This window comes from Caulobacter sp. BE254, assembly GCF_031457295.1.
Taxonomy (GTDB): Bacteria; Pseudomonadota; Alphaproteobacteria; order Caulobacterales; family Caulobacteraceae; genus Caulobacter.
On record NZ_JAVDWJ010000012.1, the window covers coordinates 1 to 54,406 of the forward strand.

Here is a 54,406-nt window from a genome sequence, read left to right on the forward strand (position 1 = left end):
GCGCCGCTCGCCGCACGAAAGAGCCCGGTGGCCACCGGGCTCTTTCACCGCACCAAGCCATCACAGCTCAGCGCTTCAATCCAGATACAAGGGGGGAGTGATTGGCCGCCAGCTAGATCCAGGATCGACCTTCCTAAAACTCCCCCCACCGGTCGCTGCGCGACCGCCTCCCCCACAGGGGGAGGTTCTTGCGAGCACCGCCCTTCCCCGCGACGCCAAAGCCGCCTATGACGCCCACTCATGACGGCCAAGCCCCCGCCCCATGAGCCCGCCGACCCGATCGAGACGATCCGCCGGCGCATCTTCTCGTTCCCCCGCCGCCATTTCCTGTCGGCCGGCGACCTGAACGCCCCGCAGGCCACCGACCTGCTGGACCTGGCCGACGCCTTCGTCGCCCTCAATCGCCAGACGACCAAGTCCCTCGACATCCTCAAGGGGCGGACGCTGATGAACCTGTTCTTCGAGAACAGCACCCGCACCCAGTCCAGTTTCGAGATCGCCGGCAAGCGCCTGGGCGCCGACGTCGTCAATATGAGCCCGCGCACCTCGTCGATCACCAAGGGCGAGACCCTGATCGACACGGCCGTGACCCTGAACGCCATGCGGCCCGACCTGCTGGTGGTGCGCCACGCCTCGTCCGGCGCCGCGTCGCTGCTCAGCCAGAAGGTCAGCGGCAGCGTGATCAACGCCGGCGACGGCCAGCACGAGCATCCGACCCAGGCGGTGCTGGACGCCCTGTCGATCCGCCGCGCCTTCGGCCGGGTCTCGGGCCTGACCGTGGCGATCTGCGGCGACGTGCTGCACAGCCGCGTGGCCCGCTCGAACGTCGCCCTGCTCCACACTTTGGGCGCAAGTGTTCGGCTGGTTGGACCACCGACCCTGATGCCGGCCCAGGCCGAGCGCTGGGGCGTCACCGTCCATCACGACATGAAGGCCGGCATCGCCGGGGCCGACGTGGTGATGATGCTGCGCCTGCAACTGGAGCGCATGCAGGGCGCCTTCGTGCCATCGACCCGCGAGTATTTCCGCTTCTACGGCCTGGACCGCGACAAGCTGGCCAAGGCCGCGCCGCGGGCCAAGGTCATGCATCCCGGACCGATGAACCGGGGCGTCGAGATCGATTCCGACGTCGCCGACGATCCCGAGATCAGCCTGATCCAGGACCAGGTCGAGATGGGCGTGGCGGCGCGGATGGCGGTGCTGGCCTCCCTCGCCCACCGGCTCGAGGAGCATGGCAAATGAACGGCCCCACGCCTCCCCTCGCCCTGATCAACGCCCGGCTGGTTGACCCCGAGAGCGGCTATGACGGCCCCGGCGGCGTGATCGTCTCCGAAGGCGTGATCTCCGACGTCGCCAAGGGCCGCGAGTTCGGCAAGCTCAGCAAGGACGTCCGGGTCATCGATTGCGGCGGGGCGATGCTGGCCCCCGGCCTGATCGACCTGCGGGTCAAGACCGGCGAGCCCGGGGCCGAGACCAAGGAAACCCTGGCCAGCGCCGCCAGGGCGGCGGCGGCGGGGGGCGTGACCAGCTTCGTCGTCCAGCCCGACACCGATCCGGCCGTCGACGACCCCAGCGTGGTCGACTTCATCCTGCGCCGCTCGCGTGACATCGACGCCGCCCGGATTCTGTGCGCCGGGGCGGCGACCAAGGGGCTGAAGGGCGAGCAGATGGCCGAGATCGGCCTGATGCGCGAGGCCGGCTGCGTCTATGTCACCGACGCCGATCGGCCGATCGTCGACAGCAAGGTGATGCAGCGCATCCTGACCTATGCCCGCGGCTTCGACACCCTGCTGGCCCACCGGCCCATGGACCCCTGGCTGGCCAAGGGGGGCGCGGCCACCGGCGGCGAGTTCGCCGGCCGCATGGGCCTGCCCTCGATCTCGCCGATGGCCGAGCGGATCATGCTGGAGCGCGACGTCGCGCTCCTGGAAGCGACGGGCGGGAGGCTGTTGGTCGACCAGGTCACCAGCGCCCAGGCCCTGGAGACCCTGGCTCGCGCCAAGGCCAAGGGCCTGCGGATCCACGCCAGCGTCTCGATCAACCACCTGTCGTTCAACGAGCTGGACATCGGCGACTATCGCAGCTTCGCCAAGGTCACCCCGCCCCTGCGGGGCGAGGACGACCGCCAGGCGCTGATCGAGGCCCTGGCCTCGGGCTTGATCGACATCGTCGTTTCCGCCCACGCCCCAGCCCCCGCCGAGGACAAGCGCCTGCCGTTCGACGAGGCCGCCCCCGGCGCCGTGGGGCTGGAAACCCTGCTGCCGGCCCTGCTGTCGCTGTATCACGACGAGCGCCTGCCGCTGGTCGACCTGATCCGCGCCGTCACCCTGGCTCCAGCCGCCCTGATCGGCCTGCAGTCGGGCCGCATCGCCCCCGGCGCCCCGGCCGACCTGGTGCTGTGCGACCTGGACGCCCCACTGATCATCGACGCCGGCAAGCTGCTGTCCAAGTCCAAGAACTCGCCGTTCGACGGTCGGAGATTGCAGGGCCAGGTGCTGATGACGATCGTCGACGGGTGGGTGGTGCATCGGGCGGAAGGGTAAGACCCTCCGACCATCCTTCCTAAACCCTCCCCCTGTGGGGGAGGCGGCCGAAGGCCGGTGGGGGGAGTTGTGGGGTCGTCGATCCGGGCTGTGGTCATCGGCCGATCACTCCCCCCTCCGTCGGCTTCGCCGACACCTCCCCCACAGGGGGAGGATCTGATTGGCGCGGCTTCGCGGCCTCACGCGGAAACCCGCTGAGCTTGATGGGAAGGGTGCGAAGCGCCCGGGCCTCGCCCGGATGATTTGCAGTTTTGAGTACCGTTTCGACGAAGACGAGCGCTTCGCGTGGACCGTTTTCCAGAAGCCTTCGGGTCGCGGATTTTTAACCCGCTCCGATGGAGGCCCCCGACGGGCAGGACGTTGGCGCATCCTGGACCGCATGGGCGATTTCAGCCCGTGCCTGTTGCGCTTGACGTCATCCGCCAACGGCGAGCCGCGCCTTGGTCTCTAGGCGCAGGCTCTCGCCTCGCCCCCAATGAAAGCACGATCATAATTTAATTCTCCAAGAGACCTTGCCCTGCGACCGCTCAGCCTCCATTATAATACGATCATAATTTAAAACTCCAGGAACCCCCGATGACAGCCACTTCGCAGGTCGCGCTCGTAACGGGCGCCTCTTCAGGCATCGGCAAGGCCACGGCGATCGCCTTGGCCGCCGCGGGCTTTCAGGTGATCGGAACCGGCCGCGACACCGCGCGGCTCACCGCGCCCGCCGGGGTGACCTATCTCGACCTCGACGTGACCCGAGACGACTCCGTCGCCTCGGCGGTCCAGCAGGTGATCGACCGGTTCGGGCGCATCGACGTCCTGGTCAACAACGCCGGCGTCGGCACGACCGGCGCGGCCGAGGAGTTCTCGATCGCCCAGACGCAGGGCATCTTCGACATCAACGTCTTCGGCGTCATCCGGACGAGCAAGGCGGTCCTGCCGCACATGCGCGCCCAAGGCCGCGGCCGGATCATCAATGTCTCGTCCCTCAGCGGTTTCGTCCCCAGCCCGTTCATGGCCCTCTACGTCTCGACCAAGCACGCGGTCGAGGGCTACTCCCAGTCGCTGGACCACGAGGTTCGCGATTACGGCGTCCGGGTCCTGCTGGTCGAGCCCGGCCCGATCAACACGCCGTTCGCGGGCCACAGCGTGGTGGCCGACACCCCCATGCCGCTCTACGCGGCGGGCCGGCGCAACTACGACGAGTTGTTGGAGCAGAACCTCAGCAGCGGCGATGACCCCGCCGTCGTCGCCAAGGTGATCGTCGCGGCGGCCACCGACCGGAACCCGAAACTGCGGCGTCCCGCCGGCGCGACGGCCCGGACCATCAGCGCGGTGCACCGCCTCGCCCCGGCCCGCACCTTCGACCGCGTGATCCGCAAGTTCAACCGGATGCCGAGCTGATGGCGCGCTACACGAACGAACATAAGCAGGAGACCCGGCGGCGGATCGTCGCGACGGCCGGTCGGCGGCTCAAGCGCGACGGCATCGACGGCTCCGGTGTCGCGACCCTGATGAAGGACGCGGGTCTGACCAACGGCGCCTTCTACGCCCACTTCGACTCCAAGGACGACCTGGTCGCGGAGGCCGTCGGCGATCAACTGAACACCTTGCACGCCAGCATCGTCGCGCTGGCGGAGCCCGGCCTGGCCGGACTGGAACAGATCATCCGCTGGTACCTGTCGCCCCAACATCGGGACGACCCGGCCGACGGCTGCCCCAACGCCGCCCTGCTCGACGAGATCGGACGCGGCGCCGACGCGATCCGGCAGGCCTATACCGACGGCGTGCTGGTGGTCATCGACGGCCTCGCCGCCCGCATGGCGCCGGAGGATCCGCCCTCGGCCCGCGTGAAGGCGCTCAGCCTGCTGGGCCTGATGGCCGGGACGCTGCAGCTCGCCCGCGCCCTGACCGACCGACAGCTCTCCGATCAGCTCCTCGAGCAGGGCCTCCGCAACGCCCTGGCCCTGGTGGACGCCGAGCTCCGGCCATGACTCTCGTTTCCGCGACAAGTCCCGCGCACCCGGCATGTCGCGTTCCATCGGACAGGAAGCCAGGATGACCGCGCAGCCCTTCAACCCGCAACTGCGAGCCGCGCGGTTCCTTCCCCGCACAGTCATCACCGCCCGGACGCTTCCCGCGCTCCGTTTTCTCACCAAGCTCGCGGCGGGCGCCCGGCGGCCGGACGCGGAGGTGGTGTCCGTGGACGCCAATGTGTCGGTCCACGTCTTCCGCCCGACCTCGGCCCGGCCTCGATCTCCGGCGCTGCTGTGGATCCACGGCGGCGGCATGGTGCTCGGCGACGCGGCGCAGGACAGCGGCTTCTGCCGCGGCGTCGCCGAGCAGCTGAACATCGTCGTCGTCTCGGTGGCGTACCGGCTCGCGCCCGAGCACCCGTTCCCGGCGCCGCTGGACGACTGCTTCGCCGCGCTGCGATGGCTGGCCCGCCAACCCGACATCGACCCCGCCCGCATCGCCATCGGCGGCGCCAGCGCCGGCGGCGGTCTGGCCGCCGCCTTGACGTTGCTGGCGAAGGAGCGCGGCGAGATCCGTCCTGTCCTGCAACTGCTGTCCTACCCGATGCTGGACGACCGGACCACCGCCCGCACCGACATCGATCCACGGTCGCTCCGCCTCTGGAGCCCGGCCAGCAACCGGTTCGGCTGGCGCGCCTATCTCGGCCCCGCCACCGCCGACGACGAGGTGTCCCCGCTGGCCGCGCCGGCCCGCCACGTCGACCTCTCGGGCTTGCCGCCCGCATGGATCGGCGTCGGGACCAACGACCTGTTCCACGACGAGGACGTCGCCTACGCCCAGCGGCTGCGGCAAGCCGGCGTCGCCACCACCCTGCACGTCGCACCCGGCGCCTATCACAACTTCGACGCCATCGAACCGAAAGCGGCCATCTCCCGGGCCTTCGCCAAGGCCCAGACGGCGGCGCTGGACGAAGCGCTCAACGGCGACTGAACGGGCGCGCACGGCGCCGCTCCCCCGCCATCATCGGACTGTCACGCACCGCTCCTAACCTCGCCTGACCCCAAGCGAAGGTGTGCAGCATGACCGCGATCGATGCGCCCGTTCCCACCACGGCCCCTCCCACCACGGCCCCTCCCACCACGGCCTCGGGTCGGCCCGACCTGGACAAGGGGCTGGGGTCCGCCGGCCTCCTGGGCATGGGGGCGGCGATCCTCGTCGCCCTGCTCTATGTCGCCTACAGCGTCTATGCCGACGCCACCTCGGCCGGGGTCAGCGCCGTGACCTTCTTGCCGTTCGCCCTGCTGTTCATCGCCCTGCTGATCGCCCTGGGCTTCGAGTTCGTGAACGGCTTCCACGACACGGCCAACGCCGTGGCCACGGTGATCTACACCAACTCGCTGCCGGCCAACGTGGCCGTGGTGTGGTCGGGGTTCTTCAACTTCCTGGGCGTGCTGCTGTCGACCGGCGCGGTGGCGTTCGGGATCGTCTCGCTGCTGCCGGTCGAACTGATCCTGCAGGTCGGCTCCAGCTCGGGCTACGCCATGGTGTTCTCGCTGCTGCTGGCGGCGATCGCCTGGAACCTGGCGACCTGGTTCTTCGGCATCCCCTCGTCCAGCTCCCACACCCTGATCGGCTCGATCATCGGCGTCGGGGTGGCCAACGCCCTGATGCACGGGCGCAGCGGCACGGCCGGGGTCGACTGGACCAAGGCCACGGACATCGGCAAGGCCCTGCTGCTGTCGCCGCTGATCGGCTTCGGCGTCGCGGCGCTGCTGTTCCTGGCCGCCAAGCTGCTGATCCGCAACAAGGCGCTGTACAGCGAGCCGACGCCCGGCGTGCCGCCGCCGCTGTGGATCCGCGCCCTGCTGGTGTTCACCTGCACCGGCGTGTCGTTCGCCCACGGCTCCAACGACGGGCAGAAGGGCATGGGGCTGATCATGCTGATCCTGATCGGCACCGTGCCCACGGCCTATGCGCTGAACCGCGCGGTGCCGCCCGCCTACACCGCCCAGTTCGAGACCGCCTCGGCCGCCGCCGCCGGCGCGCTGGCCCCGCACGGCGCCGGGCCAATTCCCGGCGTGTCGCCGGCCGCCGCGCGGACCTTGGTCACCCGCTACATCGCCGAAAAGACCCTGGCGCCCGACACCGTCCCGGCGCTCGCCGTGCTGATCACCGACATCAACCGCCAGGTCCAGGACTACGGCTCGCTGGCCAAGATCCCGGCCAGCGCCGTCGGCAACGTCCGCAACGACATGTACCTGGCGTCGGAGGGCCTCAAGCGCATCGCCAAGGAGCCCTCCCTGCACCTGGCCGGGCCGGAGAAGAAGGCGCTCGACGCCTATCGCGCCGCCCTGGACAAGGGCACGCGCTTCATCCCCACCTGGGTGAAGGTGGCCGTCGCCTTCGCCCTGGGCCTGGGCACCATGGTCGGCTGGAAGCGGATCGTGATCACCGTCGGCGAGAAGATCGGCAAGACCCACATGACCTACGCCCAGGGGGCCTCGGCCGAGCTGGTGGCCATGGGCACGATCTTCGCCGCCGACCACCTGGGCCTGCCGGTCTCGACCACCCACGTGTTGTCCTCGGGGGTGGCGGGGACCATGGCCGCCAACGGATCGGGCCTGCAGATGTCGACCCTGCGCAACATGCTGGCCGCCTGGGTGCTGACCCTGCCGGTGTCGATCCTGCTGGCGGGCGGGCTGTACTGGCTGCTCTCGCAGGTCTTCTAGGGCCGGCGGCGGGCGTCAAGGCGCCGGAAAGGTGACAGCCGGGCGAGGCGGCCCGGCGGATGGGCTTGGGAAAACGGTGTGGTCGCCGTCGGCGGCTTCGCTATAAATGCCGAAACAGGCGTTTTCGCCCTTGCCATGCGCCCGTTTCGCCGGGCAGCTTCACCACATCCATAGGTCGCATTTCGTGCAAGATCTCGCCCAAGCCGTCTACCTGTCCCTCGGCCTCGCCCTGCTCGGCGGCTATCTGCTGGGCTCGATCCCGTTCGGCCTGATCGCCACACGGCTGGGCGGGGCGGGCGACATCCGGCAGATCGGCTCGGGCAATATCGGCGCGACCAACGTGCTGCGCTCGGGCCGCAAGGACCTGGCGGCCATCACCCTGCTGGGCGACGCCGGCAAGGGCGTGGTCGCGGTGCTGCTGGCCCGCTGGCTGAGCCATGGCAATCCGGCGATCGTCGCCCTGGCCGGCGGCGCGGCCTTCACCGGCCACCTGTTCCCCGTCTGGCTGAAGTTCAAGGGCGGCAAGGGCGTGGCCACCTTCTACGGCGTGCTGCTGGCCGCCTGCTGGCCGGTGGGCCTGCTGGCGGCCGTGACCTGGCTGGCCGTGGCCGCCCTGTTCCGCATCAGCTCGCTGGCCGCCCTGGTCGCCGCCGCCTTCGCCGCGCCGTTCGCCCTGGCCACCGACCAGGACGCCGCCTTCCTGGGCCTGTGCCTGTTCATGGCCGTGCTGATCTTCATCCGTCACAAGGACAATATCGGCCGCCTGCTGAAGGGCCAGGAGCCCCGCATCGGCAAGAAGAAGACGGCCGACGCGCCGCCTCCTGTAGCGTGACGCCCCGCCGCCTCTCGGATCAGGAGCGCCTGGCCTGGCTTCGGCTGGCGCGCACCGAGACGGTCGGCCCGGTCGCCTTCGACCATCTGCTCCAGCGGTTCGGCTCGGCCGAGCGGGCCCTGGTCGCCCTGCCCGACCTGGCCCGCCGCGCCGGCCGCGCCTCGCCCCTGCGGCCGCCGCCCGACAGCGAGGCCCTGCAGGAGCTGGACAGCGGCCAGCGCCTGGGCGCGCGGCTGATCTGCGCCTGCGAGCCGGACTTCCCGCCGCGCCTGGCCGCCCTGGACCCGCCGCCGCCGGTGCTGTGGGCCCTGGGGCACGCCGAACTGCTGTCCCAGCCCAGCCTGGCCATCGTCGGGGCGCGGATCGCCTCGGCCGGCGGCCAGCGCTTCGCCCGCCAGCTGGCCGCGGAGCTGGGCCGGCACGGCTATGTGGTGGTGTCGGGCCTGGCGCGCGGCGTCGACGGCGCGGCCCACGAGGGCGCCCTGGCGACCGGCACGGTGGCGGTGCTGGGCGGCGGCGTCAGCGACGTCTATCCGCCCGAGCACGCCGCCCTGCACGCCCGCATCGCCCATGAGGGCGGCTGCATCGTCAGCGAAAGCGCGCCCGACCGGCGGGCCCAGGCCAAGGACTTCCCCCGCCGCAACCGCATCATCTCGGGCCTGTCGCTGGGCGTGATCGTGGTCGAGGCCGAGCTGAAGTCCGGCTCGCTGATCACCGCCCGCCTGGCCGCCGAGCAGGGCCGCGACGTGTTCGCCGTACCCGGCTCGCCGCTCGACCCGCGCGCCAAGGGTCCCAACGACCTGATCCGCCAGGGCGCGATCCTGTGCGAGGGCGTCGAGGACGTGCTACGCTCGCTGTCGGGCCAGGCCCATCTGCGCGAGCGCGAGCGCCCCTACACGGCCGAGGACGACGGCGTGGCGGTCGACCACGACGCCCTGCGCGAGGAGATCGCCCGCCTGCTCTCCCCCACGCCCGTCTCCCGCGACGAACTGGTCCGCGCCACCCACGCTCCGACCGCGGCGGTGATGGCGGCCTTGGTCGAGCTGGCCCTGGCCGAGCGGGCGGAGCTGCTGCCGGGCGGGATGGTAGCGGGGGTTTAAAAACCGAACACGATGGGTTAAATTGAGATGGTCACCGTCCATCGAGCTTCAGGGATGAGTGTCGTCATCTATCTGGACGATCATCCTCCGGCTCATGTTCACGTGTTCGGAGACGGAGAAGCAAAGATCGAACTCCTGGGTCCCGAAAGAGCCAAGAGTGGTTTGGACCAAGGGTATGAACCCAGCCGAGGCCCGCCGAGCCTTGGCGATCGTCCGGACGCGGCGGGACGATCTGCTCCTGCGATGGAACGAACTTCATGGCCGACCCAACCGACGCTGAACTCGATGCGGCCGCCGCGCTTGGTGAGCAGCTTGCCTCGACCGAACCCAGAGCCGCCTCCGCCCGCTACGATCGGACGACGGGACGTATCCTCGTCGAGCTGAGGAACGGTTCTGCCTTCGCATTCCCCGCGCGCCTGGGCCAGGGGCTTGAAGACGCCACCGACGATCAGTTGGCCCAAGTCGCCATTCGCGGCGCGGGCTACGGCCTTCACTGGGAAGCCCTGGACGTTGACCTTTCCATCCCAGGCCTGGCCGCCGGCGTCTTCGGCACGAAAGCCCACATGGCCCGGATCGCGGGACGCAGCACCTCCCCCGCCAAGTCCGCCGCCGCCCGCGCCAACGGCGCCAAGGGCGGTCGGCCACGCAAGACGGCGGGCGTCTGAGCGCCGGCTTGACCGGATCTCAATTCACCTACAACGTTGAATTGTTTTCGGGGGAACGGCATGCCGCGTTTTGGACTGGTCTCGGCCCTGGCGCTGACCGCTCTGACTTCTTCCGCCGCGGCGCAGCCGGCCACGAAGGCCCCTCCCCAAAGCCTCGGACCGGACTTCTACGCCAAGCCCCGCCAGTCGGTGGAGATCGAGCCCGGCCGCCACCTCAACCTCGTCTGCCTGGGCAGCGGCGCCCCGACCGTCATCCTGGAAGCCGGCCTGGGCGACGACAGCCTCGGCTGGCGAAAGGTCCATGCGAGCCTGGCGACCATCACCCGGACCTGCGCCTACGACCGCGCCGGCTACGGGTGGAGCGACGCGGCGCGGCGGACGTCGGACGCGGACAACACCGTGGCGGACCTCGTGCTGCTGCTCGACAAGGCGCCGATCGACGGTCCGGTCGTGCTGGTGGGCCACTCGCTGGGCGGGCTGTACGCCACCTATTTCGCCAACCTCCACCCCGACCGCGTGGCGGGGCTGGTGCTGTTGGACCCGTCGCAGCCAGGCGACGGCCGCGCCTATGGTTCGCTGTGGGCTGTGGGCCGAAAGGGCTACGAAAAGTCGATCGCCGACAGCGAGATCTGCCTGGCCGCCGCGCGCAAGGCCGACCTGACCCCGGCCAACAACCCGGCCGACTGCCTGGAAGATCCGCCCGGCCGTGAACCCGCCTTCCACGACGAGTTGAACCGGCGCTGGGGCAAGGCGAACTATATCGCCGCCAACATCTCGGAAATGCGCAGCATGCTGGCCGACACGAACGGCGACAGCGTCGACGCCCGTCAGGCCGGGCCCAGGCAGCGCGACTTCGGCGCCTTGCCGCTGATCGTGCTGTTGTCCGACCCCGCCAAGCCGCCCAGCCCTCCCCCCAACTGGGACGAGGGTACGGCGATCAAGCATCGGCTGAACCGCGAACTGGCGGCGCGCTCGACGCTCGGCAAGTTCCAATTGGTCCCCGGCTCCAGGCACTATATCCAGGACGACGCGCCCCAGGTCGTGGTCGACGCCGTCCGCTCGGTGGTCGAGGCGGCCCGCGGAACGACGCCAAAGCCCTAGGCGCCCGACCGTAATGCGGGGTGAAATATTCCTCTCTCTATAGAGAGAGCTGCCGGCCAAATGCGCCGCTCGCCACGGCCGCCGTTGACAGACCCCTGGCGCCGCCCCCACTTTCCGGCCCTCGCCGCCTCGGTTCGCCTTGGGGACGAACCCAATTCCCAGGCATCCAAGGTCCTAATGAACGTCGTCGTCGTCGAGAGCCCGGCCAAGGCCAAGACCATCAACAAGTACCTCGGGTCCGACTACAAGGTTCTGGCCTCGTACGGCCACATCCGCGACCTGCCGTCCAAGGACGGCTCGGTGGAGCCCGACAACGACTTCGCCATGAGCTGGGAAGTGGACGGCAAGGCCGCCAAGCGGGTGTCCGACATCGTCGACGCCCTGAAGGGCGCCGACCGCCTGATCCTGGCCACCGACCCCGACCGCGAAGGGGAAGCCATCAGCTGGCACGTGCTGGAGGTGCTGCAGAAGAAGAAGGCGATCAAGGACAAGACCGTCCAGCGCGTCACCTTCAACGCCATCACCAAGACCAGCGTGCTGGAGGCGATGGCCAATCCGCGCGACATCGACATGGAGTTGGTCGAGGCCTATCTCGCCCGCCGCGCCCTGGACTACCTGGTCGGCTTCACCCTGTCGCCGGTGCTGTGGCGCAAGCTGCCCGGCAGCCGCTCGGCCGGCCGGGTGCAGTCGGTCTGCCTGCGGCTGATCGTTGACCGCGAGCTGGAGATCGAGCGCTTCAAGACCCAGGAATACTGGACCGTCGAGGCCGACGTCACGGCCGGCGCCGAGCCGTTCCTGGCCCGCCTGGTCAAGCACGAGAACAAGAAGCTCACCAAGTTCGACCTCGGCAACGAGACCTCGGCCCTGGCCGCCCGCGCCGCCGTGCAGAAGGCGGTCTTCAAGGTGGCCGCCGTCGAGAAGAAGCCCGGCAAGCGCTCGCCCGCCCCGCCCTTCACCACCTCGACCCTGCAGCAGGAGGCCGCCCGCAAGCTGGGCTTCTCGGCCCAGCGCACCATGCAGGCCGCCCAGAAGCTGTACGAGGGCATCGACATCGGCGGCGAGACCGTCGGCCTGATCACCTACATGCGGACCGACGGCGTGTCGGTCGAGCCGGAGGGCATCGCCGAGGCGCGCAGCGTGATCGGCAATGTCTACGGCGCGCCGTACGTCCCGGAGACCCCCCGCTACTACAAGGCCAAGGCCAAGAACGCCCAGGAGGCCCACGAAGCCATCCGCCCGACGAGCCTGAGCCGCAACCCCGGCTCCCTGCGCCTGGAGCCGGACCTGGGGCGCCTGTACGAGCTGATCTGGAAGCGGATGATCGCCTCGCAGATGGAGAGCGCCCGGATCGAGCGCACCACCGTCGACCTGGAAAGCGCCGACGGCCAGACCGGCATGCGCGCCACCGGCCAGGTGGTGCTGTTCCCCGGCTACCTGGCCGTCTACGAGGAGGGCCGCGACGACGAGGGCGACGAGGACAGCGCCCGCCTGCCGATGATCGAGGAAGGCGCCGCCGCCAAGGTGCTGGACGCCCGCGCCGACCAGCACTTCACCGAGCCGCCCCCGCGCTATTCGGAAGCCAGCCTGGTCAAGAAGATGGAAGAGCTGGGCATCGGCCGCCCCTCGACCTACGCCTCGGTCCTGACCGTGCTGCGCGACCGCGACTACGTGAAGATGGAGAAGCAGCGCTTCGTCCCCGAGGACAAGGGTCGGCTGGTCACGGCGTTCCTGGAGCAGTTCTTCCGCCGGTATGTGGAGTACGACTTCACCGCCGCCCTGGAAGAGCAGTTGGACCTGGTGTCCGACGGCAAGCTGGACTGGAAGCAGTTCCTGCGCGACTTCTGGAAGGACTTCGCGGCCGCGGTCGGCGAGATCGCCGAGTTGCGCACCACCAACGTCCTGGACGCCCTGAACGAGGCCCTGGGCCCGCACATCTTCCCGGACAAGGGCGACGGGTCCAACCCGCGCACCTGCCCGACCTGCGGCACGGGCATGCTGTCCCTGAAGACCGGCAAGTTCGGGGCCTTCATCGGCTGCTCGAACTATCCCGAATGCCGCTTCACCCGCCAACTGGCCACGGCCGAGGGCGACGGCGAGGCCGAGACCGCCGACAAGGAGCTGGGGATCAACCCGGCGACCGGCCGCGCGGTGTGGCTGAAGAACGGCCGCTTCGGCCCCTATGTCGAGGAGCTGGCGGCGGCCGACAGCGGCGACAAGCCCAAGCGCTCCAGCCTGCCCAAGGGCTGGACGGCGGCGGCGGTCGACCTGGAAAAGGCCCTGCGCCTGCTGTCCCTGCCCCGCGAGGTCGGCGCCCACCCGGACGACGGCAAGGTCATCACCGCGGGCCTGGGCCGCTTCGGACCGTTCGTGCTGCACGACGGCACCTACGCCAACCTCGAAAACCCGGAAGACGTCTTCGACATCGGCCTGAACCGCGCCGTGGCCCTGCTGGCCGACAAGCGGGCCGGCGGCGGGCGTCCACAGCGCGGCCAGGCCGCGGCCCTGGCCGAGCTGGGCAATCACCCCGAGGACGGCAAGCCGATCCGCGTGCTATCGGGCCGCTTCGGTCCCTACATCAAGCACGGCGACACCAACGCCAACGTCCCCAAGGGCGCCGACCCGGCGGCCCTGACCCTGGACGAGGCCGTGGCCCTGCTGGCCGACCGGGTCGCCAAGGGGGGCGGCAAGAAGCCGGTCAAGAAGGCCGCGGCCAAGAAGGCGCCGGCCAAGGCGAAGGCCGTTGCGGCCGACGGCGAAGCGCCGGCGAAGAAGGCTCCGACCAAGAAGCCGGCCGCCAAGAAACCGGCGGTCAAGAAACCCGCCGCGAAGAAGGTCAAGGCCGAGGCGTGACGCGCCTCGGCGGTGGGATTAAGCTGGCCCCATGACGTCGCTCGAACGCCCCCTGCCGCTGCCCGTCGTGGTCGTGATCCTGTCGGCGATCAGCGTTGGCGGCTTCGCGTTCGGCCTGAAGAACGCCCTGGTGAAGACCGATCGCCAGGCGGCCTCGACCGCGCCCCTGGCCGAGGTCTCGGGCGTGCCGGTGCGCGAGGCCACCCCGACGGTCGCCGAGGCCGCCCCGCCGCCGCCCGTCGAGGCTCCCAAGCCCAAGCCGGTCGAAGAGGTCGAGGACGCGCCGGTGGTCGCCGCGCCGGTCGTCGAGACCCCGCCCGCCGCGCCGGTCGAGCCGGAAAAGAAACCCGAACCGGCCCCCCAGACCCCGCCGCAGCGGATCGAGGACCTGTACTAGGTCGCGAACCCGTTGAACTTGCGGATAACCTTGTCGAACGCGGCGGACGGGACGAGGCGGCGCAGAGCGCCTACCTGATTGGCTTGCTTGCCCGCCGGATATCGCAGCCTGGGCGTCCCGGCGCCGGCCGCCTTCACCACCGCGTCCGCCACGACCTGAGGCGGGTCACCCGCCTCCACCCATTGGCGCATGAGAGCCTCGCTGCGTGAGCGGGCCATGTCGTAGGCCGCGATCGGCTGGTCGGCCCGCGTCAGGTTTTCCTCGAACGCCGTACGCGTGACGCCCGGCTGCACCAGCACGACCCGGACGCCGAACTCGCGGACTTCGTGGTCCAGGGATTCCGAATAGCCTTCGATCGCATGCTTGGTCGACGCGTAGAAGGCGTTGAAGGGCGACGGGATCACGCCGAGGATCGAACTCATATTGACGATCCTGCCGCTTTTCTGGCGACGCATGACCGGCAGCACGGCGTTGACGACGCGCGCCACGCCGAACACGTTCACGTCGAACAGCCGCTGGGCCTGGGCGATCGACGACTCTTCGGCGGCGCCGAGCAGGCCGACGCCGGCGTTGTTGACCACCAGGTCGATGCGCCCGACCTGGTTGACGATCGTCTCGACGGCCTGATCCACCGAGGCCTGGCTGGTCACGTCGCACACCAGCATCGTCACGCCCGGGCTGTCGGGGACGGGCTTTCGGCTGGTCCCGAACACCCGGTATCCGGCCTTGGCCAGCGACTGGGCCACCACCAGGCCGATGCCCGAGGAAGCGCCCGTAACGAGCGCGACGCTGCTGTCTTTCCTGGTCATGTATCACCTTCACGCCGGACTGGATCGCCGACAAAAAGCGAGATACTATCATTTCAGTAGTTAGTCACTATCGAAATGATACCATGTCTGAGAATAGGGTTGCGCCCGGTTGCCCCATCGCCCGCGGCGTCGGCACGGTGGGCGACGCCTGGAGCATGCTGATCCTGCGCGACGCCCATGTTGGCGCCACGCGCTTCGACCAGTTCCGCAAGAATCTCGGTATCGCGCCCACCATGCTGACCAAGCGGCTGGCCGCCTTGACCCAGGCCGGCCTGCTGGAAAAGCGGCTCTATTCAGAACGCCCGCCGCGAGAGGAGTATGTCCTGACGCCCGCCGGCGAGGATTTCCTGCCCGTGCTCCTGCTGTTCGGGGCGTGGGCGCGGCGCCACTGCGGCGGCGATCTCGCGCGTTTCATCGACGAGACGACGGGACAGGAAATCCAGCCCGTAGGCGTCGACGCGGTGTCTGGCGCGCGGCTGGGCAGCCGGCCGATCAAGCTCAGCGGCCCCGAGAATCTTGCTTAGCGCGCGCTCTAGACTTTGAGCCCGTTTATCGCGTTCAGGTGATTCCGCCTGAACGCGAAAGGCTCCGGCGCGCGCCTCTTCATGGAGGCATCCCCTGGCCTCTGGCGGACCTTCGGCCGAAGTTGACGCCGCGCCGAACGCTTTCCCTTGGCCATCGCCCCCTTCGGCGCGTTAGACGAGGAGAATGGCCAAACCTCGCTCGCCCAAGTCGTCCAAGTTCCCATCCGCTTCGCTGAAGGCCAAGGGGACGGCCAAGCCGCCCGCCGGCCTGCCGGATCGCGAGACCCTGCTGGCCTTCCTGCGCGACGCCGGCGAGAGCGGCAAGGCCGACATCGCCCGCCACTTCGGCCTGAAGGGCGCGGATCGCCGGGCCCTGCGCGAGATGCTGCGGGCGCTCGAGGCCGATGGATCCCTGGGCAAGCGCGGACGCCGGGGCTTCGCCGAGGCGGGCGCCCTGCCCCCGGTCGGCGTGGTCGACGTGGTCGAGCGCGACGCGGACGGCGATCTCTATGTCCGCCTGACCAAGGGCGGCGAGGACCTGCCCCAGGTCCGCCTGGCCCCCGGCAAGGGCGACGCCGCGGCCGGCGGCGCCCCGGGCATGGGCGACCGGCTGCTGGTCCGCTTCGAGACCCTGGAGAGCGGCGAGACCGAGGCCCGGCTGATCAAGCGCCTGGGCCAGAGCGCCCACAAGGTGCTGGGCGTGATCCGCAAGCACCGCCGCGAGACCCGGGTCGAGCCGGTCGACCGCAAGTCCAAGGAAAGCCTGCTGCTCAACGAGCAGGAGGCCAAGGACCTCAAGGAGGGCGACCTGGTCCTGGCCCAGGTCGGCACGGCCTCGGCCCGCTACGGTCCCAAGTTCGGCAAGGTGCTGGAGGTGGTCGGCAGCGAAGACGACCCGCGCGCCGCCTCGCTGATCGCCATCCACAGCCACGGCATCCCCACCGGCTTCTCGGAAGAGGCCGAGGCCGAGGCCGGCGCGGCCCGGCCGCCGACCCTGGAGGGTCGCGACGACCTGCGCGACCTGCCGTTCGTGACCATCGACCCGGTGGACGCCCGCGACCACGACGACGCCGTCTACGCCCATCCCGATCCGGAGGCCGGCAACGCGGGCGGCTGGGTGGTCTGGGTGGCCATCGCCGACGTCGCCGCCTATGTGCGCCCCGGCTCGGCCCTGGACCGCGACGCCCGCGAGAAGGGCAACAGCGTCTACTTCCCCGACAGGGTGGAGCCGATGCTGCCCGAGACCCTGTCCAACGGCCTGTGCTCGCTGCGCGAGGGCGAGAACCGGGCGACCCTGGCGGTGCGGATGGTGTTCGACGCCCAAGGCCGCAAGAAGAGCCACAAGTTCGTGCGCGGCCTGATGCGCAGCGCCGCCAAGCTCTCCTACGAGCAGGCCCAGGCCGCCGTCGACGGCCAGCCGGACGACAAGACCGGGCCGCTGCTCGATCCGATCCTGCAGCCGCTGTGGGCCGCCTTCCGCCTGATGGGCAAGGGCCGCGAGCAGCGCTCGCCCCTGGCGATCGAGAGCGACGAGCGCCGGATCATCATCAAGGAGGGCGAGATCCAGTCGATCACCCGCCGCGCCAGCCTCGAGGCCCACAAGCTGATCGAGGAGATGATGATCCAGGCCAATGTCTGCGCCGCCGAGAGCCTGGAAGCCAAGCGCACGCCGCTGATCTACCGGGTGCACGACACGCCCAGCCAGGAAAAGGTCATGAGCCTGGTGGAGTTCTTGCAGACGCTGGAGGTCAAGTGGTCCAAGGGCGAGGCCCCGACCACGGCGCGCTTCAACAAGCTGCTGGACGACACTCGAGAGAGCCCGCACGCCGCGATCATCAACGAGGTGGTCCTGCGCACCCAGATGCAGGCCCACTATTCCAGCGACAACCTGGGCCACTTCGGCCTCAACCTGGCCCGCTACGCCCACTTCACCAGCCCGATCCGCCGCTATGCCGACCTGATCGTCCACCGGGCCCTGATCCGCGCCCTGGGCCTGGGGACCGACGGCCTCACCGACCAGGACATCGCCCAGATCAAGGACACCGCCGAGGTCATCACCCACGCCGAGCGCCGGGCCATGGCCGCCGAGCGCGACGCCACCGACCGCTATATCGCCGCCTTCCTGGCCGACCGGGTGGGCGCCACCTTCACCGGCCGGATCACCGGCGTCACCCGCTTTGGCCTGTTCGTGAAGCTGGACGAAACGGGCGCCGACGGCCTGGTGCCGGTCTCGACCCTGGGCGAGGAATATTTCGTCCATGACGACCGCATGCACGCCCTGGTCGGCGAGCGGACCGGCAAGCGCTTCCCGCTGGGCCTCGCGGTCGAGGTCAAGCTGCGCGAGGCCACGCCCGTGACCGGCGGCCTGCTGTTCGAGATGCTGACCGACGCCCTGCCGGTCGACCCCAAAGCGCCGAGGCCGAGGCTGGGCATTCGCGGCAAGCCGGCCATCAAGCCGCGCGGCGGCCCGCCCAAGGGCGTGCGGCGCGGGAAGCGGAAGTAGTTTCGGGAACCCTCTCCCAGAGGGAGAGGGAGGGGCCCGCGCTCGAAGAGCGTGGGAGGGTGAGGGGTTGCACCCTCACCGATTTCACGCGAACGCTCTGCCGGCACGCCGTCTGACGCATAACCCCCTCACCCTCCCAAGCTTCGCTTGGGCCCCTCCCTCTCCCCATGGGAGAGGGTTCTCAGGGCAGAACCGTCCGCGCCGCCGCTTCCAGCCGGTCGGCCATCATCGTCTGGTCGGCGATCGACGGGTGCCAGTCGCAGGCGCTCAGGTCCATGCCGGTGATCCGCACCGGGGTCGCCAGGCCGGGGGTCTCGGCGTCGACCGCCTGGGCCACCTGCTCGACGTCAGCCGCGAAGCTGTCGCCGGCGATCAGCAGGAACTTCGCCTGCGGCTGGCGGCGAGCCAGGTCGCGGATGAAGCCGGCATAGGTCTTGCGGTAGTCGGCGTGCAGGGCGGCCTCGTCGGCCCAGGCCTCGCCCGGGGCGACGGGGGTGGAAAAGTCGTTGGTGCCCAGGCCGATGACGATCAGATCGGGCCGCCAGGGATCGGCCGGGTCGACGGCGGGCGCGGCCTGGCCGGGGATCAGCCGCGAATAGAGCACCGGCAGGGGCTGGCCGGGCGACGAGCCGCCATAGTTGCGCACCACGCCCCGGCCGGAGAAGGCGACGATCCGGTAGTCGGCGTCCAGCCGGCGCGACAGGATCGGGCCGAAGGTCAGGCTGGTGTCGGTCAGGTCGTGGATCTCGGCCTGGGTGCAGCTTCGCTTGGCGGAGCGCACGCCGTAACCCACCGTGTGGGAGTCGCCGATGAACTCGATCTTGCGCGGGCGAGCCGGCGGCGGAAGGGCCTGGCCGCCCCGGCCGACGGTGAAGCCCAGGAACCGGGCCGAGCCGGACTGGCTCTCGGTCAGCTTGTCCACCCGCACGACGTGCTCGCCGGGGCCAAGATCGTCGAAACTCATGCGCGCGACGCCGGGCAGGTCCAGCTCGGTCCGGACCTTGCCGTCGATGCTGACCGCCAGGTGCTCAAGCTGCGGATCGGCGGCCACCTCGACCGAACGCCCGGTGAAGCGGCCCTCGAAATAGACGCCGGGCCAGCCGAACTCGTAACCGCCACCGGGCAGAGCCACGGTCCGGCCGCCGATATTGGGCGTCAGGGCGGTCTGGGCCGCGGCCGGGCTCGACAGCGCCAGGGCCGCGACGGCGGCGAGAAACAACGATCGCAAGCAGGTCTCCTTCGGGCGCGGTCGCGCTACTTCTTGGCCAGATAATCCAGCGCCAGCAAGACCTCGGCCTTAACCCCGGTCTCGAACACCGCCTCGTCGACGTCGAAATAGGGCGAGTGGTTGGCCGGGGCCGTGGCGGCGGGCACGCTGGCCGGGCGGCCGCCCAGCTGGATGAACACCGCCGGGATCGTCTCGCCGTAGCGCGAGAAGTCCTCGGCCCCGGTGACCAGGGCCGCCTGGTCGTCGACCTTGCCCGGCGAGGCCTGCTCCAGCACCGGCTTGACCCAGGCCGACAGGGCCGCGTCGTTGCGGGTAACCGGATAGGGCTGGGTGAACACCGCCTGGGCCTTGGCGCCATAGCGGTCGCCGATGGCGGCCACGGTCTTCTGGACCTTGTCGATGACGTCGGCCCGGCGCTCGGCGTTGAAGGTGCGCAGGGTGCCGGTCATGGTCAGGTCTTCGGGGATGATGTTGTTGCGCACCCCCATGTTGATGGTCGCGACGGTCAGGACGGTGGGCGAGGCCCCGACATCGACCTGGCGGGCCGACAGCTGGTTGAAGGCCTGAACGATGTCGGCCGCGACACTGGCCATGTCGACCCCGGCCCAGGGCCGCGCCCCGTGGGTCTGCTTGCCCTTGACGGTGATCGTCAAGCGGTCCGAGCCCGCATAGAAGCCGCCGGCTCGGTAGTTCAGGGCGTGGGCGTCGCCGGGACCGATGTGCAGGCCGAAGATGGCGTCGACCTTGGGATGCTCCAGGGCCCCGTCGCGGATCATCAGCAGCGCCCCGCCCTCCTCGCCGGCTTGGGAACCTTCCTCGGCCGGCTGGAACAGCACCACGACCGTGCCGGGAATGTCGGCCTTCATGCCGGCCAGCACGGTGGCCGCGCCCAACAGCATGGCCACGTGGGTGTCGTGGCCGCAGGCGTGCATGACCGGCAAGGTCTTGCCCTCCCACTGGGCCGTGACCTTGGAGGCGAACGGCAGGCCGGTCTTCTCCTCGACCGGCAGGGCGTCCATGTCGGCGCGCAGGGCCACCACCTTGCCGGGCTTTCCGCCCTTCAGCACGCCGACCACGCCGGTGCGGCCGACGCCCTCGCGGACCTCGAAGCCCAGGGCGCGCAGTTCTTTGGCCACCAGGGCCGCGGTGCGGACCTCCTGGTTGCCCAGCTCGGGATGCTCGTGGATGTCGCGCCGCCAGGCCACGACCTTGGGCTGGACAGCCTTGGCCGCGGCAGCCACCTGGGCCGTGGACGGGGCGGCCAGGGCCGGCGCGGCCGATAGCGCGGCGATCAAGGCCAGCGCCGAAACCCTTGCGAACATGCCGTCCCTCGATTCCTGACATCCCCGGCGCGAGCTTGGGCGGGCGGGCGCATGGCGGTCAAGCGCTGGCTCAGCCTGCCCCCAGGAGTTGTCATCCCGGAAAGCGCGCAGCGCTTGTCCGGGACCCAGGGGACGCGAAGGCCTTGCGGCTCACCTGGATCCCGGACAGCCTCTGCGAGGCTTCCGGGATGACAACCGTCTGAGCGCTGGACCCCGTTGCCGCCACGGACGGCTGGCGCTCATCCACTTCCGGTCTAAGCTCTCCGCATGGACGAGCCCATCGACGCCCAATTCGACACCCGCAACGACGGCGACGTCCGCGATCCGAACGCCGGCGTGCTGAAGCCGCGCCACGCCGCCACCCTGATCGTGGTCCGCGACGACGGCGACCGGCCGCGCCTGCTGATGGGCCGCCGCAATCGGGGCCTGGCGTTCATGGCCGACAAGTGGGTGTTTCCGGGCGGCCGGGTCGACCGGGGCGACTACGCCGCCCCCTCGGCCAGCGAACTGTCTCCCGACACCGCCGCGCGCCTGGCCCTGGAGCCCCGCCACCCCAGCCCCGCGCGCTTGGCCCGCGCCCTGGCCCTGGCGGCGGTGCGCGAGACCTTCGAGGAAACCGGCCTGCTGCTGGCCAAGGCCGCGCCGGTCCGGCCGGGCGCCGGCGCCTGGCGGCCGTTCCTGGCCCAAGGCGCCCTGCCCGACCTGGCGCCGCTAGCCTTCGTGGCCCGGGCCATCACCCCGCCCTACCGCACCCGCCGCTTCGACGCCCGCTTCTTCATGGCCCCCGCCAGCGCCCTGCTGAGCCTGGAACGCCAGCCCGACTGCGGCGAGCTGGACGAGATCGGCTGGTTCGACTTCGACCAGGCCCGCGCGCTGGACCTGCCCAACATCACCCGCTTCGTCGTCCACGAGGCGGCCCAGCGCCTGGCCGACCCTGGACGCCCGGCCCCGTTCATGCGCTTCCTGCATGGGGCGCGGCAGTTGAACTATCTGTAGAGCGCGAGCTTAGACCCTCCCCCTGTGGGGGAGGCGGCCGAAGGCCGGTGGGGGGAGTTTCAGGATCGACGATCGCAGATCCGACATCCATCGATCACTCCCCCCTCCGTCGGCTTCGCCGACACCTCCCCCACAGGGGGAGGATCTGTTAGCCTCGACCCGCGCCGAACGAGGCCGCCCATGCTCGCCCTGATCCTCGCCGCCCAGTTGTCCGGCCCGCCTGCCGCCATCGACCAGATGGCCTGGCTGAAGGGCTGCTGGATCCAGGCCAAGCCGAACGGCGTGGTGGAAGAGCTGTGGATGGCTCCCGGCGGCGGCGTGATGCTGGGCCTGGGCCGCACGGTTCGCGACGGCAAGCTGCGCGAATACGAGTTCGTCCGCATCGTCGAGGCCGACGGCTCGCTGGCCTATGTCGCCGAGCCGTCCGGCCAAGCCAGGGCCACCTTCCCGCTCAAGAGCCTGACGGCGGACGAGGCGGTGTTCGAGAATCCGGCCCACGACTTTCCCCAGCGGGTGATCTATCGCCGGCTGGGACCCGACACCGTGACCGGCCGGATCGAGGGGCAGATCGGCGGCCAGGCCAAGGCCGTCGAATTCCCTTACAAACGATGCGCGACCGGCAATTGACTTTGCGTCGCCGGTGAGTATGTTCCGCGCCTCTTATTTCGACCGCGTAGGGACCTGCGCGACCATCGCAGGGATTCGACCATGGCCAAACCGGCTTCCATCAAGATCCGCCTGAACTCGACGGCGGACACCGGCTTCTTCTACGTGACCAAGAAGAACGCCCGCACCAAGACCGAAAAGATGGTGCTGAAGAAGTACGATCCGGTCATCCGCAAGCACGTCGAATTCCGCGAAGGCAAGATCAAGTAGGTCTGCCGACCCTTCGTGATGCGACAAGACGCCCGGCCGCCAGGTCGGGCGTTTTTCTTTGCCTGACGCCCCCGCGGCCATTCTTTCGGCGCACGCGGCGGGCTAAGGCTTTGCGGATGATGCGCCGGACCCTGCTGATCGCCCTCGTGAGCCTGCTGGCGGCCTGCGCGCCGCCCGGCCACGCCGCCACGCCGGTCTATGGCTACCAGGTGGTCCGCACCTACCCCCACGACCCCAACGCCTTCACCGAGGGCCTCTTCCTGCGCGACGGCTTCCTGTACGAGAGCACGGGGCTGGAGGGCGCCTCGTCGATCCGCAAGATCGTGCTGGAGACCGGAAGCGTCGAGAACGAGCGCTCGATCTCCAGCCAGTTCTTCGGCGAGGGAATCATCGACTGGAAGGACCGGCTGATTCAGCTGACCTGGAAGAACCAGGTCGGCTTCGTCTACGGGATCGACGACTTCGAGACGAAAGGCGATTTTCGCTATCCCGGCGAGGGCTGGGCGCTGACCCGCGACGACAGGCGGATCATCATGAGCGACGGAACGTCGCGCCTGCGATTCCTGGATCCCGAGACCCTGAGGGAGACCGGGGGGATCACCGTCACCGACGAGGGACGGCCCGTGGACCAGCTGAACGAGCTGGAATGGGTCAAGGGCGAGATCCTGGCCAATGTCTGGCAGACCGACCGCATCGCCCGCATCGACCCGGCGACGGGCAAGGTGACCGGCTGGATCGACCTGTCGGGCCTGCTGCCGGCCGCCGACCGGGCCCGGGCCGACGTGCTGAACGGCATCGCCTACGACGCCAAGACCGACCGGCTGATCGTCACGGGCAAGCTGTGGCCGCGGCTTTATGAGATCAGGCTCGTTCCCAAGCGCTGAGCTGCAACTTCCCGAAAGTTGTCATCCCGGAAGCCTCGCAGAGGCTGTCCGGGATCCAGGGGACTGGGCTGATGCGTTGCGGCTGTCCTGGGTCCCGGACAAGCGCTGCGCGCTTTCCGGGATGACAGCCGTTGAAGATGCAATGAACTTAGGGTCGCAACCCTAAGCCGCCTTGCCGACCACGGCGTTGCGTCCCGACTTCTTGGCCTCGTAGACGGCCTCGTCGGCGCGCTTGAGCAGGGTCTCGGGGGTGTCCGTCGCCCCGCTGGTGGCCGAGACGCCGATCGAGATGGTGACGGTCAGCAACTCGCTGCCGTGGGCCACGCGGAACGGCGAGCCGGAGACGTGCATGCGGATCCGCTCGGCGATGCGCAGGGCGTCGGCCAGCTGGGTGTCGGGCATGATCACCGTGAACTCCTCGCCGCCGTAGCGGCAAGGCAGGTCGATGGCGCGGACGTTCGAGGCCAGGCGCAGGGCGAATTCGCGCAGCACCTCGTCGCCGACGTCGTGGCCGAAGCCGTCGTTGATCTTCTTGAAGTGGTCGATGTCGATCAGCAGGGCCGCGACCGGGTCGCCGCCCAGGCCCGCGCGCTTGACCAGCGAATCGAGCTGGCCGCTCATGTAGCGGCGGTTGTGCAGGCCCGTCAGTTGGTCGGTGACCGCCAGTTCCAGGCTGTGGTCGAGGTTCTGGCGCAGATAGTCGGTGTAGCGCTTGCGCTGGATCTGGGTCTTGACCCGGGCGGCCAGTTCCTGCGGATCGATCGGCCGCGGCAGGATGTCGTTGATGCCGATCTCCAGCGCCTTGACCAGGCGCGGGCGCTCGTCGGGATCGACCATGGCCAGGATCGGCAGGTGGCGCGTGCGCTCGTCCGAACGCAGGCTGGCGGCGAAGCGCAGGCCGTCGAAGCCCTTGGCCGCGGCGTTGATGATCACCAGGTCGACCGGGCCGCCGGCGCTGATCTGGGCCTTGACCGGATCGGATTCGATAACGGGACGGTGCTCGATCGCCAGTTCGGCGGCCACGCGCTGGGCCTGGCGCTCGTTGTCGTCGACCACCAGCACCCGGCCGCCCAGGCCGTCCAGGCGCGAGGCGGCGCCGGCGATCACGCCCATGCGCCGACCCGAGGCCTCGCGCTGGCGCAGTTCGTCGATCACCAGCTTGAAGCGGGTCAGGCTGCGCACGCGGGCGAACAGCATGACGTCGTCGATCGGCTTGGTCAGGAAGTCCGCCGCGCCCGCCTCCAGCCCCTGGATGCGGTCGGCCCGGCCGTCCAGGGCCGTGACCAGCACCACCGGGATGTGGCGGGTGGCGGGATCTTCCTTGAGCTTGCGGCAGACGGTGAAGCCGTCCATGCCGGGCATCATCACGTCCAGCAGGATGACGTCGGGCAGCTCGTCCGCCGCCAAGGCCAGGGCGGTCGGGCCGTCATAGGCGACGGAGACCTGGTAATATTCGGCCGAAAGCTTGGCCTCGAGCAGGCGGACATTGGCCTCGATGTCGTCGACGACCAGGATACGCGCGCTCACGGGCCTACCTTTCCAGCAACCGGGTGATGGTGTCCAGGAAGTGTGACACCGAGATCGGCTTGGAGATATAGGCCTCGCAGCCGCCCTCGCGAATCCGCTCCTCGTCGCCCTTCATGGCGAAGGCCGTCACGGCGACGACGGGGATATGCGACAGGTCGTCGTCCTCCTTCAGCCACTTGGTGACTTCCAGGCCGGAGATCTCGGGCAGCTGGATATCCATCAGGATCAGGTCGGGACGATGCTCACGGGCGATCGACAGAGCCTGCAAGCCCTCGCGGGTCTGCAGGATCTCGTAACCCTGGGCTTCGAGCAGATCATGAAACAGCTTCATGTTCAGCTCATTATCCTCCACGATGAGGACCTTCTTCGTCATCCTGACCCCGACCATTCCGGTCCGTGGCGATGCGTGAGGGATTCGCGCCGCTTCTGGATTCCAGATCGCACGAATATCCTTAAGCCCGCGCTAATCGCGTTTACCTCGACCTATCGTAGATCATGGAACTCAGCTTTTCCGACCTTCAGGCCTGCACCGTGCGCCCCGACGCGCCGCTGGTCATCGTCGATGTCGACGAGGTCCTCGCGCGCTTCATGCATGGCTTCGGAACATTCATCGGGCGCCACGGTTTCGAGCTGCGGATCGACCGCTTCGCCCTGTTCCAGAACATCTATCGCCCGGGCGAGACCGAGCACCTGGACCTGATCGCCGGCCGGGCCCTGTTCGACGACTTCTTCCGCGACGGGGCCGACGACCTGCTGCCGGCCGAGGGCGCGGCCGACGCCCTGGCCGACCTGTCGACCCGGGCCGACGTGGTGATCCTGACCAACGCCCCCGAGCACGGCCGTCAGGCGCGCGGCCGCTGGCTGAAGACCCACGGCTTCGACTATCCCCTGGTCATCAACAGCGGGCCCAAGGGCCCGTCGGCGGCGCACCTGGCCGAGCGCACGACCTCGCCGTCGGTGTTCGTCGACGACCTGCTGCCGCAGCTGGATTCGGTGGCGCAGAGCGCGCCGCGGGTGGGCCGCTTCCAGATGGTGGCCGACGAGCGCCTGCGCCCCCTGGCCCCTTCCGACCCCGAGCGGCATCCGCGGATCGACCTGTGGCCGGACCTGAAGGCGGCCATCGAGCGCAAGCTGTTCCCATGAGATCCCTCTGCCGCGACTGCCTGGCGACCGGCGAGGCCAAGGTCTCGCGCTGTCCGGCCTGCGGTTCGCCCCGCGTGGTGTTCCACGAGGAGCTGGGCCGACTGAGCATGGCCCACATGGACTGCGACGCCTTCTACGCCTCGGTCGAGAAGCGCGACGATCCGTCGCTGCGCGACAAGCCGGTGATCGTCGGCGGCGGCAAGCGCGGGGTGGTGACCACCGCCTGCTACATCGCCCGCATGAGCGGCCCGCGCTCGGCCATGCCGATGTACAAGGCGCTGAAGCTGTGCCCCGACGCGGTGGTCATCAAGCCCAACTTCGCCAAGTACAAGCACGAGAGCCGGCGGATCATGGCCAAGCTGGAGGCCCTGACGCCGCTGGTGCAGCCGCTGTCGCTGGACGAGGCCTGGATCGACCTGTCAGGCACCGAGCGCCTGCACGGCGCCCCGCCGGCGGTGATGCTGGCCCGGGTCCAGCGCGAAATCGAGGCCGAGGTCGGCATCACCGTCTCGATCGGCCTGGCCCCCAACAAGTTCCTGGCCAAGATCGCCTCGGAGCTGGACAAGCCCCGCGGCTTCTCGGTGATCGGAGCGGTCGGGATCGCCGAGTTCCTGGCCCCCCGGCCGGTGTCGATCCTGCCCGGGGTCGGTCCGGCCACGGTCACAGCCCTGGCCTCGGAGGGCCTGCGGACGGTAGGCGACATCGCCCGCGCCGACCTCAAATGGCTGGTCAAGGTGCTGGGTTCGGGGGGCCTGCGGCTGCACCACCTGGCCCATGGCCGCGACACCCGGGTCGTCGATCCCGACCAGGAACGCAAGACGATCAGCGCCGAGACCACGTTCAACGACGACCTCTACAAGGCCGAGGACCTGGAGGACGAGCTGTGGCCGCTGTGCGAGAAGGTCGCTCGCCAGGCCCGGGCCGGCGGCGTGGCCGGCCGGGTGGCGACCCTGAAGTTGCGCACGCCCGATTTCAGGATCCACACCCGCCGCCGCACCCTGGCCGTGCCGACCCAGACGGCCCGCACCCTGTTCCAGGTGGCGCGCGAGCTGCTGGCGGCCGAGCCGCGCGGCCTGCACTACCGCCTGATCGGCGCGGGCCTGACCGATTTCGTCCCCGCCGAGGGCGCGGCCGACGACTTCTTCGCCGGCGACGAGCGCAAGGCCCTGAAGAGCGAGACGGTGATCGACGGGCTGCGGGGGCGTTTCGGGGCGGGGGCGGTGGTGACGGGGCGGGCGTTGAAGGGGAAGTAACGGCTCACCCACTTGCCCCCACCTGACCGCTTCGCGGTCTGTCCGCCCCCATAGGGGGCGGAGCCTTCGCACGGAGCCTGCGACAGCGCTCTTCCCCCTCTGGGGGAAGACGACCGCGAAGCGGTCCGTAGGGGGCAAGTAGATCCCCCCACAAAGCTCTACATCAACGAACCCTTGCCGCTGGTCACCTCGGTATAGCGGTGCACGCGCACGGCCTGGACTAGGCCGAAGCCGATCATCACCGTCAGCATGACAGTGCCGCCGTACGACAGCATCGGCATCGGCACGCCCACCACCGGGGCCATGCCCATGACCATCGCGCCGTTGATCAGCACGTAGAGGGCGAAGGTCGCCGTCACCCCGGCGGCCGACAGGCGTCCGAAGTGGCTGTGGCTGATCGAGGCGATGCGCAGGGCCATGAAGATCGCCACGCCGTACAGGAACAGCACGCTGAGGCAGCCGACGAAGCCGAACTCCTCGGCCAGGGTGGCGAAGATGAAGTCGGTCTGTTTCTCGGGCAGGAAGTTCAGCTGGCTCTGCGAGCCCAGGCCCCAGCCCTTGCCCAGCAGCCCGCCCGAGCCCAGGGCGATCTTCGACTGCATGATGTGGTAGCCGTTGCCCGAAGGATCCTTCTCCGGATCCATGAAGGTCAGGATGCGGTTGCGCTGGTAATCGTGCAGCACGAAGAAGATGAACGGCGGCAGCGCGGCCAGAACGCCGACCGCCCCGACGACGATCAGCCTCAGCGACAGCCCCGCCAGCACCATCACCGCCAGGCCTGGCAGGGCGATCAGCATCGCCGTGCCCAGGTCGGGCTGATGGGCCACCAGCAGCACCGGCGCGCCGATCAGGGCGGCGGGGACCAGCAGCTTCCACGACAGCCGGGCGCTGTCGGCCGACAGGCCGTGATAGTAGCGGGCCAGGGCCAGGACCACGCCGATCTTCATGATCTCGGACGGCTGGAACCGCACCGGCCCCACGGCCAGCCAGCGCTGGGCGCCCAGCGAGGAGTCGCCGACCAGGGCGACGGCCACCAGCAACAGCAGGCCGACGCCATAGATCGGATAGGCCAGGCTGAACCAGACGCGCAGGTCGACCAGGGCCAGGACGATCATCAGGATGAAATAGATGCCGAACCGCAGCAGGTGCTTGTCGGCCCAGGGCTCCCACGAGCCGCCGGCGATCGAGAACAGCATCAGGGCGCCGGCCCCGGCGATCAGGGCCAGGACCAGACACAGAGTCCAGTCGATCTCCGAGAACTTGATGATCGGCCGGTCGCGTTCGCCAGGCCGGCTGAGGCCGCCGCTGAGGGTCATCGGGGAACTCCGGGGGCAGGAGGCGCGGGAACGGTCGGGGCGGCGGTCGTCGGCGCCGCGCCCAGAGTCGGGTCGTCGGGAGCGGCGCCCTCGACCGAGCCGTCGGGGGCGGCCTCGACAGGCTCCGCCGGCAGGGGCATGGGCCGTTCGATGCGGGCCCGGACCTCGGGGTCCTTCAGCAGGGCCACGCGCATCACCTCGCGGGCCCGCGGGGCGCCGGCGGTGGCGCCGCCCAGGCCGCCGTGCTCGACGATGACGACCACGGCGTAGCGCGGGTCGTCATAGGGGGCGAAGGCCACGAACAGGTTGTGGTCCTTCAGCTTCCAGGCGACGCTGTCGCTCTTGCGGTTGGCGACCTTGTCGTAGCTGCGCACCTGGGCGGTGCCGGTCTTGCCGGCCATCTTGACGTCGCCCAGGCCCAGCTGGCTCTGGCGATAGGCGGTGCCGCGCACGTCGTTGGCCACCGCCTCCATGCCGCCGCGCACATAAGCCAGGTGCTCCATCGAGAACGGCAGGTCGGGCACGGCCGCGCCGCTGGGCTGCTCGACCCCGCCCACCGACTTGATCAGCCGTGGATTGAGCGCCTTCTTGCCGTTGGCCAGGCGCGAGGTCATCACCGCCAGCTGCAGGGCGTTGACGCTCAGCGCCCCCTGCCCGATCCCGTAGCTGGGGGTCTCGCCCGGAAACCAGATTTGGTTGGCGGGATTCTTCTTGAAGGCCCGCTTCTTCCACTCGCGGTCGGGGACCAGGCCCTTCTTCTGGCCTGGAATGCCGATGTCGAAGGTGCTGCCGAACCCCATGGCCCGCGCGGCGCTGGCGATCGCGTCGGGTCCGATCTTCAGCGAGGTCTGGTAGAAATAGATGTCGCACGAGTTCTTGATCGCCTCGTGCAGGTTCTGCGAGCCGTGGCCGTTCTTCTGCCAGCAGCGCCAGGTGCGGCCGCCATAGTACCAGCTGCCGCCGCAGCTCACGCGGACCTCGGGATCGACGCCGGCGGTCAGGGCCGCCAGGCCGACGGTCGGCTTGAAGGTCGAACCCGGCGGGAAGGTGCCGTTCAGCACCTTGTCCAGCAGCGGCTTGCGCTCGTACTCGGCCAGGGCCTTGTACTCCGGCCCCGACAGGCCCTTGACGAAGCGGTTGGCGTCGAAGCTGGGGGCCGAGACCATGGCCAGCAGGTCGCCGTTGCGGATGTCCATGACCACGATGGCGCCGCTCTCGTCGCCCATCACTTCCAGGGCGCGGTTCTGGATATCGGCGTCTAGGGTCAGGCGCACTTCCTTGCCCGGGGTCGCGGGGATGTCGCCCTCGGGATCCAGGCGCACCACGCGGCCCTGGGCGTCGACCTCGGCCTTGGTGGCCCCCGGACGGCCGCGCAGGTCGCGGTCCAGGGATTTCTCGATGCCGGCCTTGCCGATCCGGAAGCCCGGATGGTGCAGCAGGTCCTGATCCTGGGTCGGGTCGTCCTTGGCCTTCTCCAGGTCGCGGTCCGAGACCTTTGCCACGTAGCCGATCACGTGGGCGAAAGCCCCGCCGAACGGATAGACCCGCACCTCGCCCATGTCGGCGGTGACGCCCGGCAGCTCCGGCGCGCGGATGTTGACGCGGGAGAACTCCTCCCAGGTCATGTCCTCCATCACCGCCACCGGGGCCTTCTTGGGGGCGCGGGCGATGTCCTTGAGCAGGCGGGCGCGGCGCGCGGCGTCGATCGGCACCAGCAGGGCCAGGTCGTCGAGGGCGGTCTCGACGTCGAAGTCCTTGGAATCCTTGCTGACCATCAGGCGGAAGTTCGGCCGGTTCGAGGCCAGGGCCACGCCGTTGCGGTCCAGGATCAGCCCACGCGGCGGCGGCGTCAGGCGGTAGTTGAACTGGTTGCCGGCCGAAAGCTTCTGGTAGCGCTGGGCCTCGACCAGTTGCAGCTGGGCCAGGCGACCGCCCAGGGCCAGCAGGCCGCCGCCGGCCAGGCCGCCCATCAGGAACGCGCGACGGTGGAACACCCCCTGCCGCTCGTTCACCTCGAAGAACATGATGGACGGTTCGCTCATGGCGTCACCGGAACCGAACGTCCGCGTCCTCGAACCGGTCGATCAGCCGGTGGGCGAACGGGAACAACAGGGTCGTCACCAGGAACTGCCAGAACACGGCCAGCAGGCTGGGCATGGCCAGGCTGTCGAGCATGCTGAACAGGAAGCCGGCGGCCATGGCCACGACGGTGACGCCGGCGAACCAGCCCCACATGATCGGCAGGCTCTGGCCGGTCATCATGCTGCGGCCGGCCAGGGCCGTGGCGTAGGCGACCAGCAGCGACAGACCCCACAGGCCGGTCGGACCGCCCCAGAACACGTCCAGGAACAGGCCCAGGGCCAGCAGGGCGAACGGGGCCAGGATCGACGGCCGGATCAGCGCCCAGGCGAAGGCCGGGACCATGGCGAACACCGGCTCGGGCAGCTGCAGCCCGAAGATGCGGATCGGCGCGGCGAAGACGACCGTCGCCAGCACGCACAGCACGGCGGGCACGCCCAGCCAGAGGCCGGGGTGCAGGGGCCGCGCGCCGCCCACGCTAGAGCTCCCCGCCGGTCCGCTGGGCCGCGGTCGGTCCAGAGGTCACGGGCTTGGTCGCGGCCGGCTTCGGCGTCGCGGGCTTCGGAGCGGTCGCGGCGGGCGGCCTGGCTGTCGCCGGCGTCGTGGCGGCCGGCTTGGGCTGGGTCGCGCCAGCGGCCGCCGGGGTGGCTTGCGCCGTCGGCGTCGCGCCAGGACCCGTCGGCGTCGCCCCCGCCGGTACGGGCGGCTTGGGCGTGGCGGCGACCGGGCCTAGAATCGAGACGTCGGGGTCCTCGGTGGTCACCGGCGGCAGGCTGCGAGTCAGCAGGGCCTTCTGGTCGGCCAGCTGGGCGAAGTCCTTGAACAGCAGGATACGGACATAGTCGATGGCGGCGTCGTCGGCGAACAGCACCACCCGCCAGCGCCCATCCAGGCCCTTGACGGCCGCGCCCACCGGCAGGCCGCGCGGCACCACGCCGCCGTCGCCAGAGGTGACGACCCGGTCGCCCTCCTTGATCGGATCGGCGCCGCGCAGATAGTCCAGCTTGGGATTGGGCCCGCCGTCGCCGGTCAGGATGGCGCGGGCGTTGGTGCGGTCGATCATCACCGGCGTGCGCGAGGCGATGTCGGTCAGCAGCAGCACCCGGCTGGCCCCGTTGGCGACGCCGACCACCCGGCCGACCAGGCCGCGCTCGTTCATCACGGGGTTGCCGACCGCCACGCCCTTTTCCGACCCGGAGTCGGCCAGGCGGGTATTGGCGAACGGCCCTCGGCTGTCGCTGACCACGCGGGCGGCGACCATCGGGATTGGCGGATCGGTGCGCAGGCCCAGCAGCGAGCGGTAGCTCTGGTTCTTGTCGACCTCGGCCAGGTACATGTCGCGATAGCCGCGCATCTCCTTCAACTCGGCCTTCAGCCGGCGGTTCTCGGACGCGGTGAAGAAGTAGCTGCTGACGAAGTCGACGCCCAGGCCGGTCCAGCGGCCCGGCGCGGCGATCACGCCGCTGACCGGCTTGGACACCGTGTCGACCGTCTGGCGGGTGACGCCATAGGCCTGCTGCTGCAGAGTCTCGCGGCGGTCGGCCAGCAGGAACGCGACGGCGATCACGACCGCGACGATCAACGCCACGGCCGCCGTCCAGGTAAGCGGCACTTTCAGGTCGCCGAGCGGACCTTCGCGAAAGGGCACGAACACGTTCTCCCGACGCCCCCCGAGGCGTCCGACTTAGATGAGACGCCCTCAGTCTTTTTCAAAAGAAAAAGACGTCGGATTGAAACCTGGAGCGCGATTTATCGCCGAACCGGCAGCCACTTCGGCGATCGCGCTCTAGGCGAGAGTCGATTCAAGAACGCCCTTCATCCACTTGGGATGCTCGAGCACCTTGCCGCAGCCCAGGGCCACGCACGACAGCGGGTCGTCGGCCACGGTGACCGGCAGGCCGGTGTGGTCGCGGATCTCGGCGTCGAGGCCGCGCAGCAGGGCGCCGCCGCCGGTCAGCATGATGCCCTTGTCGGCGATGTCCGACGCCAGTTCCGGCGGGGTGGCTTCCAGGGCGACCTTCACCGCCTCGACGATCTGGCCGACCGGTTCGGCCAGGGCGTCGGCGGCCTGCTTCTCGCTGATGCGCACTTCGCGCGGCACGCCCTGCATCAGGTCGCGGCCCTTGACGTCGATCGACAGGCCCTCGCCGTCGGCCGGGGCGCGGGCGGTGCCGATTTCCTTCTTGATCCGCTCGGCGGTGGTCTCGCCGATCAGCAGGTTATGGTGGCGACGCATGTAGCTGATGATCGCCTCGTCCATCTTGTCGCCGCCGACCCGGACCGAGCGCGAATAGACGATGCCCGACAGCGACAGCACGGCCACCTCGGTGGTGCCGCCGCCGATGTCGACGACCATCGAGCCGGTCGGCTCGTGGATCGGCAGGCCGGCGCCGATCGCCGCGGCCATCGGCTCGTCGATCAGGCCCACGCGGCGGGCGCCGGCGTTCAGGCAGGAATCGTTGATGGCCCGGCGCTCGACAGCGGTGGCCCCCGACGGCACGCAGACGATGACCTTGGGGTTCACGAAGCCCTTGCGGTTGTGAACCTTGCGGATGAAGTACTTGATCATCTCCTCGGCGACTTCGAAGTCGGCGATGACCCCGTCGCGCATCGGACGGATGGCTTCCATGTGGCCCGGCGTGCGGCCCAGCATCTGCTTGGCCTCGATCCCGACGGCGTGAACGATCTTCCGGCCGCCGACATTGCGCAGCGCCACCACCGACGGTTCATTCAGCACGATGCCCTTACCCTTTTGATAAATCAGGGTATTGGCGGTGCCGAGGTCGATGGCGATATCGCTGGAGATGGCGCCGAAAAGGGAAGAAAACATTGAAAGCCCTGACTGAGGGATAGGGGGGCGAAGGCGGCGGGTAGGCGAAACGGAGCCGTTTGCGTCGGTGAGCCGACGAAGGCGAAGGGGAAATACGGCTCCTACTTCAATTCCAAACGAGGACAACATGATTCCCGCGAAATGCGGGTTTTGTCCCTTTGACGAGCGCCTGCCGCACGACGGGAGCGCTGGCTCCCGCCGCGCCGTCGCCTGACTGCCACAAAGCTGCCGACGAAGCCCGTTTGCCCTGCGAAAGCGTTGAATTCAAGGTCTATTGCAGACCCCGCCTCACCTGTTTTCGCAGAACGGCGGCGTCGGGGGTTTCATCGCAGAAACATGGCCTTTTCTAGCCGAGCGCCGCCATGGCCACGCCGGCCGCCGCGATCAGGCCGAAGATCATCTGAACGGCGGTCAGCCTTTCCGCGAACAGGCGTCGTCCGGCGATGGCGGCGATCGGCGCCTCGACCACCCCGACCGCCCTCACCTGCCCCGCCGGGGCCAGGGCCAGGGCGATGAACCAGCCGGCCGAAGCCGCCGCGCCCCAGAAGCCCGCCCCCAGCGACGGTCGCCAGGCCTTGGCCACGGCGACCAGGGTCGCCCGGCTGGTGATCGCCAGGAACAGGGTCAAAGCCAAGGTCTGGACCGCCTGGACCACGATCAGGGTGAACACCGCCGCGAAGATCGGGTGGGCCGGCTCCAGGGCGTGGCCCGCCTGGCGGAAAGCATTCAGCGAGATGCCGAAGGCCAAGCCCGACAGCAGGCCGAACAGCCCGCCGCTGACCGGCTGGTCGCCCGACGCCCCGGTCCGGGGCCAGGTGACCACCAGCAGGGCGACGCTGGTCAGGGCCACGCCCGTCCAGCCGACGGCACTCAGCCGCTCGCCGTAGACCAGCCAGCCCAGCAGGGCGGCCAGGGGGATGGAGCTTTGCTGCACGGCCGTGGCCACGGCGAAGCCGGCGCGCTTCATGGCGGTCAGCAGGGCGGCCGTGGCGCCGATCTGGGCCGCGCCGCCCAGCAGGGCCGGAATCCAGAACGCCACGTCGGCCCGCGGATGCTCTCCCCGGGTCAGGGTGAACGCGACGCCGACGAACACCGCCGTGAACGGCAGGCCGAACAGGAACCGCACCAGGGTCGCGCCCCAGGGCCCCGTGCCGCCCATCACCGAGCGCTGGGCGGCGTTGCGGGCCACCTGGGCGAACGAGGCGGCGATGGTGATGGGGATCCAGATCATGGCCGTCTCGCCGCGATGACCAGGCCCGACGCCCAGTCCAGGGCGACCGTCGCCAGGTCGGGATGGGATTTCAGACGCGTGACCAGGGCGTCGACGCGAGGCTGGTGGCCGGGCGGCCAGTTGGGCTGGGGCGACATGTCGTCGACCACATAGAGCCCGCCCGGGCCCAGCAGCGCCAGGGTCTCGTCCAGGCCCTCGTACTTGCCCGGCCAGGCGTCGGCGAAGATCAGGTCGAACGAGGCCGGCCGCTGGGCGCGAACATAGTCCAGGCCGTCCTCGATAACGAAGGTGACGCGCGGGTCGCCGGCGAGCACGGCGCGCGCCACCGCCTGGACACCCATGTCGGTGTCGATGCTGACCAGACTGGCGTCAGGCGCCATGCCGTCCAGCAGCCAGGCCGTGGCCAAGCCCGTGCCGGTGCCCAGTTCCAGAAATCGTCCGCCGGCCTTCGTGGCCGCCAGCAGACGCAGCATGGCGCCGGTTCCGGCTTCGGAGGGCATGTCGAACCCCAGGACGCGGCTACGGGCGTCGATCTCGCGCCAGGTCGCGGGTGTCGTGGCGGTGTTGTCGTCGAACATCGGCTCGTCCTTATGCCCCCCTTATGCGGGCGGCGGGTTTCCGAATGGAGGTCTTAGGCCGCTCGGGCGCACACCCTGGTCGTCGGTCCGTCCGGTGACGGATCCGACCAGAACGAGGTCTCGACCATGTCGTCCCATCCTCTCCGTCAGGCCGCGCGGTTCCTGCTCGGCGTCCCAACCGACGGGATCCCGCAAGCGCTCGGGCGGATGCTCGCCCTGGCCCAGGCCACGCCGCTGTGTTTCGTGGCGGTGACCGGGCCGGACGCCGGCGAGGCGATGAGCGTGCTGTGGCGACGCGGCTACGACCGGGTGGAAGCGGCCCGCCGGGCCACCTGCCGGGCCGCCGACGAGCAGAGCGACGTGCTGCTGATCGTGGGCTGCCCGACCGCGGCCGACGCGCGCGCCGCGGCGGCCTCGACGATGGCCATGCTCCGCCCGGGCGGGGCGATGGTCATCGACGCCGGCGCGGTCCTGGACCAGGCGGCGCGCCGGGCGCTGTGCGAGGAGCTGCGGGCCCTGGGGCTGGAGGTGGAGGCCCAGGCGCACCTGTCGGCGGAACTGCTGGCGACGCGGCCTTTCAGCAAGCGAGCGGCGGCTTAGGGTTGGATTGGGGACAGGCACACGTGCCTATCCCCGTCCGTTACAAACCCTAGAACCCGCTGGCGATCGCCGCTTCGGGCCGGCTCTTTTCCTTGCGCGCCATGAGGTTGTTCAGGGCGTTGACATAGGCCTTGGCCGAGGCGGTCAGGGTGTCGGTGTCGGCGGCCTGGCCGGTGGCGATGCGGCCGTCCTCCTCAAGGCGGACCGAAACCTGGGCCTGGGCGTCGGTGCCCTCGGTCACCGCGTGGACCTGGAACAGCCGCAGGGCAGCCTCGTGCGGCACGATCTGCTGGATGGCGTTGAAGACGGCGTCCACCGGACCGTCGCCCGAGGCCTCGGAGGTCTTGATCTCGCCGTCGACTTCCAGGGTCAGCTCGGCCGACTGGCCGTCGGTGCCGGCCACCACGCGCAGACGCTGGACGCGGATGCGCTCCGACCCGCGGGCCAGGGCGTCGTCGACCAGGGCGATGATGTCGTCATCATAGACGTGCTTCTTGCGGTCGGCCAGGTCCTTGAAGCGGCCGAAGGCCTCCTTCAGGGCGTTCTGGCCCAGCTCGTAGCCCAGGTCCTTCAGCTTGGCGCGGAAGGCGTGGCTGCCCGAGTGCTTGCCCATGACCAGGCTGGACGGCGCCTGGCCGACCGATTCCGGGGTCATGATCTCGTAGGTCTCGCGGTTCTTCAGCATCCCGTCCTGGTGGATGCCGCTTTCATGCGCGAAGGCGTTCTTGCCGACGATGGCCTTGTTGTACTGCACCGGGAAGCCGGTGATGGCCGAGACGTAGCGGCTGGCCCGGGTGATGTGGGTGGTGTCGATCTTGGTCTCGAAGGGCAGCTTGTCGCCGCGCACCTTCAGGGCCATCACGATCTCTTCCAGCGCCGCGTTGCCGGCCCGCTCGCCCAGGCCGTTGATCGCGCACTCGATCTGGCGCGCCCCGCCCTGCACCCCGGCCAGGCTGTTGGCCACGGCCAGGCCCAGGTCGTTGTGGCAGTGGGTCGAGAAGATCACCTTGTCGGCGCCCTCGACGTTCTGGGTCATCCAGCTGAACAGGTCGGCATATTCGGACGGATAGGTGTAGCCGACGGTGTCGGGCAGGTTGATCGTCGTGGCGCCGGCCTTGATGGCGGTCTCGATGGCCCGGCGCAGGAACTGGCGGTCGCTGCGGGTGGCGTCCTCGGCCGACCATTCGACGTCGTCGCGCAGGTTGCGGGCGTGGCCGACCGAGCGGGCGATCACGTCGATGACGGCGTCCGGCTCCATCTGCAGCTTGTGCTTCATGTGCAGGTCGCTGGTGGCGATGACCACGTGGATGCGGCCGCGCTGCGTGCCCTTCAGGGCCTCGGCGCAACGGTCGATGTCGACCTGGTGCGCGCGGCACAGGCCGGCGATGGTGGAGTTCTTGACGATCTTGGCGATCTCGCGGACCGCCTCGAAGTCGCCGTTCGAGGCGATCGGGAAGCCGGCCTCGATGACGTCGACCCCCATCTCCTCGAGGATCTTGGCCAGTTCCAGCTTTTCGTCGTGCGACATCGAGGCGCCGGGCGACTGCTCGCCGTCGCGCATGGTGGTGTCGAAAATGACGACGTTGTCGCGCTTGTCGAAGGCGCCGGCGGATACGCCAGAAGAAGGGGGGGTCATGGGTCTACTCGTCGGAAGGTGTCTGCGTGGGGCCAGGTCTGACCTTTGGGGCGGCGGGTTCAGTCATCCCCTGCGCGCCCGGCCACGACGAAGCGCGGCCCCTAGAGCGCCCAGGGGGTGGTAAGCCGAAGCGAAAGCAGTTGGCGCGCGACGTTCATGAGTTGCTTTCTACACAGCGACCCAAAAGCCAGCAAGCATTTTGCGCGGATCGCGCTATTGGCCGCACGCGAAGCAAGTTTCGACCAGGAGCACCCCTCGGTTGAGAGGAGTCGTGCGAAGGCGCGGCCGATCGGCGCGTCAAACGACCCGTCGAACGCGTTCAGGCGATCCGAACCGGCCCCGCCTACTCCGCCGTCTCACGCTTCTTCAGCCAGTTGCGGGCCACCAGGCCGGCGGCGATCCAGACCAGCACGGCCACCACCAGCATGACGATGTGCCGCTGGCCGCCGCCCTTCAGCGCCTGGACGATCGAGTTGCCGGCGAAGGCGGTCAGGGCGATCTTCGGGATGATGCCGACCGCCGTGCCGGCCGTGAAGTCGAGCAGCCTCATCGGCGTGACGCCGGCCGCCATGTTGACGACGATGAACGGCGCCGAGGGCACCAGCCGGACGATCAGGCTGGCCAGGAAGCCGTTCTTGCCGATCAGCTTCATGAACTTGGCCACGCCGTCGCCGGCCAGGTCCTGCAGCAGCCGGCCGCCGAACGTCCGTCCCAGCCAGAACCCGACCAGGGACGAGACCAGGGTGCCGATCCAGCTGTAGGCGAAGCCGGTCCACGGCCCGAAGGCGACCACCGCCGCGGCGATCAGCACGAACTGCGGCACGCCGATGAAGGCCAGGACCGCGAAGGCGCCGACCGCGACCGGCAGGGCCCAGGGCCCGTGCGCGGCGCTCAGCCACTGCTCGACCGTGACCTCGCCGTTCAGCCCCAGCATCTGGGCCCCGAACAGGAAGACCACGCCCACGCCGCCGAACAGCACGAACGACACCGCGACCGTCCGCCAGGCCCGGGCGTCCATGTTGGTGAAGAAGTGGATCAGGCGACGAAGCATCCGCCTGCCTCGCCCATGCCCAGGGCGCGGTCAAGAGCCTGGCCGAGCGCGGTCCGGACGCAAGTCGCCCGGCGATCGCTCATTTTATTGTCAAGCTTCGCAAGGTATGGCGCGGCGGCAGGGTTAAGATTCCCCAAATACGACATTTCCGTTGCGAACCCGTCGTAACAGGCGGCTAAGTTATCCACAGGCCTCCGGTTGTGGCGGAAGGCGTTGGGGAGAGTGTCGGACGTGAAGACCCTGGCTGTCATTTCGCGCAAGGGCGGAGCCGGCAAGACGACTCTGGCGATCAACCTGACCCTGAGCGCCCACCTGGCGGGGTGGAAGACCCTGCTGGCCGATCTCGATCCGCAGCGCTCGGCCTCCGACGCCCTACGGGCGCGCGGCGGGGCCGGCCCCACCCTGGCCGAGATCAATGCCGGCAAGCTGTTCCAGGCCCGTTCGCAAGCGGTGCACGACGGCTATGACGTGATGCTGATCGACACGCCGGCCGCGCCGGACGCCGACGTGGCCGTGGCGGTCAATTCCGCCGACCTGTGCGTGCTGGTCTGCCGCCCCACCTTCCTGGACATCGCCTCGGTGGCGCGCTCGGCCGAGATGGTCCGGCGGCTGGGCAAGGCCGGACTGATCGTGCTGAACCAGGCGCCGTCCAAGCGCGGCGGCGTCGAACCCGCCAGCGTGCAGCAGGCCATCGAGGCGCTGCGGTTCTGCGGCCTGCCGATCGCACCGGTCGGCCTGCGCTCGCGGGCCATCTACCAGCAGGCGATCGCCCGCGGCCTGTCGGTCGGCGAATGGGACGCCCAGGCCCCGGCCGCCCAGGAGATCGAGCGCCTGTGGAGCCATGTCGCCGCCCTGCTGGCCCTGGACGGCCGCGGCCGCGACGTCCGCGCCGGCTGAGCCCATCGCCGCGACGCGGTTTCTCCAGGTTACGCAGCGGCTTGCCAGGAAAACTGACTCCGCCGTCAAATACCCCGCAGGTTGAAGGTTCTGTTCATACCTTGGCCATAACAGTGTTCCACCTTGGGAAACCTTGCGGCCGCGGGAACCGGCCGTTCGGTCTGGGCGAAGAGTGCACGTCGTGAAGACAATTACTGTGCTTTCCCGGAAGGGCGGATCGGGCAAGACGACCCTGGCCGTGAACCTGGCGCTGATGGCCTTCCTGCGAGGCCACAAGGTGCTGCTGGCCGATATCGACCCGCAGCGGTCCGCGTCGGACGCCCTGCGGGCCCGCGGCGAGCCTGGACCCGTCCTGGCCGACATCAACGCCGGCAAGCTGTTCATGACCCAGTCCAACGCGATGCGGGACTGCTTCGACTATCTGTTCGTCGACACCCCGGCCATGCCCGAGGCGGATGTCGCCCAGGCGGTGAACATCGCCGACGTCTGCCTGGTGGCGGGCCGGCCCTCGTTCCTCGACCTGGCCCCGATCGTCCGCACGGCCGAAGCCGTCCGCCGCCTGGGCAAGGGCGGCATGGTGGTTCTGAACCAGGCCCACACCAGCCGGTCGGACGTCGCCCCGGTGGCCTTCCCCGACATCATGGAGGCCCTGCGGTTCTGCGGCCTGCCGCTGGCGCCGCACGGCCTGCGCTCGCGCGAGGCCTTCCAGAAGGCGATGGCGCGGGGCCTCTGCGTCGCCGAGTTCGAGCCGGGCGGCCCGGCCGCCCGCGACCTGGAGCGCCTGTGGGCCCATGTCGAGGCTGGACTGGACGGCCTCGGGCGCGGCTTGGGCCAAACGCCGATGAAGACCGCCCTCACCGCCTGACCCGGCTTTCGCCCGGAGCCGACGCCGACTAGGTTCGCCGCTCCAGCGGCGGAGCCTCGTGCATGAAACTTCTCGGCGTCTCCGGCAGCCTGCGGGCCGCCTCGTTCAACACCGCCCTGCTGCGCGCCGCCCAGGAGTGCGCGCCGCAGGGCGTGACGATCGAGATCTTTCGCCTGCACGACCTGCCGCTGTTCAACCAGGACGTCGAGGACCAGGGCGATCCGGAGCCGGTCACGGCCTGGAAGGACGCCGTCCGCGGCGCCGACGCCCTGCTGCTGGCCTGTCCCGAATACAATGGCGGGGTCACCGGCGTGCTGAAGAACGCCATCGACTGGGCCTCGCGCGGCAGCCCCTCGGCGCTGTCGGGCAAGACCGCCTGCATCCTCGGCGCCTCGCCCGGCGTCACCGGCACGGTCCGCGCCCAGGACGCCCTGCGCCAGTCGCTGCGCAAGGTCTCGGCGGAATACTGGCCGCTCAGCGAGATGCTGGTTGGCCAGGCCCACACCAAGATCGAGAACGGCCAGGTGATCGACGAGAAGACCCTGGCCTATCTGGGCAGGCACCTGGAAGCGTTCATCGAGCACATGCGTGAGAAAGCCTAGCCGACAGGTCCGCCGTCGCGTTTCGGGCGATTTGCGACCTTGAACACAGTAACGACGCCGATCATCAGGCCGGCCCCAATCGCGACGAGCCCGCCGGAGACGGCCAAGTACGCCGCATGGTCAGGCAGTTCGGCGCGATGCGGCCACACAGACAGAAAACCCGCGATCCCGAGCGCGATAGCCACCGCGGCCAGCCGAAACAGCCAATAGAGCGGACCACCGCGGATCGCCGGGCTTGTCTCGGCCTTCTTCAGGTTCGGCGCGATGACGTGCTTTGCATAATACCGCGCCGCGTATCCCGTCGCGACGGAGGCGACGATGAGCGCGGCGCTGCCCAGAATGGGATTTTCGATGCTGTAGGCGTAGACGCCCGCCGCCAGGCTGACGGGGAGGCCCAGGATCGCGAAGAGATATCCAAACCGTTGCATGGTCCTTCTTGTCTTCCGTCCGTCACCAGCGTCCAGAATGTCCTACTTCGCCATCGACGGGTCGTAGTTCGGGCCGAAATCCAGCACGAACAGCGGACCCAGCACCACGGTCTGCTTGGCGCCGCCCAGCTGGAGGCTGACCCCGGCCGCGCCCTTCTCGGCGTCCATGCCGGCCCGGCCGCTGAAGGTGTACATCTTCCAATCGCCGCCGATGGTCCCGACCTGGCCGTTGACGATCCCGCTCCACGGCGCTGTCGACTGATGGACCCCCACCGAACTGAGCGTCGCCGTCGCCGGCCCGCCGTCGACCGGTTCGGCCTTGGCCCAGAAGGCGACAGTGATGATGTCGCCCTTGGCGATCTTTCCGTCGACGCCCTGGCCGGCGGCGTTGGCCCAGGGCTGGTCGGGCGTCGGCGCCGTGACCTGGACCCGCACCGCGGCCCCGCCGGTCACCGCCTTGTCCTTGACCGGCGCGTTGCTCTGGCCTGGCCCATAGACGTTCCAGGCTACGGACGGCTTGTTGATCGCGTATTTCATGACGCCCGCGGCGGCCGGTTCGGCGGCCTTGGCGGTCATCGGCGCGGCGGCGGACAGGCCAAGCGCGGCCACGGCGGCCAGGATGGCGATCTTGCTCATGGTTTCCCCCTTCAAGAGACGTCGTTACGTCGATCGTCCGCCATCGGCGGCCGATATGGTCGTTCCTCCGGGGCCGCCTTTCACGCGGCGGCTCTCGTCTTTACGATGATAGCGGTACCGCTCCCCTTCCGTCCGCGCAAGAACCCCGTGGCTCGTGGCCTTTGTTGCGTTGCACCGGGGCAAGCACGGGCGTAAAGACCGCCGCAATCCTGAAACCGGTCTTTCGAGTCCACGTCCTCCCAGGGGAGTCCTGAACCATGTCGCTCGAGTCCGCCGCCCTGCGGCGCATCGCCCCGTCCGCCACCATCGCGATCAGCGCCAAGGCGCGCGCCCTGAAAGCGGCCGGCCGGGACGTGATCGCCCTCTCCGCCGGCGAACCGGACTTCGACACCCCCGACAACATCAAGGACGCCGCCATCGCCGCCATCAAGGCCGGCAAGACCAAGTACACCGACCCCGACGGCATGCCCGAGCTGAAGGCCGCCATCTGCGCCAAGTTCAAGCGCGAGAACGGCCTGGACTACAAGCCGAGCCAGGTCCATGTCGCCCCGGGCGGCAAGCCGGTGATCTACAACGCCCTGGTCGCCACCCTGAATCCCGGCGACGAGGTGATCATCCCCGCGCCGTACTGGGTGTCGTATCCCGACATGGTGCTCCTGGCTGGGGGCGCCCCGGTGTCGGTCGAGACCACCGCCGAAAGCGGCTTCAAGATCACGCCGGCCGCCCTGGAAGCGGCGATCACGCCAAAGTCCAAGTGGCTGATTATCAACAGCCCGTCCAACCCGTCGGGCGGCGCCTATACCCGCGCCGAGTTGCAGGCCATCGCCGACGTCCTGCTGCGCCACCCGCAGGTCTGGGTGCTGACCGACGACATGTACGAGCACCTGGTGTTCGACGATTTCGAGTTCACCACCATCGCCCAGGTCGAGCCCCGGCTCTACGACCGCACCCTGACGATGAACGGCGTGTCGAAGGCCTACGCCATGACCGGCTGGCGGATCGGCTATGCGGCCGGGCCCGAGCCGCTGATCAAGGCCATGGCCAAGATGATCAGCCAGACCACCTCCAACCCCTCGTCCATCTCGCAATGGGCGGCGGTCGAGGCCTTGAACGGGACCCAGGACTTCATCAAGCCCAACGCCAAGCTGTTCCAGGAGCGCCGCGACCTTGTGGTGTCGATGCTGAACCAGGCTTCCGGCCTGCAGTGCCCGACGCCGGAAGGGGCGTTCTACGTCTATCCGTCCTGCGCCGGCCTGATCGGCAAGACCGCGCCCTCGGGCAAGGTCATCGAGACCGACGAGGACTTCGCCGGCGAGCTGCTGGAGGCCGAGGGGGTGGCCGTGGTGCACGGCGCGGCGTTCGGCTTATCGCCGTTCTTCCGCATCAGCTACGCCACCGCCAACGACGTGCTGGAGGACGCCTGCCAGCGCATCCAGCGCTTCTGCGCCAGCGTCAAATAGCCTTTCTTCCCGGCTTTGGCCGTCATTCTGGCCCTTTTGGCGAGGATGACGGCTGTAAGTCGGCCGCGAACCGCGCTACGGCTCCTTTTCGCCGCGTCCCGCGGCCAGGAGATCGTCATGGCCCGCACCCCGAACTATTCCTTCGAACGCCAGGAACGCGAACGCCTGAAGGCCCAGAAGGCCGCGCAGAAGGCCGCTGAAAAGGCCGCCGCCAAGCAGGCGGCCGAAGACGCCGCGCCACCCAAACCCCCAACCGACGATCAGTGAAAGACGGCGCATGCCCAGCTCGACGAGCTTCAACCACGAAACCGTGTCCTTGGACGGCGAGCACTTCTCCGACTGCGAGTTCCGCGACTGCCGCCTGACCTTCGCCGGCGGCCAGGCTCCGGTGTTCAAGAACTGCAAGATCGTCGACTGCGAGTGGAAATTCGAGGGCGCCGCCGAGCAGACCCTGGCGCACCTGAAGGCCGTGTGGAACGCCGGCGGCAAGGCCCCGGTCCAGGCGCTGATCAAGGAAATCACCGGCGGCGGCCGCTGATCCTCTCGGAGCCTTGTGCGCCGCGCCGGGTTAGTACCTTGGGGCGCAAGGCACGGGATTGAAGGATCGGCCCATGCGCGACGCCAAGGACTGCCTCGCCCGAGCCAGCGAGATGGAGCGACGCGCCGGGGCCTGCGGCCCGGGAAGTCTCGCGATGGAACTGCTGTCGATGGCCCAGACCTGGCGTTATCTGGCGCAACAGGCCCTGTGGCAGGACGCATTCGTCGCTCAGACGCTTCAGGACTCCGACCTGAAATAGGCCTAAGGTCGAGCTATCGGCGCCCATCCGTCGCCGTCCGCGAGCGTCCCTGCGCCTAGGATCGGGTTCCAAATTGCCCATGAAGCGTCCGATCCCGGGGATTGAAGACGCGCAGACACTGGCCCAGGCGATCGTGGACACCATCCACGAGCCATTGCTGGTGCTCGACTCCGCGTTTTCCGTGCTGGCCGCCAGCCGATCGTTCTACGAGACCTTCAAGGTCGACCCCGAGCACACCGTGGGCTGCCTGCTCTACGCCCTGGGCGACGGGCAGTGGGACATCCCGGCTCTGCGCGAGCTGCTGGAAACCATCATTCCCGAGCGGGTGGCCATGAACGGCTTCGAGGTCAATCACGACTTCCCCGGCCTGGGCCGGCGGATCATGCTGCTGAACGCCCGCAAGGTGATCTACGAGACCAGCGCCAACTCGACGATCCTGCTGGCCTTCACCGACATCACGGCGCGCCGGGCGATCGAACGCGAAAAAGAGAGCCTGCTCGCCCGCACGCGCGACCTGTTGTACCAGAAGGAGGTGCTGTTGCAGGAGATGCAGCACCGGGTCGCCAACAGCCTGCAGATCATCGCCAGCATCCTGATGCTCAAGGCCCGGGCCGTCACCTCCGACGAAACCCGCTTTCACCTGAAGGACGCCCATCAGCGGGTGATCTCCGTGGCCGAGGTGCAGTCGCACCTGCACGCCTCGGGCGGCGTCGACCAGATCGAGGTCGGGCCCTATCTGACGAAGCTGTGCGCCAGCCTTGCGGCCTCGATGATCGGCGACAGCCAGCCGATCGCCCTGAAGGTCGTCGCCGACCATGGCGCGATCGGTTCGGACAAGGCCGTCAGCATCGGCCTGATCGTCACCGAACTGCTGATCAACGCCGTCAAATACGCGTTCCCGGTGTTCAAGGACGACGCCCGCATCACGGTGACCTTCGCCAGCGACGACCAGGCCTGGACGTTGACGGTCGGCGACAACGGCGTCGGCAAGGCCGCAAAACCGGCCCCGACCAGGGCTGGCGGCCTGGGCACGGTGATTGTCGACGCGCTGGTTAAGCAATTGGACGGTCACATGACGGTGGCTTCCACCGGCGGCATGACGGTGACGATCCGGCACGCCCATGTCGGGGCGTCGACTCCCGTCGCAGCCTGAGGCGGCGCGGTTCTGGCCGCGACATTCCGCGCGACTGCACGCTTCGTCCGGAGCGTGCTAGGTCAGGCCTGGGGCGTCTGATTCTCGGGAGCGCGCATGCGCATTTCCGGCCGCATGGCCTTGGCTCCGGCGTTCGCCGGCTTGCTTTTCCTCGCCCTGGCGCCCGCCGCCCAAGCCGCTCGTCTCGACGACGCCGTCCTGGACGAGCTGAACTTCGCCCGGGCCCGTCCGGCGCAATATGCCGACGAACTGCGCCGCGAGCTGAACCGCAGCGATGACCCCGCCGCCGTCGAGGAGGCGATCGACTTCCTGGAGCGCCAGGCCTCGCTGCCGCCCCTGGGGCCGGATCGACGCGTCGCCGCCGCGGCGCGCCAGCACGCCCAGGCCCAGGGCCCGCGCGGCGACGTCGGCCACGGCCCGGCCGGCTCGCTGGGCCAGCGGCTGCGCGGCCAGGGCGTTTGGGCCGGCCTCTCGGCCGAGAACATCTCCTACGGTTTCGAGGATCCTCGCGACATCGTCCGCCAGCTGATCGTCGACAGCGGCGTTCCCGGCCGGGGCCATCGCCGCAATATCTTCGGCGCGGGCTACCAGCTGGCCGGCGTGGCCTGCGGCCCGCACCGCGCCTACGGCTACATGTGCGTGATCGACTTCGCCGGGGCCCTGCCCCCGCGCTAGCCGTCGATCCAGTCGGTCAGGCCTTCGCGGGCGTGGACCTCGCGCAGCGAGGGCATGGCCCGCATCCGGGCCAGGTAGCGGGCGATGTTGGGCCAGGCCGTGGCTTGCCGGGGCAGGTTGCGCGACCAGCGCATCAGCATGGTCGCCAGGAAGTCCACCGCCGACAGCCGCTCGCCCAGCATGTAGGGGCCCTTGGCCGCCAGCTGCGCGTCGACGCGGTCCCAGACCGCCTCGACCCGCGCTCGCGCCGCCGCCTGGGCGGCCTCGGCGTTGGCCTCGCCGGCCGGCTCGTGCGGATAGTACCAGGCGCGGAAGCTGGGCAGCAGGGCGTTGGCCAGATAGACCATCCACTGGAAATAGGCCGCGCGCTCCGGCGTCCCGGCCGCCGGCGCCAGGCCCTTGTCGGCGTGGCGTTCGGCCAGCAGCATCAGGATCGCCGCGCTCTCCAGCACCGGCGCGCCGTCGACGATCAGGGTGGGCACCACGCCGCTCGGATTGAGCTTCAGATAATCGGGGGTCCTGTTGGCGCCGGTCGCGATGTCGGTCAGGACCAGCTCGAACGGCGCGCCGATCTCGATCAGCATCCAGTGCACCGCCAGGCTGGCCGTGCTGGGGCTGTAATAAAGCTGGTACATGCGAAGGATCCCTCACCCGTTGGCGGGCGAGGGATCGATCAGCACGGCGGAGCTGTCAATCGCCCCGCGAGCGGCGTCAGTGCTTTTCGCGCCAGCGCGCCTTGGCGTCGTCCTTGGTCAGGGTCAGGTGCACGCCGTCGTCATCGACATGATCGACCCAGGTGATCGGGATCAAGTGGTGCTTGAAGCCGCCGCCCAAGTCCAGCTTGGCCAGTTCGATCTCGCCGCCGACCACGTGGTCGACCCGGCCGACATGGCCGCCGTCCGAGCCGACCACTTCCAGATGTTCGCGGATTTGCGAGGCGTCGATCATGGTGTTCCTCCTTTGATGGACGTTCGGCAAGGCAAACGGCCGGGGCTGCGGCGCAGTTTCCTGATGGGCTTGCGAGCCGACGATGTTCGCTTTATGTTCCATCCAAGGTTGCGACTTTGCGGAGGTCGCGTTCCTGGCTATCACTCGGCGACCGCCGCAGGGGAGACACCGATGATCCGATCGCTCGCCGCCGTCCTGGCCCTGCTGACCGGCGCCGTCGCCACGGCGGGAACGGCATGGGCCCAGGCGGAAGCCCCGCCCGCGGCCGTCGCCCAGCCGGTTGCCGAGGCGACGACGCCGGCCCCCTCGCCCGCCCCGCCCCCCACGCCGCCGCCCAGGGTCGACGCGGCGTTCGCCGACGACGGCGTCACCATCACCGACGGCGGCAAGAGCGTCCTGTTCTACCGCACCGCCCCGGCCGACCCGCGCGAGGCCGGCCGGCTGAACTATGTTCACCCGATCTGGGCGCCCGACGGCACGGTGCTGACCGAGGATCGCCCGGCCGACCACCTGCACCAGCGCGGGGCGTTCTGGAGCTGGCACCAGGTGCTCGTCGACGGCAAGAACCTCGCCGACGGCTGGTTCATGAAGGGCTTGACCTTCCATGTCCGCGAGAAGCGCTTCAAGGGCGACAGCGCCGGCGGCGGAACCCTGGTGGTCAACGCCGACTGGATCGTCAATTCGACGCCCGAGGTGACCTATGTGGCGCGCGAGACCACCAAGGTCCGCGTCTATCCGCTGAAGGCCGGCGCGCGGCGCATCGACTTCGACACGGCGATCACCGCCCGGTCCGACACCCTGGCCCTGGGCGGCAGCGACGACGCCAAGGGCTATGGCGGCTTCTCCGTGCGGCTGGTCAGGCCCGACCGCCTGACCTTCGGCTCCGGCGGCAAGGCCGTGACCCCGGCCGTCGGCCCGGTCGAGGCCGGCAGGGCCATGGGCTTCGCCTGGACGCCGGGCGACGGCTCTCCCGCCTGGACCGTGGGCCTGGCCTGCAAGGCCAACGGCGCGCCGATCACCCGCTGGATCCTGCGCCGGGAACTGTCGATGCAGAACTGCGTCTTTCCCGGACGGGCGCCGTTCGTGCTGAAGAAGGGCGAGACCCTGCGCCTGCAGTCGACGCTGATCCTGCGGCCGGCGACGCCCGCCCCCGCTGGACCGAAGAAGAAGGGCTAGGCCATGGCCGAGATCCTCAACCTGAATCAGGCCCGCAAGGCCAGGGCCAAGACCGACGCCAAGACCAAGGCCGCCGAGAACCGCGCCAGGTTCGGCCGCACCAAGGCCGACAAGGCCCTGGACGCGGCTCGGGTCGACAAGCTGCAACGCGACCTGGACGGCGCTAAGCGCGAGGACTGAAACGGCCGGCCAGATCAGAGCCATCCCCTGAAACCTCGGCTCCCGGCCAGTTCGCTCATCCACGGGGCATTTTTGATCAAAGGCGCGCTAGGGCCAGCGCCTTGAATGCTCCCGAAGGGCGAACACCAAGGTCTTCTCAACCTGCGCCAATCCGCCACACACGGCGTTAGCCTTTTCGCCGCGTCACCCCCGTAAGGTCGGAAAAACGACGGACGGGGAGAGACATGGGCGATCGCGAGACGCTCAGGCTGGACGCCTTGCGGTCCTTCGGCATCCTGGACACCCAGGCGGACCCGGCGATCGACCGATTGGCTGGCCTGGCCGCGAACCTGTTCGACACCCCGATCGCCGTGGTCTCGCTCGTCGACGAGCAACGCCTGTGGTTCAAGGCCAGGGTGGGCGTCGTCGCCACCGAAACGCCGCGCGACAAGGCCTTTTGCGGTTACGCCATAGAGCTGGGGCCGGAGTCCGTCATGGTGGTCGAGGACGCCTCGACCGACCCGCGCTTCGTCGACAATCCCCTGGTCGCGGGCCCGCCCGACCTGCGCTTCTACGCCGGCGCCGCCCTGACCACCAAGGACGGCCACAACCTGGGAACGCTGTGCGTCCTCGACCACAGGCCACGCCCCCGCCCCGACGACGCGGCGCTGGAACGGCTGAGGCTGCTGGCGCGGATCGTGGTTGACGAATTCGAGCTGGCCAAAGCCCACCGGGAGACCCGCGAAAAGCAGCGCCTGCTCGAGATCGCCGAGACCATGGCCGGCGTCGGCCATTGGCGCCTGGACCTGTCCACCGGCGCCGTCGCCTGGTCGGACGCGGTGTACGATATCTACGGGGTCGATCGGGAGACCTTCGATCCCAATATCGACGACGCGGTCGGCTTCTACCACCCGGAGGACCGCGAGCTGGTCCGGCGTCACGTCGTCTCGACGGTGGAGACGCGAACAGGCTTCGACTTCCAGCTTCGCCTCATCCGCGCGGACGGCGCCCTGCGGCATGTGGTCAGCCGCGGCGTCTGCGAGCAGGACGATCAGGGGCGGCCGACGGCCGTTTTCGGACTCTTCCAGGACGTCACCGACACGGTCGAGACGATCGACACCCTTCGCAGCAGCGAGCAACGCTACCGCCTCGTCACGGAACGGGCGGGCGACGTCATCACCCGCTACGACTTTTCGGGACGCGGCAAGTTCATCTCGCCGGCCATCCAGCACCTCCTTGGCTACACCGTGGCCGAGACCGTCGGCCTGACCGTTCCCAGCGTCCTGCACCCAGAGGACCGGGACGCGGTCATGACGGTCTTCGGCGAGATGTCGCGGGGCCTGGACCACAAGACGATCCAGCACCGGTCGCGGCACAGGCTCGGCCATTATGTCTGGGTCGAATCCAACCTGCAGCTGGTGCGGGACGAAGCCGGCGCGCCCGAGGAGATCGTCAGCGTCTCCCGCGACATCTCCGACCGTAAGGCCCTGGAGCTGGACCTGATCGCGGCGCGTGACGACGCTCGCGAACAGGCCCAGCGCGCGCTGCTCGCCGAGGACATCGGCGGTCTTGGCTATTGGCGATACGACCTGCGCACGCGGCGCCTCGACGTCTCGCGCAAGATGTTCGAGATCTATGGCCTGGACTATGTCGAGCAGCCTGAAATCGACCTCTTCAACGACCGGCTCCATCCCGGCGACCGGGCCTGGACGCTGGCGCGGATCGCCGAACGCCTGCGCACCGGCGAGGACGACCACAACGTGCCCACCCGCATCATCCGCCCCGACGGCGAGGAGCGCTGCGTCTCGGGCAGCTCGATGACCGTCAAGGCCGCCGACGGCCTGCCCGCGTTCATGATGGGCACGGTTCGCGACATCACCGAAGATCGCAAGGCTCAAGCCGCGCTCGCCGAGAACGAGGCGCGCTATCGCCTGCTGGCCGACAACGCCAGCGACATGATCGCCACCTTCAATCCCGCCGGGGAGATCTGCTTCATCTCGCCGGCCTGTCGCACCATGCTGGGCCGCGAGCCGGAAGAGCTGGTCGGCCGGCGCGTCGTCGACCTGACCCATCCCGACGACCGGGATCACATGATCAACTACTATATGGCCCTGATCCGTCGCGGTCCTTCCGCGATCTCGGAGCCTTACGAGTTCAGGGCGCAACACAAGGACGGTCGGTGGATCTGGCTGGAAGGCCAGCCGAAGCTGTCCTTCGACGAAGCCGGCGTGCTGGTCGCCATCCAGGACGTCGCCCGCGAGATCACTGCGCGCAAGGCGATGGAGGCGGCGCTGATGGAAGCCCGCGCCGAAGCCGAGGCCGCCGCGGCCGTGAAGTCCGAGTTCCTGTCGAACATGAGCCACGAACTGCGCACGCCGCTGACCGCCGTGCTCGGCTTTTCGCGCCTGATCGAGGACCAGCCCGAACTGTCGCCCACCACCCGACGGTTCGTCGACCGGGTCGCCAACGCGGGCCAGGCCCTGATGTCGACCGTCAACGACATTCTCGACTTCTCCAAGCTGGAGGCCGGCCAAGTCGAGATCCGGAGCGCCGTCTGCGACCCTGGCCGCCTCGTCCAGGACGCGCTGGACCTCTTCGCCTGCCAGGCCCAGGAAAAGGGGATCGTGCTCGACGTCGTCGGCGCCGAGACCCTGCCCCCCGCCCTGTTCGTCGCGCCCGATCGGGTGCGCCAGGTGTTGCTCAACCTGATCGGCAACGCCGTCAAGTTCACCGACCGCGGCGGCGTCACGGTCGAGGTCGCGTGGCGCCAGGGCCCGAAGAGCCTGCGGATCTCGGTGCGCGACACCGGCGGCGGCGTTCCGGCCGATCGGCTGGACCAGTTGTTCAAGCGCTTCTCGCAGATCGACGGCTCCTCCACGCGCCGACATGGCGGCACGGGCCTGGGCCTGGCCATCTGCAAGGGGCTGGTCGAGGCCATGGGCGGCCAGATCGGCGTCGAGAGCGCCCTTGGCCAGGGCAGCCGCTTCTGGTTCGAGCTGCCCGCCGGCGAGGTCGAGCCCGCGACCCTGGCCAGCGCCTCGAACCAGGCGGTCGACCTTCCCGTCGCCTGCCGCGTGCTGGTGGTCGACGACAATCCCGTCAACCGCGACCTGGTCCGCACGGTGTTGGACGCTCTCGGCGCCGAAACCAGCGAAGCCGTCGACGGCGAAGCGGCGGTGGCCCGGGCGGAGGCCGAACCGTTCGACATCATTCTGATGGACCTGCGGATGCCGGGCATGGGCGGGGTGGCCGCGGCGCGGGCCATTCGCCAAGGCCGCCTCAACGACAATGTTCCGATCATCGCCTTCTCCGCCGACGCGACGGAGGCGCCCGCCGGCGTGTTCGACGGCGTCGTCGCAAAGCCGCTCGAAAGCCGCGCCTTGATCCACGAGATCAATCGCGCGCTTCAGTTCGAAACGGTCGACCATGCAGCCTGAAGCCAGACACAGACGAATCTTCATCGCCGAGGATGACCGCAGCGTCCTGGAACTGCTGACCACGAGGTTGGGCCTGGCCGGCTACGACACCGTCTTCGGCCGCGACGGCTGGGAGGCGCTCGACGGCATCCACAGCACGCATCCCGCAGCCATCATCCTGGACGTCAACATGCCGCGCCTCGACGGCTTCGGCGTCCTTCACCACCTGAGGAAAAGCCCGCGCGTGGCGCACATCCCGGTCATGATGCTGACGGCCCGCAACGCGCCGGGCGACATCAAGGAAGCGCTGGCCCTGGGCGCCCGCGACTATCTGGCCAAGCCCTTCACCGACGCCCAGCTTCTCGCCCGCGTGGCGCGGCTGCTGAGGCCAAGGCCTGTTTCGACGCCGGCGAACGAGAGCATCCTGCTCTGACGCGAGCCGGATTGACGAGGACCCGCGCCTGGAGCATTTCCCGACCTGACTGCGTCAGGCCGGGCCTTTGGATATTTGTCTCAGCGCGTTTTCTGACGACGCGCCGATGTCCGCTTCGTCCCTAGCGTGGCGCGAGATGGCGCCTGGGCTTGGCCTGGGCCTCCCGCATCGCCTGGGCCGCCTGCTCGCTGGCGAGCCGAGCCAGTCGGACCTTGCGCGCGGCGATCCACTCCTGGACCAGCAGCACCCAGCCGAACGTGGTTTCCTTATGGGTCTTGAACGCTTGGTCCATCATGATCACCCTTCCTGGCGTTTCATGATTGGAAAATCGCCGTTCACGCCGAGGATGACAAACGCGGCTTCCTTGGGTAAGCATAAGTCCTACTTATGCCTGACATCCTCGCCAGCCTGCCGCTCAGCGCCATCCGGATCTTCGAGGCCGCCGCGCGCCTGAAGAGCTTCACCCGCGCCGCCGACGAGCTGGGTGTCAGCCAGGCCGCGGTCAGCTGGCAGGTGAAGGCCCTGGAACAGCGCCTGGACCAGCCGCTGTTCACCCGCTTGCCGCGCGAGGTGGCCCTGACCCCGGCGGGCGAGCGCCTGTCGCGGGCGGCGACCGAGGCGATGAGCGTCCTGCGCACGGCGGTGTCCGACCTGGTCGACACCGAGGAGGGCGTGCTGTCGATCACCACGGTGCAAAGCGTGGGCGGCCACTGGCTGGCGCCACGCCTGGGCGGCTTCCAGATCGCCCATCCGCGCATCGCCGTGCGGCTGGACGCCTCCAGCCGGCTGATCGACCTGCAACGCGAGCCGTTCGACCTGGCCCTGCGGGCCGGCGGCGGCGACTGGCCGGGCATGGAGGCGCACTTCCTGATCCCCTCGGCCCAGACCGTGCTCTGCACGCCGGACTTGCTGGCCCGCCTCGGCGGCCTGGCGAGCCCCGCCGACCTGCTGTCCGCGCCGCGCATCGGCGCGCCGGAATTCTGGGCGGGCTGGTTCGAGGCCGCCGGCGTCGACGACGCTGGGGACCACGCGCCGCCTCGCCTATCGGCCGACGCCCAGGCGCTGGAGGTGGCCACCGCCCTGGCCGGCCAGGGCGTGGCGCTGGGTTCGCCGATCTTCTTCGCCCAGGAGATCGCCCAGGGCCGGCTGGTCGCGCCGTTCGACATCACCGCCAATTATGGCGGCGGCTATTGGGTGGTCTATCCCGCCGAACGCCGCCGGGTGCGCAAGATCGTGGCCTTCCGCGATTGGATCCTGGCCCAGGCGGCGGCCGACCCGCTGGTGGCGCGTTACCGCCGGAGCTAGCGGACCTCGTAGCCGTAGCGCTTGATGATGGCCACGGCGGCCGGCGACTTCAGGAAGGTCATGAACGCCCGGGCGGCGGGATTCTTCTCGCCCGTCCGGAGCAGCACGGCCTGTTGCTGGATCGGGGCGTGATCGGCGGCCGGGACCAGCCAGCGCGACCCGCCCGGCTCGTCGATCACCTGCGACAGGGCCACGAAGCCCAGCTCGGCGTTGCCGGTCGCCACGTACTGATAGGCCTGGGCGATCGACGCGCCCTTGACGATCTTCGGAGCCACGGCGTCGTAGACCTTCAGCTTGCGCATCGTCTCCACCGCCGCCTCGCCATAGGGCGCGGCCGTCGGGTCGGCGATGGCCAGCTTTTCGAACCGGCCCGACCCCAACACCGCGCCCTTGGTGTCGACCAGGCCCGGCGTCTTCGAATAGAGCACCAGGCGGCCGACGGCGTAGGTGAACCGCGCGCCGGGAACGCCCAGCCCTTCCTGTTCGGCCTTCAGGGGTCGCTCGGCGTCGGCCGACAGGAACACCTCGTACGGCGCCCCATGGGCGATCTGGGTGTAGAACTGGCCCGAGGCGCCGAAGCTCAGCGTCGCCGTGTGGCCAGTTTTGGCCTTGAAGGCGGCGGCGATCGCCTTGGCCGGCTCGGTGAAATTGGCGGCCACCGCCACCTGCGTATCCGCCGCCAGGGCCGGCGCGGCGGCGAGCGCGAGCACGGCCCCGAACAAGGCCAAGCTGGCCAGCTTGAAGCAACGGGTGATCATGCGGACTCTCTCGGGAAGCGGACGCTTAGCGTTATGTAGTTGAACTACCGAACGCTGGAAAAGGTCAAGCCTCGCCGGCCCGCCACGCCTGGGCATAGCGCTTGTAGTTGGCGACCTCGATCACGCGGGC

General features: G+C 69.3%; 56 protein-coding genes and 1 pseudogene (1 of these 57 cut by a window edge). 36 read left to right on the forward strand and 21 right to left on the reverse strand.

Features of this window, described 5'->3' with window-relative positions; translation table 11 throughout:
• Positions 1-240 precede the first annotated feature (240 nt).
• The 13 genes and pseudogenes from J2X41_RS18895 to J2X41_RS18950 all read left to right on the forward strand — a co-directional run bounded on the left by J2X41_RS18895 (position 241) and on the right by J2X41_RS18950 (position 14,182).
• Positions 241-1,242: an aspartate carbamoyltransferase catalytic subunit gene (locus J2X41_RS18895; RefSeq protein ID WP_310084285.1), complete on the forward strand. Its 1,002-nt coding sequence runs from the start codon at positions 241-243 to the stop codon at positions 1,240-1,242.
• Positions 1,239-2,543, forward strand: coding sequence for a dihydroorotase (pyrC, locus tag J2X41_RS18900; RefSeq protein WP_310084288.1), 1,305 nt, complete (start codon positions 1,239-1,241; stop codon positions 2,541-2,543). The genes J2X41_RS18895 and pyrC overlap by 4 nt, the downstream gene beginning before the upstream one ends.
• Before the next feature lie 576 nt (positions 2,544-3,119).
• Entirely contained in the window at positions 3,120-3,935 is an 816-nt protein-coding gene (locus J2X41_RS18905) for an oxidoreductase (RefSeq protein WP_310084291.1), read from the forward strand.
• Positions 3,935-4,525, forward strand: coding sequence for a TetR/AcrR family transcriptional regulator (locus J2X41_RS18910; protein ID WP_310084294.1), 591 nt, complete (start codon positions 3,935-3,937; stop codon positions 4,523-4,525). The genes J2X41_RS18905 and J2X41_RS18910 overlap by 1 nt, the downstream gene beginning before the upstream one ends.
• 64 nt (positions 4,526-4,589) lie before the next feature.
• Entirely contained in the window at positions 4,590-5,498 is a 909-nt protein-coding gene (locus J2X41_RS18915) for an alpha/beta hydrolase (RefSeq protein WP_310084296.1), read from the forward strand.
• 89 nt (positions 5,499-5,587) lie between these two features.
• Entirely contained in the window at positions 5,588-7,237 is a 1,650-nt protein-coding gene (locus tag J2X41_RS18920; protein ID WP_310084299.1) for an anion permease, read from the forward strand.
• A gap of 184 nt (positions 7,238-7,421) precedes the next feature.
• Positions 7,422-8,069 (forward strand): glycerol-3-phosphate 1-O-acyltransferase PlsY, encoded by a 648-nt coding sequence (gene plsY / locus J2X41_RS18925; protein WP_310084302.1) that lies wholly within the window; start codon positions 7,422-7,424, stop codon positions 8,067-8,069.
• Entirely contained in the window at positions 8,066-9,169 is a 1,104-nt protein-coding gene (dprA, locus tag J2X41_RS18930) for a DNA-processing protein DprA (protein ID WP_310084304.1), read from the forward strand. The genes plsY and dprA overlap by 4 nt, the downstream gene beginning before the upstream one ends.
• Before the next feature lie 54 nt (positions 9,170-9,223).
• A pseudogene (locus J2X41_RS25350) lies at positions 9,224-9,307 on the forward strand (DUF4160 domain-containing protein); the annotation flags it as partial.
• A 119-nt stretch (positions 9,308-9,426) separates the two neighbouring features.
• Positions 9,427-9,834, forward strand: a complete 408-nt coding sequence (locus tag J2X41_RS18935) for a DUF2442 domain-containing protein (protein ID WP_310084307.1) — start codon at positions 9,427-9,429, stop codon at positions 9,832-9,834.
• A gap of 60 nt (positions 9,835-9,894) precedes the next feature.
• A complete protein-coding gene (locus J2X41_RS18940; protein ID WP_310084311.1) occupies positions 9,895-10,935 on the forward strand; it encodes an alpha/beta hydrolase in 1,041 nt (346 codons plus the stop codon).
• A gap of 177 nt (positions 10,936-11,112) precedes the next feature.
• Positions 11,113-13,785, forward strand: coding sequence for a type I DNA topoisomerase (gene topA / locus J2X41_RS18945; protein ID WP_310084314.1), 2,673 nt, complete (start codon positions 11,113-11,115; stop codon positions 13,783-13,785).
• Positions 13,786-13,816: 31 nt separating this feature from the next.
• On the forward strand, positions 13,817-14,182 hold the full coding sequence (locus tag J2X41_RS18950) for a hypothetical protein (protein WP_310084318.1): 366 nt from the start codon (positions 13,817-13,819) through the stop codon (positions 14,180-14,182).
• On the opposite strand, the gene J2X41_RS18955 is transcribed toward J2X41_RS18950, so the two are convergent.
• Complete coding sequence (locus J2X41_RS18955; protein WP_310084323.1) at positions 14,179-14,991, reverse strand: oxidoreductase; 813 nt, start codon at positions 14,989-14,991, stop codon at positions 14,179-14,181. The two genes, J2X41_RS18950 and J2X41_RS18955, sit on opposite strands and share 4 nt — an antisense overlap.
• Before the next feature lie 83 nt (positions 14,992-15,074).
• Between J2X41_RS18955 and J2X41_RS18960 the strand changes: the two genes are divergently transcribed.
• Complete coding sequence (locus J2X41_RS18960; RefSeq protein ID WP_310084326.1) at positions 15,075-15,515, forward strand: helix-turn-helix domain-containing protein; 441 nt, start codon at positions 15,075-15,077, stop codon at positions 15,513-15,515.
• Between the two features lie 184 nt (positions 15,516-15,699).
• Positions 15,700-18,018, forward strand: coding sequence for a ribonuclease R (rnr, locus tag J2X41_RS18965; protein ID WP_310084330.1), 2,319 nt, complete (start codon positions 15,700-15,702; stop codon positions 18,016-18,018).
• Between the two features lie 181 nt (positions 18,019-18,199).
• On the opposite strand, the gene J2X41_RS18970 is transcribed toward rnr, so the two are convergent.
• A complete protein-coding gene (locus J2X41_RS18970) occupies positions 18,200-19,246 on the reverse strand; it encodes an SGNH/GDSL hydrolase family protein (RefSeq protein WP_310084333.1) in 1,047 nt (348 codons plus the stop codon).
• A 26-nt stretch (positions 19,247-19,272) separates the two neighbouring features.
• Positions 19,273-20,568, reverse strand: a complete 1,296-nt coding sequence (locus J2X41_RS18975) for an amidohydrolase (RefSeq protein ID WP_310084335.1) — start codon at positions 20,566-20,568, stop codon at positions 19,273-19,275.
• A 267-nt stretch (positions 20,569-20,835) separates the two neighbouring features.
• Between J2X41_RS18975 and J2X41_RS18980 the strand changes: the two genes are divergently transcribed.
• From J2X41_RS18980 to J2X41_RS18995, 4 genes are all read left to right on the forward strand, one after another.
• Positions 20,836-21,564: an NUDIX hydrolase gene (locus J2X41_RS18980; protein WP_310084338.1), complete on the forward strand. Its 729-nt coding sequence runs from the start codon at positions 20,836-20,838 to the stop codon at positions 21,562-21,564.
• Positions 21,565-21,744: 180 nt separating this feature from the next.
• On the forward strand, positions 21,745-22,191 hold the full coding sequence (locus J2X41_RS18985; protein WP_310084340.1) for a DUF6265 family protein: 447 nt from the start codon (positions 21,745-21,747) through the stop codon (positions 22,189-22,191).
• Positions 22,192-22,272: 81 nt separating this feature from the next.
• Positions 22,273-22,440 carry a 50S ribosomal protein L33 gene (gene rpmG, locus J2X41_RS18990; protein WP_010920317.1) on the forward strand — a complete coding sequence of 56 codons (168 nt, stop codon included), beginning with the start codon at positions 22,273-22,275 and terminating at the stop codon, positions 22,438-22,440.
• Positions 22,441-22,556: 116 nt separating this feature from the next.
• Complete coding sequence (locus tag J2X41_RS18995; protein ID WP_310084344.1) at positions 22,557-23,324, forward strand: glutaminyl-peptide cyclotransferase; 768 nt, start codon at positions 22,557-22,559, stop codon at positions 23,322-23,324.
• A gap of 162 nt (positions 23,325-23,486) precedes the next feature.
• Here the strand turns inward: J2X41_RS18995 and J2X41_RS19000 are convergent, their stop codons facing one another.
• Together J2X41_RS19000 and J2X41_RS19005 are read right to left on the reverse strand one after the other, a co-directional pair.
• Positions 23,487-24,851, reverse strand: coding sequence for a PleD family two-component system response regulator (locus J2X41_RS19000; RefSeq protein WP_310084347.1), 1,365 nt, complete (start codon positions 24,849-24,851; stop codon positions 23,487-23,489).
• Positions 24,852-24,855: 4 nt separating this feature from the next.
• Positions 24,856-25,224, reverse strand: coding sequence for a response regulator (locus J2X41_RS19005; RefSeq protein WP_028040271.1), 369 nt, complete (start codon positions 25,222-25,224; stop codon positions 24,856-24,858).
• 122 nt (positions 25,225-25,346) lie between these two features.
• On the opposite strand from J2X41_RS19005, the gene J2X41_RS19010 reads away from it, so the two are divergent.
• Both J2X41_RS19010 and J2X41_RS19015 read left to right on the forward strand, forming a co-directional pair.
• On the forward strand, positions 25,347-25,994 hold the full coding sequence (locus tag J2X41_RS19010) for a hypothetical protein (RefSeq protein ID WP_310084352.1): 648 nt from the start codon (positions 25,347-25,349) through the stop codon (positions 25,992-25,994).
• Entirely contained in the window at positions 25,991-27,247 is a 1,257-nt protein-coding gene (locus J2X41_RS19015) for a DNA polymerase IV (protein ID WP_310084356.1), read from the forward strand. Before J2X41_RS19010 ends, J2X41_RS19015 begins: the two co-directional genes overlap by 4 nt.
• Positions 27,248-27,405: 158 nt before the next feature.
• Here the strand turns inward: J2X41_RS19015 and rodA are convergent, their stop codons facing one another.
• The 7 genes from rodA to J2X41_RS19050 form a co-directional block, all read right to left on the reverse strand.
• Complete coding sequence (rodA, locus tag J2X41_RS19020) at positions 27,406-28,563, reverse strand: rod shape-determining protein RodA (RefSeq protein ID WP_310084358.1); 1,158 nt, start codon at positions 28,561-28,563, stop codon at positions 27,406-27,408.
• Positions 28,560-30,605, reverse strand: a complete 2,046-nt coding sequence (gene mrdA, locus J2X41_RS19025; protein ID WP_310084361.1) for a penicillin-binding protein 2 — start codon at positions 30,603-30,605, stop codon at positions 28,560-28,562. Before mrdA ends, rodA begins: the two co-directional genes overlap by 4 nt.
• A gap of 4 nt (positions 30,606-30,609) precedes the next feature.
• Positions 30,610-31,161 carry a hypothetical protein gene (locus tag J2X41_RS19030; RefSeq protein WP_310084709.1) on the reverse strand — a complete coding sequence of 184 codons (552 nt, stop codon included), beginning with the start codon at positions 31,159-31,161 and terminating at the stop codon, positions 30,610-30,612.
• Positions 31,121-32,290, reverse strand: coding sequence for a rod shape-determining protein MreC (mreC, locus tag J2X41_RS19035; protein WP_310084364.1), 1,170 nt, complete (start codon positions 32,288-32,290; stop codon positions 31,121-31,123). Before mreC ends, J2X41_RS19030 begins: the two co-directional genes overlap by 41 nt.
• Positions 32,291-32,428: 138 nt before the next feature.
• Positions 32,429-33,472, reverse strand: a complete 1,044-nt coding sequence (locus J2X41_RS19040; protein WP_310084367.1) for a rod shape-determining protein — start codon at positions 33,470-33,472, stop codon at positions 32,429-32,431.
• Between the two features lie 346 nt (positions 33,473-33,818).
• On the reverse strand, positions 33,819-34,703 hold the full coding sequence (locus J2X41_RS19045) for an EamA/RhaT family transporter (protein WP_310084370.1): 885 nt from the start codon (positions 34,701-34,703) through the stop codon (positions 33,819-33,821).
• Positions 34,700-35,281 (reverse strand): class I SAM-dependent methyltransferase, encoded by a 582-nt coding sequence (locus J2X41_RS19050; protein ID WP_310084373.1) that lies wholly within the window; start codon positions 35,279-35,281, stop codon positions 34,700-34,702. Before J2X41_RS19050 ends, J2X41_RS19045 begins: the two co-directional genes overlap by 4 nt.
• A 126-nt stretch (positions 35,282-35,407) precedes the next feature.
• On the opposite strand from J2X41_RS19050, the gene J2X41_RS19055 reads away from it, so the two are divergent.
• Positions 35,408-35,881 (forward strand): hypothetical protein, encoded by a 474-nt coding sequence (locus J2X41_RS19055; RefSeq protein WP_310084376.1) that lies wholly within the window; start codon positions 35,408-35,410, stop codon positions 35,879-35,881.
• 49 nt (positions 35,882-35,930) lie between these two features.
• Here J2X41_RS19055 and J2X41_RS19060 read toward each other — a convergent pair whose 3' ends face one another.
• Together J2X41_RS19060 and J2X41_RS19065 are read right to left on the reverse strand one after the other, a co-directional pair.
• On the reverse strand, positions 35,931-37,517 hold the full coding sequence (locus J2X41_RS19060) for a 2-isopropylmalate synthase (protein WP_310084379.1): 1,587 nt from the start codon (positions 37,515-37,517) through the stop codon (positions 35,931-35,933).
• Positions 37,518-37,860: 343 nt separating this feature from the next.
• On the reverse strand, positions 37,861-38,568 hold the full coding sequence (locus J2X41_RS19065; protein ID WP_310084382.1) for a TVP38/TMEM64 family protein: 708 nt from the start codon (positions 38,566-38,568) through the stop codon (positions 37,861-37,863).
• 231 nt (positions 38,569-38,799) lie between these two features.
• Between J2X41_RS19065 and J2X41_RS19070 the strand changes: the two genes are divergently transcribed.
• The 3 genes from J2X41_RS19070 to J2X41_RS19080 all read left to right on the forward strand — a co-directional run bounded on the left by J2X41_RS19070 (position 38,800) and on the right by J2X41_RS19080 (position 40,932).
• Positions 38,800-39,465: a ParA family protein gene (locus tag J2X41_RS19070; RefSeq protein ID WP_310084385.1), complete on the forward strand. Its 666-nt coding sequence runs from the start codon at positions 38,800-38,802 to the stop codon at positions 39,463-39,465.
• Between the two features lie 181 nt (positions 39,466-39,646).
• Positions 39,647-40,330 (forward strand): AAA family ATPase, encoded by a 684-nt coding sequence (locus J2X41_RS19075; RefSeq protein ID WP_310084388.1) that lies wholly within the window; start codon positions 39,647-39,649, stop codon positions 40,328-40,330.
• 62 nt (positions 40,331-40,392) lie between these two features.
• Positions 40,393-40,932, forward strand: coding sequence for an NADPH-dependent FMN reductase (locus J2X41_RS19080; protein ID WP_310084391.1), 540 nt, complete (start codon positions 40,393-40,395; stop codon positions 40,930-40,932).
• On the opposite strand, the gene J2X41_RS19085 is transcribed toward J2X41_RS19080, so the two are convergent.
• Complete coding sequence (locus tag J2X41_RS19085) at positions 40,929-41,360, reverse strand: hypothetical protein (RefSeq protein WP_310084393.1); 432 nt, start codon at positions 41,358-41,360, stop codon at positions 40,929-40,931. The genes J2X41_RS19080 and J2X41_RS19085 overlap by 4 nt on opposite strands.
• Before the next feature lie 42 nt (positions 41,361-41,402).
• Positions 41,403-41,996 carry a hypothetical protein gene (locus J2X41_RS19090; protein WP_310084396.1) on the reverse strand — a complete coding sequence of 198 codons (594 nt, stop codon included), beginning with the start codon at positions 41,994-41,996 and terminating at the stop codon, positions 41,403-41,405.
• A gap of 257 nt (positions 41,997-42,253) precedes the next feature.
• Here J2X41_RS19090 and J2X41_RS19095 point away from each other — a divergent pair, with 257 nt between their 5' ends.
• The 6 genes from J2X41_RS19095 to J2X41_RS19120 all read left to right on the forward strand — a co-directional run bounded on the left by J2X41_RS19095 (position 42,254) and on the right by J2X41_RS19120 (position 46,081).
• A complete protein-coding gene (locus J2X41_RS19095) occupies positions 42,254-43,456 on the forward strand; it encodes a pyridoxal phosphate-dependent aminotransferase (RefSeq protein ID WP_310084398.1) in 1,203 nt (400 codons plus the stop codon).
• A 117-nt stretch (positions 43,457-43,573) separates the two neighbouring features.
• Positions 43,574-43,723, forward strand: coding sequence for a hypothetical protein (locus J2X41_RS19100; RefSeq protein ID WP_099052419.1), 150 nt, complete (start codon positions 43,574-43,576; stop codon positions 43,721-43,723).
• A 10-nt stretch (positions 43,724-43,733) separates the two neighbouring features.
• The gene (locus J2X41_RS19105) at positions 43,734-43,994 is read left to right on the forward strand and encodes a hypothetical protein (protein ID WP_310084404.1); all 261 of its coding nucleotides are present in this window, start codon (positions 43,734-43,736) and stop codon (positions 43,992-43,994) included.
• Between the two features lie 73 nt (positions 43,995-44,067).
• Complete coding sequence (locus tag J2X41_RS19110; protein WP_310084407.1) at positions 44,068-44,253, forward strand: hypothetical protein; 186 nt, start codon at positions 44,068-44,070, stop codon at positions 44,251-44,253.
• Positions 44,254-44,332: 79 nt separating this feature from the next.
• On the forward strand, positions 44,333-45,406 hold the full coding sequence (locus tag J2X41_RS19115; RefSeq protein WP_310084409.1) for a histidine kinase dimerization/phosphoacceptor domain -containing protein: 1,074 nt from the start codon (positions 44,333-44,335) through the stop codon (positions 45,404-45,406).
• A 96-nt stretch (positions 45,407-45,502) separates the two neighbouring features.
• On the forward strand, positions 45,503-46,081 hold the full coding sequence (locus tag J2X41_RS19120) for a CAP domain-containing protein (protein ID WP_310084412.1): 579 nt from the start codon (positions 45,503-45,505) through the stop codon (positions 46,079-46,081).
• On the opposite strand, the gene J2X41_RS19125 is transcribed toward J2X41_RS19120, so the two are convergent.
• A complete protein-coding gene (locus tag J2X41_RS19125; RefSeq protein ID WP_310084415.1) occupies positions 46,078-46,716 on the reverse strand; it encodes a glutathione S-transferase family protein in 639 nt (212 codons plus the stop codon). The two genes, J2X41_RS19120 and J2X41_RS19125, sit on opposite strands and share 4 nt — an antisense overlap.
• 76 nt (positions 46,717-46,792) lie before the next feature.
• Positions 46,793-47,029 (reverse strand): DUF2171 domain-containing protein, encoded by a 237-nt coding sequence (locus J2X41_RS19130; RefSeq protein ID WP_310084418.1) that lies wholly within the window; start codon positions 47,027-47,029, stop codon positions 46,793-46,795.
• Positions 47,030-47,200: 171 nt separating this feature from the next.
• Between J2X41_RS19130 and J2X41_RS19135 the strand changes: the two genes are divergently transcribed.
• From J2X41_RS19135 to J2X41_RS19150, 4 genes are all read left to right on the forward strand, one after another.
• Positions 47,201-48,205, forward strand: coding sequence for a DUF6807 family protein (locus J2X41_RS19135; RefSeq protein ID WP_310084420.1), 1,005 nt, complete (start codon positions 47,201-47,203; stop codon positions 48,203-48,205).
• A gap of 3 nt (positions 48,206-48,208) precedes the next feature.
• Positions 48,209-48,385, forward strand: a complete 177-nt coding sequence (locus J2X41_RS19140) for a DUF4169 family protein (protein WP_310084423.1) — start codon at positions 48,209-48,211, stop codon at positions 48,383-48,385.
• Between the two features lie 224 nt (positions 48,386-48,609).
• Positions 48,610-51,801, forward strand: coding sequence for a PAS domain S-box protein (locus J2X41_RS19145; RefSeq protein WP_310084426.1), 3,192 nt, complete (start codon positions 48,610-48,612; stop codon positions 51,799-51,801).
• On the forward strand, positions 51,791-52,213 hold the full coding sequence (locus J2X41_RS19150; RefSeq protein WP_310084428.1) for a response regulator: 423 nt from the start codon (positions 51,791-51,793) through the stop codon (positions 52,211-52,213). Before J2X41_RS19145 ends, J2X41_RS19150 begins: the two co-directional genes overlap by 11 nt.
• 121 nt (positions 52,214-52,334) lie before the next feature.
• On the opposite strand, the gene J2X41_RS19155 is transcribed toward J2X41_RS19150, so the two are convergent.
• Positions 52,335-52,508 (reverse strand): hypothetical protein, encoded by a 174-nt coding sequence (locus J2X41_RS19155; RefSeq protein ID WP_310084430.1) that lies wholly within the window; start codon positions 52,506-52,508, stop codon positions 52,335-52,337.
• Positions 52,509-52,600: 92 nt separating this feature from the next.
• On the opposite strand from J2X41_RS19155, the gene J2X41_RS19160 reads away from it, so the two are divergent.
• The gene (locus tag J2X41_RS19160) at positions 52,601-53,518 is read left to right on the forward strand and encodes a LysR substrate-binding domain-containing protein (RefSeq protein ID WP_310084432.1); all 918 of its coding nucleotides are present in this window, start codon (positions 52,601-52,603) and stop codon (positions 53,516-53,518) included.
• Here the strand turns inward: J2X41_RS19160 and modA are convergent.
• Both modA and J2X41_RS19170 read right to left on the reverse strand, forming a co-directional pair.
• Positions 53,515-54,276 carry a molybdate ABC transporter substrate-binding protein gene (gene modA, locus J2X41_RS19165; RefSeq protein ID WP_310084435.1) on the reverse strand — a complete coding sequence of 254 codons (762 nt, stop codon included), beginning with the start codon at positions 54,274-54,276 and terminating at the stop codon, positions 53,515-53,517. The two genes, J2X41_RS19160 and modA, sit on opposite strands and share 4 nt — an antisense overlap.
• A 120-nt stretch (positions 54,277-54,396) precedes the next feature.
• Positions 54,397-54,406, reverse strand: the end of a protein-coding gene (locus J2X41_RS19170) for a Coq4 family protein (protein ID WP_310084438.1). The gene runs 725 nt beyond the window's last position; the window shows 10 of its 735 coding nt (coding positions 726-735); its start codon lies off the right edge, out of view — the gene reads right to left on this strand; its stop codon occupies positions 54,397-54,399.

What these genes read in the sequence shown, in the direction of transcription:
- J2X41_RS18895 (WP_310084285.1), top strand. Translation starts at nt 241, where the DNA reads ATGACGGCCAAGCCCCCGCCCCATGAGCCCGCCGACCCGATCGAGACG.
- pyrC (WP_310084288.1), top strand. Translation starts at nt 1,239, where the DNA reads ATGAACGGCCCCACGCCTCCCCTCGCCCTGATCAACGCCCGGCTGGTT.
- J2X41_RS18905 (WP_310084291.1), top strand. Translation starts at nt 3,120, where the DNA reads ATGACAGCCACTTCGCAGGTCGCGCTCGTAACGGGCGCCTCTTCAGGC.
- J2X41_RS18910 (WP_310084294.1), top strand. Translation starts at nt 3,935, where the DNA reads ATGGCGCGCTACACGAACGAACATAAGCAGGAGACCCGGCGGCGGATC.
- J2X41_RS18915 (WP_310084296.1), top strand. Translation starts at nt 4,590, where the DNA reads ATGACCGCGCAGCCCTTCAACCCGCAACTGCGAGCCGCGCGGTTCCTT.
- J2X41_RS18920 (WP_310084299.1), top strand. Translation starts at nt 5,588, where the DNA reads ATGACCGCGATCGATGCGCCCGTTCCCACCACGGCCCCTCCCACCACG.
- J2X41_RS18935 (WP_310084307.1), top strand. Translation starts at nt 9,427, where the DNA reads ATGGCCGACCCAACCGACGCTGAACTCGATGCGGCCGCCGCGCTTGGT.
- J2X41_RS18940 (WP_310084311.1), top strand. Translation starts at nt 9,895, where the DNA reads ATGCCGCGTTTTGGACTGGTCTCGGCCCTGGCGCTGACCGCTCTGACT.
- topA (WP_310084314.1), top strand. Translation starts at nt 11,113, where the DNA reads ATGAACGTCGTCGTCGTCGAGAGCCCGGCCAAGGCCAAGACCATCAAC.
- J2X41_RS18950 (WP_310084318.1), top strand. Translation starts at nt 13,817, where the DNA reads ATGACGTCGCTCGAACGCCCCCTGCCGCTGCCCGTCGTGGTCGTGATC.
- J2X41_RS18955 (WP_310084323.1), bottom strand. Translation starts at nt 14,991, where the DNA reads ATGACCAGGAAAGACAGCAGCGTCGCGCTCGTTACGGGCGCTTCCTCG.
- J2X41_RS18960 (WP_310084326.1), top strand. Translation starts at nt 15,075, where the DNA reads ATGTCTGAGAATAGGGTTGCGCCCGGTTGCCCCATCGCCCGCGGCGTC.
- rnr (WP_310084330.1), top strand. Translation starts at nt 15,700, where the DNA reads ATGGCCAAACCTCGCTCGCCCAAGTCGTCCAAGTTCCCATCCGCTTCG.
- J2X41_RS18975 (WP_310084335.1), bottom strand. Translation starts at nt 20,568, where the DNA reads ATGTTCGCAAGGGTTTCGGCGCTGGCCTTGATCGCCGCGCTATCGGCC.
- J2X41_RS18980 (WP_310084338.1), top strand. Translation starts at nt 20,836, where the DNA reads ATGGACGAGCCCATCGACGCCCAATTCGACACCCGCAACGACGGCGAC.
- J2X41_RS18985 (WP_310084340.1), top strand. Translation starts at nt 21,745, where the DNA reads ATGCTCGCCCTGATCCTCGCCGCCCAGTTGTCCGGCCCGCCTGCCGCC.
- rpmG (WP_010920317.1), top strand. Translation starts at nt 22,273, where the DNA reads ATGGCCAAACCGGCTTCCATCAAGATCCGCCTGAACTCGACGGCGGAC.
- J2X41_RS18995 (WP_310084344.1), top strand. Translation starts at nt 22,557, where the DNA reads ATGATGCGCCGGACCCTGCTGATCGCCCTCGTGAGCCTGCTGGCGGCC.
- J2X41_RS19005 (WP_028040271.1), bottom strand. Translation starts at nt 25,224, where the DNA reads ATGACGAAGAAGGTCCTCATCGTGGAGGATAATGAGCTGAACATGAAG.
- J2X41_RS19010 (WP_310084352.1), top strand. Translation starts at nt 25,347, where the DNA reads ATGGAACTCAGCTTTTCCGACCTTCAGGCCTGCACCGTGCGCCCCGAC.
- J2X41_RS19015 (WP_310084356.1), top strand. Translation starts at nt 25,991, where the DNA reads ATGAGATCCCTCTGCCGCGACTGCCTGGCGACCGGCGAGGCCAAGGTC.
- rodA (WP_310084358.1), bottom strand. Translation starts at nt 28,563, where the DNA reads ATGACCCTCAGCGGCGGCCTCAGCCGGCCTGGCGAACGCGACCGGCCG.
- mrdA (WP_310084361.1), bottom strand. Translation starts at nt 30,605, where the DNA reads ATGAGCGAACCGTCCATCATGTTCTTCGAGGTGAACGAGCGGCAGGGG.
- J2X41_RS19040 (WP_310084367.1), bottom strand. Translation starts at nt 33,472, where the DNA reads ATGTTTTCTTCCCTTTTCGGCGCCATCTCCAGCGATATCGCCATCGAC.
- J2X41_RS19045 (WP_310084370.1), bottom strand. Translation starts at nt 34,703, where the DNA reads ATGATCTGGATCCCCATCACCATCGCCGCCTCGTTCGCCCAGGTGGCC.
- J2X41_RS19050 (WP_310084373.1), bottom strand. Translation starts at nt 35,281, where the DNA reads ATGTTCGACGACAACACCGCCACGACACCCGCGACCTGGCGCGAGATC.
- J2X41_RS19055 (WP_310084376.1), top strand. Translation starts at nt 35,408, where the DNA reads ATGTCGTCCCATCCTCTCCGTCAGGCCGCGCGGTTCCTGCTCGGCGTC.
- J2X41_RS19060 (WP_310084379.1), bottom strand. Translation starts at nt 37,517, where the DNA reads ATGACCCCCCCTTCTTCTGGCGTATCCGCCGGCGCCTTCGACAAGCGC.
- J2X41_RS19065 (WP_310084382.1), bottom strand. Translation starts at nt 38,568, where the DNA reads ATGCTTCGTCGCCTGATCCACTTCTTCACCAACATGGACGCCCGGGCC.
- J2X41_RS19080 (WP_310084391.1), top strand. Translation starts at nt 40,393, where the DNA reads ATGAAACTTCTCGGCGTCTCCGGCAGCCTGCGGGCCGCCTCGTTCAAC.
- J2X41_RS19085 (WP_310084393.1), bottom strand. Translation starts at nt 41,360, where the DNA reads ATGCAACGGTTTGGATATCTCTTCGCGATCCTGGGCCTCCCCGTCAGC.
- J2X41_RS19090 (WP_310084396.1), bottom strand. Translation starts at nt 41,996, where the DNA reads ATGAGCAAGATCGCCATCCTGGCCGCCGTGGCCGCGCTTGGCCTGTCC.
- J2X41_RS19095 (WP_310084398.1), top strand. Translation starts at nt 42,254, where the DNA reads ATGTCGCTCGAGTCCGCCGCCCTGCGGCGCATCGCCCCGTCCGCCACC.
- J2X41_RS19100 (WP_099052419.1), top strand. Translation starts at nt 43,574, where the DNA reads ATGGCCCGCACCCCGAACTATTCCTTCGAACGCCAGGAACGCGAACGC.
- J2X41_RS19105 (WP_310084404.1), top strand. Translation starts at nt 43,734, where the DNA reads ATGCCCAGCTCGACGAGCTTCAACCACGAAACCGTGTCCTTGGACGGC.
- J2X41_RS19110 (WP_310084407.1), top strand. Translation starts at nt 44,068, where the DNA reads ATGCGCGACGCCAAGGACTGCCTCGCCCGAGCCAGCGAGATGGAGCGA.
- J2X41_RS19115 (WP_310084409.1), top strand. Translation starts at nt 44,333, where the DNA reads ATGAAGCGTCCGATCCCGGGGATTGAAGACGCGCAGACACTGGCCCAG.
- J2X41_RS19120 (WP_310084412.1), top strand. Translation starts at nt 45,503, where the DNA reads ATGCGCATTTCCGGCCGCATGGCCTTGGCTCCGGCGTTCGCCGGCTTG.
- J2X41_RS19125 (WP_310084415.1), bottom strand. Translation starts at nt 46,716, where the DNA reads ATGTACCAGCTTTATTACAGCCCCAGCACGGCCAGCCTGGCGGTGCAC.
- J2X41_RS19130 (WP_310084418.1), bottom strand. Translation starts at nt 47,029, where the DNA reads ATGATCGACGCCTCGCAAATCCGCGAACATCTGGAAGTGGTCGGCTCG.
- J2X41_RS19135 (WP_310084420.1), top strand. Translation starts at nt 47,201, where the DNA reads ATGATCCGATCGCTCGCCGCCGTCCTGGCCCTGCTGACCGGCGCCGTC.
- J2X41_RS19140 (WP_310084423.1), top strand. Translation starts at nt 48,209, where the DNA reads ATGGCCGAGATCCTCAACCTGAATCAGGCCCGCAAGGCCAGGGCCAAG.
- J2X41_RS19145 (WP_310084426.1), top strand. Translation starts at nt 48,610, where the DNA reads ATGGGCGATCGCGAGACGCTCAGGCTGGACGCCTTGCGGTCCTTCGGC.
- J2X41_RS19150 (WP_310084428.1), top strand. Translation starts at nt 51,791, where the DNA reads ATGCAGCCTGAAGCCAGACACAGACGAATCTTCATCGCCGAGGATGAC.
- J2X41_RS19155 (WP_310084430.1), bottom strand. Translation starts at nt 52,508, where the DNA reads ATGATGGACCAAGCGTTCAAGACCCATAAGGAAACCACGTTCGGCTGG.
- J2X41_RS19160 (WP_310084432.1), top strand. Translation starts at nt 52,601, where the DNA reads ATGCCTGACATCCTCGCCAGCCTGCCGCTCAGCGCCATCCGGATCTTC.
- modA (WP_310084435.1), bottom strand. Translation starts at nt 54,276, where the DNA reads ATGATCACCCGTTGCTTCAAGCTGGCCAGCTTGGCCTTGTTCGGGGCC.